The sequence below is a fragment of the Microcoleus pseudofavosus SVA1_A4 genome, from assembly GCF_036700565.1.
Classification (GTDB): Bacteria; Cyanobacteriota; Cyanobacteriia; order Cyanobacteriales; family Microcoleaceae; genus Microcoleus.
The window spans coordinates 1-51,024 of sequence record NZ_JAUBPE010000059.1 but is presented as its reverse complement, the minus strand read 5'-3'; the positions used below and the strand labels follow the sequence as shown (position 1 = coordinate 51,024).

General features: G+C 45.7%; 40 protein-coding genes and 1 pseudogene. 21 read left to right on the top strand and 20 right to left on the bottom strand.

The annotated features are described in order from the left end of the window. Nucleotides 1-251 precede the first annotated feature (251 nt). Nucleotides 252-617 (top strand): DUF6464 family protein, encoded by a 366-nt coding sequence (locus QUA02_RS22775; RefSeq protein ID WP_333030905.1) that lies wholly within the window; start codon nt 252-254, stop codon nt 615-617. A gap of 82 nt (nt 618-699) precedes the next feature. Here the strand turns inward: QUA02_RS22775 and QUA02_RS22770 are convergent, their stop codons facing one another. The 6 genes from QUA02_RS22770 to QUA02_RS22745 form a co-directional block, all read right to left on the bottom strand. Then, complete coding sequence (locus tag QUA02_RS22770; RefSeq protein ID WP_333030903.1) at nt 700-1,044, bottom strand: late competence development ComFB family protein; 345 nt, start codon at nt 1,042-1,044, stop codon at nt 700-702. Nucleotides 1,045-1,118: 74 nt separating this feature from the next. Beyond that, nucleotides 1,119-1,427, bottom strand: a complete 309-nt coding sequence (locus QUA02_RS22765; protein ID WP_333030901.1) for a DUF1830 domain-containing protein — start codon at nt 1,425-1,427, stop codon at nt 1,119-1,121. A gap of 1,212 nt (nt 1,428-2,639) precedes the next feature. Next, nucleotides 2,640-3,026 carry a response regulator gene (locus QUA02_RS22760; RefSeq protein ID WP_333030900.1) on the bottom strand — a complete coding sequence of 129 codons (387 nt, stop codon included), beginning with the start codon at nt 3,024-3,026 and terminating at the stop codon, nt 2,640-2,642. 169 nt (nt 3,027-3,195) lie between these two features. Further along, nucleotides 3,196-6,636 carry a PAS domain S-box protein gene (locus QUA02_RS22755; protein ID WP_333030899.1) on the bottom strand — a complete coding sequence of 1,147 codons (3,441 nt, stop codon included), beginning with the start codon at nt 6,634-6,636 and terminating at the stop codon, nt 3,196-3,198. A 261-nt stretch (nt 6,637-6,897) separates the two neighbouring features. Continuing rightward, a complete protein-coding gene (locus QUA02_RS22750) occupies nt 6,898-8,823 on the bottom strand; it encodes a response regulator (protein ID WP_333030896.1) in 1,926 nt (641 codons plus the stop codon). A 196-nt stretch (nt 8,824-9,019) separates the two neighbouring features. Continuing rightward, on the bottom strand, nt 9,020-10,306 hold the full coding sequence (locus QUA02_RS22745; RefSeq protein WP_333030894.1) for a CBS domain-containing protein: 1,287 nt from the start codon (nt 10,304-10,306) through the stop codon (nt 9,020-9,022). Nucleotides 10,307-10,556: 250 nt separating this feature from the next. Between QUA02_RS22745 and QUA02_RS22740 the strand changes: the two genes are divergently transcribed. The 4 genes from QUA02_RS22740 to QUA02_RS22725 all read left to right on the top strand — a co-directional run bounded on the left by QUA02_RS22740 (nt 10,557) and on the right by QUA02_RS22725 (nt 14,492). Then, a complete protein-coding gene (locus QUA02_RS22740) occupies nt 10,557-13,106 on the top strand; it encodes a hybrid sensor histidine kinase/response regulator (RefSeq protein ID WP_333030893.1) in 2,550 nt (849 codons plus the stop codon). Then, nucleotides 13,099-13,347 carry a hypothetical protein gene (locus QUA02_RS33845; protein ID WP_510182598.1) on the top strand — a complete coding sequence of 83 codons (249 nt, stop codon included), beginning with the start codon at nt 13,099-13,101 and terminating at the stop codon, nt 13,345-13,347. The genes QUA02_RS22740 and QUA02_RS33845 overlap by 8 nt, the downstream gene beginning before the upstream one ends. Nucleotides 13,348-13,366: 19 nt before the next feature. Then, a complete protein-coding gene (locus QUA02_RS22730; RefSeq protein ID WP_333030891.1) occupies nt 13,367-13,723 on the top strand; it encodes a four helix bundle protein in 357 nt (118 codons plus the stop codon). A 94-nt stretch (nt 13,724-13,817) separates the two neighbouring features. Beyond that, a complete protein-coding gene (locus tag QUA02_RS22725; RefSeq protein WP_333030888.1) occupies nt 13,818-14,492 on the top strand; it encodes an N-acetylmannosamine-6-phosphate 2-epimerase in 675 nt (224 codons plus the stop codon). Nucleotides 14,493-14,693: 201 nt separating this feature from the next. Here the strand turns inward: QUA02_RS22725 and QUA02_RS22720 are convergent, their stop codons facing one another. Continuing rightward, on the bottom strand, nt 14,694-15,053 hold the full coding sequence (locus QUA02_RS22720; protein ID WP_333030886.1) for a phage holin family protein: 360 nt from the start codon (nt 15,051-15,053) through the stop codon (nt 14,694-14,696). A gap of 214 nt (nt 15,054-15,267) precedes the next feature. Here QUA02_RS22720 and mrdA point away from each other — a divergent pair, with 214 nt between their 5' ends. Continuing rightward, on the top strand, nt 15,268-17,082 hold the full coding sequence (gene mrdA, locus QUA02_RS22715; RefSeq protein ID WP_333030883.1) for a penicillin-binding protein 2: 1,815 nt from the start codon (nt 15,268-15,270) through the stop codon (nt 17,080-17,082). A gap of 145 nt (nt 17,083-17,227) precedes the next feature. Here mrdA and QUA02_RS22710 read toward each other — a convergent pair whose 3' ends face one another. Next, a complete protein-coding gene (locus tag QUA02_RS22710; protein WP_333030882.1) occupies nt 17,228-17,989 on the bottom strand; it encodes a Uma2 family endonuclease in 762 nt (253 codons plus the stop codon). Nucleotides 17,990-18,172: 183 nt separating this feature from the next. Further along, nucleotides 18,173-19,204 carry a hypothetical protein gene (locus QUA02_RS22705; RefSeq protein WP_333030881.1) on the bottom strand — a complete coding sequence of 344 codons (1,032 nt, stop codon included), beginning with the start codon at nt 19,202-19,204 and terminating at the stop codon, nt 18,173-18,175. A gap of 102 nt (nt 19,205-19,306) precedes the next feature. On the opposite strand from QUA02_RS22705, the gene QUA02_RS22700 reads away from it, so the two are divergent. Both QUA02_RS22700 and QUA02_RS22695 read left to right on the top strand, forming a co-directional pair. Beyond that, nucleotides 19,307-20,242 (top strand): metallophosphoesterase family protein, encoded by a 936-nt coding sequence (locus QUA02_RS22700; RefSeq protein WP_333030880.1) that lies wholly within the window; start codon nt 19,307-19,309, stop codon nt 20,240-20,242. Nucleotides 20,243-20,269: 27 nt separating this feature from the next. Then, nucleotides 20,270-20,752 (top strand): PD-(D/E)XK nuclease superfamily protein, encoded by a 483-nt coding sequence (locus QUA02_RS22695; protein ID WP_333030878.1) that lies wholly within the window; start codon nt 20,270-20,272, stop codon nt 20,750-20,752. A 93-nt stretch (nt 20,753-20,845) separates the two neighbouring features. Here QUA02_RS22695 and QUA02_RS22690 read toward each other — a convergent pair whose 3' ends face one another. Continuing rightward, a complete protein-coding gene (locus QUA02_RS22690) occupies nt 20,846-21,721 on the bottom strand; it encodes a DNA adenine methylase (protein ID WP_333030876.1) in 876 nt (291 codons plus the stop codon). A 274-nt stretch (nt 21,722-21,995) separates the two neighbouring features. Between QUA02_RS22690 and QUA02_RS22685 the strand changes: the two genes are divergently transcribed. The 4 genes from QUA02_RS22685 to QUA02_RS22670 all read left to right on the top strand — a co-directional run bounded on the left by QUA02_RS22685 (nt 21,996) and on the right by QUA02_RS22670 (nt 24,162). Further along, a complete protein-coding gene (locus tag QUA02_RS22685; protein WP_332983780.1) occupies nt 21,996-22,199 on the top strand; it encodes a DUF751 family protein in 204 nt (67 codons plus the stop codon). A gap of 410 nt (nt 22,200-22,609) precedes the next feature. Further along, entirely contained in the window at nt 22,610-23,002 is a 393-nt protein-coding gene (locus QUA02_RS22680) for a PadR family transcriptional regulator (RefSeq protein WP_333030874.1), read from the top strand. A 316-nt stretch (nt 23,003-23,318) separates the two neighbouring features. Then, complete coding sequence (locus QUA02_RS22675) at nt 23,319-23,855, top strand: cofactor assembly of complex C subunit B (protein ID WP_333030873.1); 537 nt, start codon at nt 23,319-23,321, stop codon at nt 23,853-23,855. A 49-nt stretch (nt 23,856-23,904) separates the two neighbouring features. Next, nucleotides 23,905-24,162: a hypothetical protein gene (locus tag QUA02_RS22670; protein ID WP_333030872.1), complete on the top strand. Its 258-nt coding sequence runs from the start codon at nt 23,905-23,907 to the stop codon at nt 24,160-24,162. 15 nt (nt 24,163-24,177) lie between these two features. Here the strand turns inward: QUA02_RS22670 and QUA02_RS22665 are convergent, their stop codons facing one another. Further along, complete coding sequence (locus tag QUA02_RS22665; RefSeq protein ID WP_333030870.1) at nt 24,178-24,501, bottom strand: DUF3155 domain-containing protein; 324 nt, start codon at nt 24,499-24,501, stop codon at nt 24,178-24,180. A 381-nt stretch (nt 24,502-24,882) separates the two neighbouring features. Here QUA02_RS22665 and QUA02_RS22660 point away from each other — a divergent pair, with 381 nt between their 5' ends. Further along, nucleotides 24,883-26,268, top strand: a complete 1,386-nt coding sequence (locus QUA02_RS22660) for a sensor histidine kinase (protein ID WP_333030869.1) — start codon at nt 24,883-24,885, stop codon at nt 26,266-26,268. 28 nt (nt 26,269-26,296) lie between these two features. Further along, complete coding sequence (locus QUA02_RS22655) at nt 26,297-26,989, top strand: DUF8692 domain-containing protein (RefSeq protein WP_333030866.1); 693 nt, start codon at nt 26,297-26,299, stop codon at nt 26,987-26,989. A gap of 14 nt (nt 26,990-27,003) precedes the next feature. On the opposite strand, the pseudogene QUA02_RS22650 reads toward QUA02_RS22655, so the two are convergent. Then, nucleotides 27,004-27,425, bottom strand: a pseudogene (locus QUA02_RS22650) (IS1 family transposase); the annotation flags it as partial. 19 nt (nt 27,426-27,444) lie between these two features. Between QUA02_RS22650 and QUA02_RS33700 the strand changes: the two are divergent. Then, nucleotides 27,445-27,549 carry a transposase gene (locus QUA02_RS33700; protein WP_445305198.1) on the top strand — a complete coding sequence of 35 codons (105 nt, stop codon included), beginning with the start codon at nt 27,445-27,447 and terminating at the stop codon, nt 27,547-27,549. A 293-nt stretch (nt 27,550-27,842) separates the two neighbouring features. Here the strand turns inward: QUA02_RS33700 and QUA02_RS22645 are convergent, their stop codons facing one another. The 3 genes from QUA02_RS22645 to QUA02_RS22635 all read right to left on the bottom strand — a co-directional run bounded on the left by QUA02_RS22645 (nt 27,843) and on the right by QUA02_RS22635 (nt 40,047). After that, the gene (locus tag QUA02_RS22645) at nt 27,843-29,375 is read right to left on the bottom strand and encodes an ATP-binding protein (protein WP_333030864.1); all 1,533 of its coding nucleotides are present in this window, start codon (nt 29,373-29,375) and stop codon (nt 27,843-27,845) included. Between the two features lie 49 nt (nt 29,376-29,424). Then, nucleotides 29,425-34,779, bottom strand: a complete 5,355-nt coding sequence (locus tag QUA02_RS22640) for a trifunctional serine/threonine-protein kinase/ATP-binding protein/sensor histidine kinase (RefSeq protein ID WP_333030862.1) — start codon at nt 34,777-34,779, stop codon at nt 29,425-29,427. A gap of 408 nt (nt 34,780-35,187) precedes the next feature. Beyond that, a complete protein-coding gene (locus QUA02_RS22635; protein ID WP_333030860.1) occupies nt 35,188-40,047 on the bottom strand; it encodes a CHAT domain-containing protein in 4,860 nt (1,619 codons plus the stop codon). A 468-nt stretch (nt 40,048-40,515) separates the two neighbouring features. Here QUA02_RS22635 and QUA02_RS22630 point away from each other — a divergent pair, with 468 nt between their 5' ends. Then, a complete protein-coding gene (locus QUA02_RS22630) occupies nt 40,516-40,710 on the top strand; it encodes a hypothetical protein (protein ID WP_333030858.1) in 195 nt (64 codons plus the stop codon). Between the two features lie 112 nt (nt 40,711-40,822). Here QUA02_RS22630 and QUA02_RS22625 read toward each other — a convergent pair whose 3' ends face one another. After that, entirely contained in the window at nt 40,823-41,113 is a 291-nt protein-coding gene (locus QUA02_RS22625) for a hypothetical protein (RefSeq protein WP_333030856.1), read from the bottom strand. A 221-nt stretch (nt 41,114-41,334) separates the two neighbouring features. On the opposite strand from QUA02_RS22625, the gene QUA02_RS22620 reads away from it, so the two are divergent. The 4 genes from QUA02_RS22620 to QUA02_RS22605 all read left to right on the top strand — a co-directional run bounded on the left by QUA02_RS22620 (nt 41,335) and on the right by QUA02_RS22605 (nt 45,377). Then, on the top strand, nt 41,335-42,912 hold the full coding sequence (locus QUA02_RS22620; protein ID WP_333030854.1) for a NupC/NupG family nucleoside CNT transporter: 1,578 nt from the start codon (nt 41,335-41,337) through the stop codon (nt 42,910-42,912). A gap of 383 nt (nt 42,913-43,295) precedes the next feature. Continuing rightward, nucleotides 43,296-43,901: a DUF3318 domain-containing protein gene (locus QUA02_RS22615; protein ID WP_333030852.1), complete on the top strand. Its 606-nt coding sequence runs from the start codon at nt 43,296-43,298 to the stop codon at nt 43,899-43,901. Between the two features lie 872 nt (nt 43,902-44,773). Continuing rightward, complete coding sequence (locus tag QUA02_RS22610) at nt 44,774-45,184, top strand: hypothetical protein (RefSeq protein WP_333030851.1); 411 nt, start codon at nt 44,774-44,776, stop codon at nt 45,182-45,184. After that, nucleotides 45,168-45,377: a hypothetical protein gene (locus tag QUA02_RS22605; protein ID WP_333030849.1), complete on the top strand. Its 210-nt coding sequence runs from the start codon at nt 45,168-45,170 to the stop codon at nt 45,375-45,377. Before QUA02_RS22610 ends, QUA02_RS22605 begins: the two co-directional genes overlap by 17 nt. On the opposite strand, the gene QUA02_RS22600 is transcribed toward QUA02_RS22605, so the two are convergent. Together QUA02_RS22600 and QUA02_RS22595 are read right to left on the bottom strand one after the other, a co-directional pair. Beyond that, nucleotides 45,365-47,161 (bottom strand): glycosyltransferase family 39 protein, encoded by a 1,797-nt coding sequence (locus QUA02_RS22600; RefSeq protein WP_333030847.1) that lies wholly within the window; start codon nt 47,159-47,161, stop codon nt 45,365-45,367. The two genes, QUA02_RS22605 and QUA02_RS22600, sit on opposite strands and share 13 nt — an antisense overlap. Before the next feature lie 82 nt (nt 47,162-47,243). Beyond that, the gene (locus QUA02_RS22595) at nt 47,244-48,461 is read right to left on the bottom strand and encodes a glycosyltransferase (protein WP_333030907.1); all 1,218 of its coding nucleotides are present in this window, start codon (nt 48,459-48,461) and stop codon (nt 47,244-47,246) included. Between the two features lie 141 nt (nt 48,462-48,602). On the opposite strand from QUA02_RS22595, the gene cofH reads away from it, so the two are divergent. Next, the gene (cofH, locus tag QUA02_RS22590; RefSeq protein ID WP_333030843.1) at nt 48,603-49,748 is read left to right on the top strand and encodes a 7,8-didemethyl-8-hydroxy-5-deazariboflavin synthase subunit CofH; all 1,146 of its coding nucleotides are present in this window, start codon (nt 48,603-48,605) and stop codon (nt 49,746-49,748) included. 44 nt (nt 49,749-49,792) lie between these two features. Here the strand turns inward: cofH and QUA02_RS22585 are convergent, their stop codons facing one another. Continuing rightward, the gene (locus QUA02_RS22585; RefSeq protein WP_333030840.1) at nt 49,793-50,455 is read right to left on the bottom strand and encodes a Uma2 family endonuclease; all 663 of its coding nucleotides are present in this window, start codon (nt 50,453-50,455) and stop codon (nt 49,793-49,795) included. A gap of 165 nt (nt 50,456-50,620) precedes the next feature. Then, nucleotides 50,621-50,884, bottom strand: a complete 264-nt coding sequence (locus QUA02_RS22580) for a hypothetical protein (protein ID WP_006633059.1) — start codon at nt 50,882-50,884, stop codon at nt 50,621-50,623. Between the last annotated feature and the right edge of the window lie 140 nt (nt 50,885-51,024).

Genomic DNA, 51,024 nt, shown 5'->3' with positions numbered 1-51,024 from the left:
ATAGGGCATAGGGCATAGGGCATAGGGCATAGGGCATAGGGCATAGGGCATACCTCACTTTTTTGAGAACCGCTATAGTTAGAACTTCAGTCCTCATAAAAATAACTACAAACGCGGTAAATTGGTTTGTAGTCACGACTTGAGTCCTCATAAAAATCAGAGGACTGAATTCCTCACTACAAACGCACCCCAAGCGCCCCAAGTTCCGCAATGCGATACCATCAGCGTGTACTCGCTTGCCGCACCGCCACATGGAACAAAATACTTTACCTGTAGAGGTGATTCTCTCTCACCCCCGCCAATCTTTAGGTAGCATTCGGCTGGATTGGACGCCGCAACCGGGGAACTATCTAGATTTAGAGGGACAAACCTACGCCGTTTTGGAACGCCACCACCGCTATCAACTCAAATCCGGCCGCTACCAACTGCAAAAAATTGCGTTGTACGTGCAGTCTGCCCAACCGCCGACGGAAAGAACATTTGTAAGCGGCATCTGGGTTATCGGAGATGCTAGCTGCCGCTTTAACGCTCGATCGGAAATTCTGCGCTGTGCTGTCAATCCCAATGGCCCGTGCGACGGCTGCGGCGATTACCAAAAGTGTCGATCGATCGAGTGAGTGCGTGCACAATTATAGCTCGATCGCCCAACCGAGTGCCGAGGATCTCGGCGTCTCCCTCATTTACCACAAACTATCTAAATCAACTAGCAAATTGGGAACAGGATTTAAGTTGTTCGCAAAGGCGATAATCTATCTTCTCATAGCTGTGCAGCACCTCGCGAATGCCAGTATGAATCAAATTTTCTATGTGCAGCAACTGCTCTGAAGAACAGCGAAACTGCACTGTTTGGTTCGGCACAGACTCGCCGGAGTCGATCGCAGTATATCTATTAGGAACTCTGCTCAGCACGTAAGCAATTAAATCCTGCCGCAAGCCCGAAGGCGAAAAAGCTTCTTGGTAGGGATACTTGGGATAAGACTCCAAGATAATTTCTACTTCCTCTGTGACTACGGCCAAGGTGATATTGACAAGATTTTTCTGCATTTTCCGTATCCCCAAACACTCGTTAACTAATATTTTTGTTGCCGATCTCGCTCTCGTCTGATTTATCCTGAATCTTAGGGGGCTAATACCGCACATCGTTCTTCGGGAATAACCAGCTCCAACTCGGAACTTACCTCTTCTATTACCCGCAGCACGTAGCAGGGAATTTTGTCCGATAAAATAGCACTTGCCACCGCCCCTGTGTGAATTTCTAAAACTGCTTCTGCCGCAGCTTCAAACATCAGTCGCTGTCCCGGAAACAACACTTTTTCAAAGTACCAATTAGGAATGTTCCCAATCCGAACCACCTGAATTTGGTTGGTAACATTTGGGTAATAGCACAGAATTTGATTGTTACCTTTACAAGATAGCTGATATGACATTTTAAAAATCTCCACACTCTTTAAAAAACTTACTCAGACTTGGCTTGGCAGGTTAGCGGCAATTGCGAGTTTTGCTCTTGACAAAATGACCGACTTATTTACGGGGCGTTATTCGAGAGCGCGAATCACATCCTCAGTTATGAATTTTTCTTTGATTGAGTTCGCCTGCCAACACTTAAAGGACTTGCGCAGAAACCGGGTTTTTTGCGGTTAAAAAACCCGGTTTGTTTGGTATGCAGTGCGTAACTCCTGACTTATTCAGGTTGGTTGTGCTGTCGCACCAGTTAATCGAAAGTACCGTCACTGACCCAAACTCCCCTGACAACAGGTTTGTTCTTTGGCAGCGGGAGGCTGCTGAGAGTGCGATCGGCCTTCAAATCAAGAGCCTGGAGTAAACATTATTTCAAAAATATGAATAAATTATGAAGATCATCATTTTTTTTGATGAATATACTTTGCCCGAAGCAGGGATTGCAACACTTACGCAGAAACCGGAGTTTTTACCAAAAAACTTGGCTGCATTCTCGATTCCGGGTGAAACACTACGTAACTTCTGGAAGAGTTATTTTGCGTGTAAATGTAGAGGCCGATCGACTTTGCGGGTAACAAAAAACCCCGACTCCCTGAGATCATCTCTTGAACTTCTAGGGAATCAGAGTTTAAATTAACCAATCACCGATCTCAAACCTAAATCAAAAAAATCAGCAAATTCTGAAAACAGCCGGAAAAACTAGGACTTTCCGGGACGCAGAAACCCGGTTTACTAACATAATTGCGTGATTTTAGCCCCGTTATATCAATTCCAGTTGCATCGGAATTGATATAACCGAGGACACGGCAATGCCGTTTCCCTACCCCAAAATAATCGTAGCTTGCGAGGCCCGGCGCCATCATGCTCGCGAGAGATGTAACTATCGCCCGATTAATTAGACCTCTTGCAAAAATAATTAGGACGGGCTCTCCGGCCCATCCCACAAAAATCATTTTTTATGGTGGGGTAGGCGTCTCGCCTGCCCTATAAATTGATGAAAAAGACTTTTGCAAGAAGTCTATTGTAGGGAAACGGCATTGCCGTGTCCTGACTGTGGGTAATATTAATTCCAATGCTACCGGATTTGATATTAATTCTTCAGTCTGGCGTTGCGCCGACTTTGTGTGACAAGAAGCGGTTGAAACCGCCGAGTTTTATCTATGGGCGCGTTTTCCCCCAGTTTAAAGCAACGGTTTCCAACCCAGAATTTCCGCAACTTGCTGTGCCAAACTCAAAGGATCGAAAGGCTTGGCAATCACCCCCGCTACCCCCAAATCAGCAAATTCGCTCAAATCCATCGCCTGCACCTTAGCAGTCAGGAAAATCACCGGAATCTCCTGAGTAGCCGCATTGTTTTGCAGCAAACCAAACAGAGCAACTCCGTCCATATCGGGCATCATCACATCTAGCAGAATAGCGTCAGGGAGTTGAGTTTCAGCTAAAAGCAATCCTTCGCTGCTGCTGAGCGCGCTCTGTACCGTCCAGCCGCCTAAATGTTCCAGACAGGCCTGAATCACGCTGCAGAGGTTTTTTTCATCATCGATTACCAGAATGCGCTTTTCTGACATAATTAAAACCCCAATTTAAATTAATCATCATCAACCGAAAGAAAACTTACGCACGCGAAATGACCCCTTAAACCGAGAACATAAAAATCGAAATATAGCCCTCCCAAACTCATGCACCCCGCTTGCCTTGCCAGGAACGTTGCTTTCGCGATCTCTTATGAAAGCAATCTCAAAACTCAAAACTTTTCCCCCCTTCGCCTTCAAACGGTGCCGGCACTGTGAAATAGAAACTGCTTCCTTCGGAGACAACACTTTCGGCCCAAATTCTGCCGCCGTGCTGCTGCACGATGCTGCGACAGATAGCCAAACCCAAACCCGTACCTCCTTTTTGGCGGGAGTCAGAAGCATCTACTTGTTGAAACCGTCCAAAGATAGTTTCTAGTTTATCCGCAGGAATCCCCCGCCCCCGATCTTTGACTTCAAATAAAACCCGATCGCCCAAATCTTCAACCCTGACAGTTACTGTACACCCCGGAGCCGAGAATTTAATCGCATTGCTCAACAAATTTACCAGCAGTTGAACGATCCTGTCGGGGTCAGCCCAAATTTGTGCCGTTTCGGCGGGCAAAATCGACAAATTAATGTGATTCTCAGCAGCCACAGACAGCAAAGCTTCCGCAGACTTCCGCATCAAAACCTGCGCCTCGCACCACTGCTTGACGAGGATAACTTGGCTCGAATCGAGCCGCTCTAAGTCTAGAATATCGTTGACCAAACGCACTAACCGCTCGGTATCGCTAGACGCGATTTCTAACATTTGTTTGGCAGTTTCCGGTTTATCTTTGAGCACTCCAGACGCCAGCAAACCTAAAGAACCGCGAATTGAAGCCAGCGGCGTTCGCAGTTCGTGGCTGACAATGGAAATAAACTCATTTTTCATTTTTTCAATTGCCCGACTTTCTGTGATATCTGTGACTGTGCCGACGTGACCGATTAGTTGACCTCTGTCGGAAAAAATCGGAGCTGTTTTCAGCCGACAAAACCGGATTGTTCCGTCTCGCTGGATGTGGCGGAATTCGCAGGAAAATTCCCCATCTAGCGATCGCGATTCCGACCACAGAGACAAAATTAGTTTGAGGTCTTCGCGGTGAACAAACCGCCTCCAGCCCTTTCCTAAAGCTTCGGCCGGTGTGAAGCCGCCAATTGCTTGACACCGGGGATTTGTATAGGTACATTTCCCCTCAGCATCGATTTTGAAAATGCCGACGGGGGAACTCTCGCTCAGAGAGCGAAATAAAGCTTCGCTTTCCCGGAGTTCTGCTTGAGAGATTTCTAGTTCTCGGGTGCGCTGCCAAACTCGCATTTCTAACAGTTCGTTGAGCTGTTTGAGCGTGGCTTCAGCAAGTTTGCGATCGCTAATATCGCGGTGTACTGATACCCAATGGGTAAACCCACCTGTTTGGTCAGCTATTGGCACAATGCTCACTTCTACCCAAAATTCCGTCCCGTCTTTGCGGTAATTGATCGAGTCAACCCGCACCGGCTGCCAGGTTTCCAAAGCTGTCCGAATTCGATCGAGACTGGCGCGGTCTGTTTTTTCTCCTTGCAAAATGCGCGGGGTTTTGCCCAAAACTTCTTCTAGCGTATAGCCGGTCATCCGCGTGAAAGCTGGGTTGACATAAAGAATTCGCGGGCCCGGTTCGTCAATCGGTTCCGCTTCGGTAATTAACACGGCGTCGTTAGTCGTGGTGACTGCTGATTCCAACAGGCGCAACTGCAATTCTCTAGATTTGCGATCGGTAATTTCTGTAACTGTCCCCACCATCCGCACTGCATCGCCGGCTTCACTGTAAAAAAACTTACCTTTTCCCTCCATCCAGTGAATGCTGCCGTCGGGCCAAACCACGCGGCTTTCGTGACAGAAATCTCCTCGCTGGGCGATCGCCTGATTTATAGCATTCTCAATACTTTTTAAATCTTCTGGGTGAACGCAAGCTGCAAAACTTTGATAAGTTCCGCCAAAAGTTCCCGGGGCCAACCCATACAACTCTTCGTGTTCCCTCGACCAAACAATGCGATTTTTCTGCAAGTCCCAGTCCCAAAATCCGATTTTGGTAGCCGACAAAGCTAAGCTAAGCTGCTGATTTGTTTTTCGCAACTCCATGCTAGTAATCGCCACTCGAAGTTCTCGGGCTATTTCGATTTCGCACCGCAGCCAAGGCAAAGATTTTAATCTGACAGTTTCTTGCCACAACTCAAAGGAATTGCGAGGTGATATCGGCCTGCTGCCATCCGGTTTTAATTCTATTGACCACTCTGGTTGACCGGCCCAGTTGACCGTTTGAATTACTTCGGGACGGAACCACAAAATGTAATAATTTTGCATCTCGGACATGGCAAGCACCAGCAAACCGCTAGCAACTTCTTTAAACTTATCGGATGGCCGATACAGTTCAGAGAGACAATCTGTATGAAAAACATCATTATTTATTTGAGTTTTTATCCAAGCAATTAACTTTTTGATTTCTGCCAAGTCCGGGGTTTTGCCGATCGTTGTTAAATTTTCATTGGCACAGACAACTCCACCGGTAGCCCCTACTAAGGCCAGCAATTCATATCGGGATTTAAGTAAACCTTCTACAAAGGAGTGTGATTGAGAAATTTCCGCGATAAATTTATGGCAATTTTCTTTTAAATAAATTCCATATTCCCAGTCTTCGCTATCTTGTTTGTAGCTTAGTTCTAGATTCACAAACTTTGCTATCAATTCGCAAGCCGTTCTTGTTTCGTAGTTGACATACTTTCGTGTTGGGTGGTGACAGGCGATCAATCCCCAGACTTTTTGATCTTTGATTAATGTCAGGGTCATGCTAGCGCCAACGTTCATGTTTTTGAGATATTGAACGTGGCAAGGGGAAACTGTTCTCAACAAAGAGAATCCGAGATCCAGGGGGCGATCGCTCAGCGGATTGCAGTGAGGAATTAGTTCTACAGGCTGACAGTTAATATCGGGAATAAACCGAATTAAATTCATGCTGAACAGGTTTCTGGCCTGGGGGGGAATATCGCCAGCCGGATAGTGCAGTCCCAATAAAGGAGCCAAACTTTCTACTTTGTCTTCTGCGACAACTTCCCCCGCACCGGTGGCATCAAATTTATAGACGATCGCCCGATCGAAACCGATCATCCTCCGCACTTCTGCAACTGCTGTCTGACACAGCACTTGCAGGTTTGGTGTTTTGTGGATTTTGTCTATCGGCTCTTGGACTAAATGATAAAAATTGAAAGAATCGCTAGGTTTTTGGGAAACAACCGACTCTAGTTCAACAATTAATCCTGAAGTTGATTGATGCAGCCTCCCCTGAAAAAAAGACTTGCGGTTTTTACTTTTGAATGATAAGCTGATAGCGTTACGTTGAGGGCTGTTTTTAAATAAAGCTTTTTGAATCGCCTCAATTTCCTCAGTCTCGACAAATTGCTGTAAAAATTTGCCCAAAAGTTCTTCGGGATAAAGGCCGAGCACCTCAAAAGTATTGTTGCTAACTTGCAAAATTTTAAACACAAGAGATTCCAGCACCAACAGGATGCCGTGAGGTTGAATCGAAGCCGGAGCGTAAATTAGTTCGCAGTCGCTGTCCTTGAGAGTGCCTGTTTCTGAGGGTAATACCATTGCTTTCATGTGATTGATACTTCTCTAAATTAGCTTGTGTTCTTCACTATCGGGCAAACATCAATCAACGCCACCGCGTCCGAATCACACAACCAAACAATTCTAAGTCTTGGCGATCGCTTCCCGAGCCGTTTCGGACGCGCACGGCATATTTCCTCCTATTTATACCAGTTTAAAAAAAGACTGCAACTGTAGGCCAGCTCGAAACTATGAGACTCATCAGTCATTCCCAATTCTTCAATTCTTTAATCTTTAATGGGATTACCGCTGTGTCTGAGCCAGCCTGTGCCTGAGTTGAATCCGCTCCAAACGATTCAGGAGGCGAGCAATCAATTCCGGTTCCACGATCGGCTTATTCACGTAATCGTCAGCACCTGCGACAAACATTTGGCGCACGGTTTCCGACTCGGAATGAGCCGTCAAAAATAGCACGGGGAGCTTGCTCCAGCTCAAATCGTTCCGCACTGCCAAACACAGCTCGATACCGCTGTAACCGGGCATCTCCACATCTAAAATTAGCAAATCTGGACAAGTGATTTCGAGTACCTCCCAGAACTTTTCGGGATCGTCCAATGTTGTTACTTGAAAACCCCAAGGTTGTAGAATCATTTTCAGTGCAGCCAATAGATGCACGTCATCGTCTACCACCATAACTTTAGCTTCAGCAGCAGGGCCTGTCTGGTCTAGAACTTGGCCGACTGCTTTGAGTATATCTGCTGGGGGTATCGATTTGTGTAAAAAGCCGGAAGCTCCCAAACGAGCAACTTCTATTCGATCGCTCAATTGATTGTTCGCGCTAAAAACCATCACCGGAATGTCGGGATTTTCACGGAGGAGTTCGGCTAGGAGAGTAAGTCCGTTTTCCTGAGTTCTGGAAAAGGTCAAATCCAGCAAAATCGCGTCGGGAGGCTGTTGAGAAATCGCAATTCTTGCCGCTTGCGGAGAGTTGGCGACTTCTATCTGGAAGCCGGAACCGGATGCTGCTATTTTCAGTCGATCGCTACCAAAAGTATCATCATCAACGATCAGGATGTGGCGCTGTTGGGAAAGCTGAGCAACCAAATCGCTTTCTGGTTCGGGCGGCGGGCTATCGAATATCTGTTTGAGCTTATCCAGAAATCCCTCAATCTGCTGAGCCGTCCCCGGTATCAAGATGTTTTCAGCCTTGAACAAATGTTCGATCTTTCGCGCAACTTCCGAACCTTTCGGCATCCCTAAAGTTCCCAAAGAACCGACTAATTTGTGAGCTTGCGCCTGAGCTTCCCGCCGCAGTTCGTCCTCCAGGGTTCCGGTTTTGATTTGAGCGATCGCGCGATCGAATATCGCCACCTTTTCTAGAAAATTGGCTTTTAACTTTCCCCGCATTTGGGCAACCACAGTCAGGACTTTGAGGCGGCGCTCGTCATTGTTTAATTCCTGGCTCGACCCGCTAGATTCAGCAGATAAAGTCTCTTGACTTTTAGCAGTTTCTGCCGTTTCCCGCGCAACTTTTTGGCTCTCAATATCCTCCGGCAGACTTTTGAGCCGATAGCCCAATCCGTACACGGTTTCCACTAAATCTACAGTCATCCCGGCTGCTTTCAGCTTGTGCCGCAGCCCCTTGATGTGAGCGGTAACGGCTTCTTCTTGAGGAAATTCGCCGGCCGACCAAATGCGATCGAGGATGGCGCTGCGGCTGAAAATGCGCCGGGGATTTCTCAGGAAAAGTTCCAGCAGATGGTACTCTTTGGGAGTCAAGTGCAGCACTTGTTCGGCATAACTTACTTCCGTAGTGTCCGGGTTGACTTGCAGTTTTTCCCAGGTCAAATTTGTACTCGACAAAGTTGCCTTGCCCCGGCGCAGCAAAGCCCGAATCCGAGCGATTAATTCTTCGATATTAAAGGGTTTGACCACATAATCGTCTGCACCCGCCTCTAAACCTTGAACTCGATCGCTGCTGCTGTCTAGCGCTGTCAGCAGTAAAATCGGCATTTTGCAGCCGGACGATCGCAATTTCCGACACAAACTAATGCCGTCGAGTTTCGGAATCAGCACATCCAAAACAATCAGGTCGTAATCGTATGCCTGCACCAACTGCAAGGCTGTTTCACCGTCGGCTGCCGCAGTCACATTGTAATTGTGAGAGTTGAGCGCTTGGGTCAGCAAATTGACTGTAATTGTGTCATCTTCTACTAGCAGAATTTTCATAATTGTTAGCTGTTAGTTCAGCTATTTTCGGGATTTTTTAGCGAATTATTGGGATATTTAAATAACCTTTTCCAACTTTTTTTAATATTTCCCCTCTCACCATAACAAATAGTATTCTTGAAAAACTAAAATTGTAAATTATTATTTTGATTTTTTTTAACCTATCGAAATGTTTCATCAGAGTTTCGCTGGGATTTTATGGCTTTTTGGACTTCAGCGCCTGCTGAATTTTTTGAATCAGATATTGCGATGAATCTTGCTGCTTAACTATCTCTTCCAACTCCGAAACCGCGACTTCGGCGTGTTCTATCTCCTTCACTAAAGAATGAGCGGTAACACTTTTTCTGACTCCCAAAGGTTCTTTGATAGCGGGAAGTGAATTTAATTTTTTTTCCGCTATTAATTCCTCCAACTCTAACAGCGCCATTTCCGCGCGATCGATCTTGATGGTCACGGATTTAGCCACATTAGCACCCGCTCTTGCTGCCTCCGTCAGTTCGTGAACGCGAAGTTTAAACCGACTGGCAATTTGCTCCATTTGAGTCCCTAATTCAAAAGTTTTACTCGCCAGTCTGCCAATTTCCAGACTCACTTGGCTCAGGCCGTTGGGCTGATTTCCCATTTGATTGGTAACTACAGCCACCTGTACTGCTAAGTGCCTGACTTGTTCTATCGCCTCCCGGATGGTTCGGGAAGTGCGGTTAACCGTTTCTAAATCATTAGCTATTGCTTTGCCAACGCCCAAAATTTTATCTGTATTGTTGCAAATAGAATTAGCACCTTGAAAAGTAGCTTGAAATGCTTGGCGACCTTCCGAGGAAATCAGCTTCGCAATCCTCACAAATCGCTGATTCATGATAGCGATTTCTTCAGCTTGTTTTACCAGTGCTACTTGCTGGGAAGTGGGAGTATTCTGCGATTTTTCTGTTTGACGCTGTTGGGATTTCAAAAGCTCCTTACATTCTTGAACTTTGGTCTGTTCTTTTTGAAGAATCGCCTGATATTTGTGTCTTTCTACTCGGTATTTTTGAATAGTTTTGTTAGCTTGTGCTAAAAGTTGAGACTGGGCAATCATCAGAGTGTGAACGTCCAAAAGGCGGTGGCTGTGGTTTGCCATTACCACAATAATTGGTTCATAAATCAAGTCTTTGTGCCTGTGGAGAGACGCTTGCACGGCATCCTCAACTTTCCAGTTTTCAGAAAGCAGCAAAGGCGGAATTCTAATAAAATCTAACAAAGATCGAATCGGGTGCTGCCCGTAAAATTGTACGCGATCGGGAAGACTCATTTGCTCTCGAAATTTGACGCGAGAAATCATGCCCAATATCTGTGATTCGTGAGTAATAATGACTCCCGGCAGGTCGGGTTCTTGCTCGAATCTTTCAGCCACTACCTGTCCTGGAGTTGCAGCACTCACTTGGAAGTGGTGACACGGCAGATGTCCGATCGTGAAATCGGGGGTGAGTTGAGTTGGATTGCTCATTTACCCGGATAGTGTTAAGTAGAAGTTAACAAATTATATATTAATATTATACTGGAATAAGATTGTTCAAAATAATAACAATTATAGGGAGAAATAAGCCCTCTGGCTCCAGGGCCTGACGAGAGCCTGCCTTCTGACTACTTTCATCTCAAGTCTGTTGGAGCCTGCAAGCCTGCTGCGCCCCGGGTTCCGTCCCCAAAATTGGGGCATTCATATTTTGTTCTTTAAAACAACCGGGAAAATATCTAGATTGAAACCAAAAACCTTAAGTCGGACTTTGCCGCTAGCAACCTTTGAGGCTGCTTACCAGTTGTTACAGCAAATGGCAAAACTCCCCGGGGCGATTTGGCTGGCCGACGATGCGATCGCTGATTCTCCACATCTGGAAAACTCGTCGCAAAGGTTTGCAGCAGTGGTATCAGATCATTTTAGCGCGCTGCTGCGCGGCAACCTATTAGATGAGTCCGCAACAAACGGACTCAAACACAGCGAAACAAATCTCAATTCGCAATTGAATGTGCAGTTGACTTTCGATCCCGGGGCGATCGCCAATTTCCTCTCTCCCCTCGCAGACAAACTCGCAAAAATAACGCCCGCACCCAGGGGGCAAATTGATATTCGCGCCCTCAAACAAGCACTTAAAAATATACAGCCAAACTCGGCATTTCTTCAAAGCGAATTCACTCTAAATTTGCTGGATATTCTCGCTGTAAATGCCAGCCCAAAAAGTCGCCAGCCCCTACACACCCAAACAGAAATAGAGCAAAATTCTGCGCCCAAACTGATAGATCCAAAAACGCTACAAATCCAGATTTCCGAAGCCGTAAATCAATTACAAATTGCCAGTCCCTGCATTTCATTTTGTCAGCCAGTGGAAGATGCTTTGCAGCAGCAGCTCGAACAAGAGCGACTTTTGAATCAGGTGACAACTCAAATCCGCCAGAGTTTGGAATTGCCTGTAATTTTGTCAAAAGCAGTCGAGCGAGTGCGAGAGTTTTTGGAGGTCGATCGCCTGTTAATTTATCAATTTGAAAAAGTGCCAGCGCCGCACAAGGGCGAGTTAGCTAAAGAAATTCCTGCGGCGGTTTCTGGGTCTGGTGAAATCCCAGAAAATTCCGGGTCTTACTTGTATTTAGGTCGCGTCACCTACGAAGCTTTAGCCAACGATGCTATCTCGTCTGTACTGAATTTTAGTGAAGACGCGCAGTGTTTTACCAATGGAGTCATTGACAGAGAGAAATATCGCAAAGGTTTGGCTTTGTGCGTTGCGGATGTGGAAAAAACTTACTCTTCGCAGCCTTGTTTTTTAGAGTTGATGCGGCGGGCGAAGGTGCGGGCGAAGTTGCTAGTGCCGATCGTAGTTCAAGACGACTTGTGGGGGCTGCTAATTGCCCACCAGTGTACTGTTCGGGAGTGGGAAGAAAGCAAAAAAACATTTTTGCGGCAAATAGCAGAACATTTGGCGATCGCCATTTACCAAGCCGAACTTTATGCAGAAGTCCAGCAGCAAAAGCGCACCTCAGAACAGCGCGTAATAGAGCGCACGCGAGAACTGCGCGATGCACTGGTCGCCGCCCAGTCGGCCAGCCTCGCCAAGAGCGAATTTTTGGCAGCTATGAGTCACGAATTGCGGACTCCCCTCACCTGCGTCATCGGCATTTCCGACACCCTGCTGCGGTGGTCTTACGGCAAAGTTGGCAGCAAACAAGTGCCGGTGCAAAAGCAGCGGCAGTACCTGCAAACTATCCGGGACAGCGGCGACCACTTATTAGAATTAATTAACGATATTTTAGATTTATCGCAAGTAGAAGCCGGAAAAGCAGTATTAAAAATTAGTGAATTTTCTCTTTCTAAATTAGCTTCTCAGAGCCTGCACGCCCTCAAAGAAAAAGCTGTGGCTAAAGGCGTGGAACTGCTGCAAGAACAGCGGATAAAGCAAGAGTGCGATCGCTTCACCGCTGACCCGCGCCGCTTAAGACAAATTCTCTTCAATCTTTTAGGAAATGCGATTAAATTTACTCCCGAAGGCGGGCGAGTCATCCTGCGAGTTTGGGTAACAGAAGATAAAAATCTAACGCCGGCAGTGCGGCATCCCGGTATAGCACCGGCCGGCAGCACCGCTGTTTTTCAAATCAAAGATACCGGCATTGGAATACGCGAAGATCAGCGATCGCTTTTGTTTCAAAAATTCCAGCAGTTGGATTCCCCCTACCGCCGCGAATACGGCGGCACCGGTCTGGGATTGGCTTTAACTAAACAGTTAGTAGAGCTTCACGGCGGCGCCATCGAAGTCAACTCTCAAGTTGATGTCGGCTCTACTTTTACCGTTTTTATACCCATCCAAACTCAAAGCAAAGATGAATCCACAAAATTAAAATATGAAAAATCGAATTCATCTTTACCCCTGCATTCTTCCTCCTTGCGGGGCAGCCTCGTGCTCGTCGAAGAAGATGAAGAAACTGCCATGCTGATTTGCGATATCCTGACAGCCGCAGGACTGCAAGTGGTGTGGATGATTGAAGGTTCGGCGGCGGTGGAACAAATTGAACTTTTGCAGCCGAATGCAGTGATTGTGGATATGCGTTTGCCCGGTATGAATGGCTGCGAAATAATTCACCAACTGCGCCAAAAACCCGCTACTGAAAATATCAAGATTCTGGCTTTAAGCGCTAAGGAAATTCCCGCAGATCAAGTATCTTTCGTGACGGCGGGAGCTAACGATTGTTTGGCTAAGCCGATTCACCCCGAGCAATTGCTTGACAAAATTCTTTCTTTAATGGCCGGGATTGGTAATGGGTAATTGGGAATGGGGCATTGGGCATCGGGCATCGGGCATCGGGCATCGGGCATCGGGCATCGGGCATCGGGCATTGGGCATTGGGCATTGGGCATTGGGCATGGGGCATGGGGCATTGGGCATTGGGCATGGGGCATTGGGCATCGGGCATCGGGCATCGGGCATCGGGCATCGGGCATCGGGCATCGGGCATTGGGCATTGGGCATTGGGCATTGGGGATGGGGCATTGGGCATTTAATATAATTGAGTTTTTGAGGTAATTATGGGAAGACCTGATTTTGAGGAATTAGAGGTTTATAAGTTGGTGGCGAATCAGATTTGGGAGATTGTTAAAAAATGGGATTACTTCACAAAAGATACGATGGGCAAACAGATAGTTCGGTCTGCGGATAGTGTCTGTGCTAATATTGCTGAAGGAAGAGGTCGTTATAATGACCAAGATAATCGGCGTTTTGTAAAAATTGCTAGAGGCTCTTTGTACGAAACAGTAAACTGGTTAAGATTAGCCTATGCTAGACAACTTATCACCAGCGAAGAAGTAAGCAAATTTAAACCAATTGTCGATAAACTACTACCAAAACTGAACGCTTATTTGAGTTCAATAGGGCACAGGGAATAAATTACAAAAAAAGCCCCATGCCCGATGCCCAATGCCCCATCCCCAATGCCCCATGCCCCATGCCCCATGCCCAATTCCCAATTCCCAATTCCCCATGATTAATTGTCAAATTCCTACAGGATTAATTGTTTCTTGTCAAGCACCTGCTGATTCGCCGCTGCACGATCCGATCGTAATTGCGGCAATGGCTCGAACCGCTGTCAATAGAGGAGCCTCGGGCGTGCGGATTGACACTCCGACTCATATTGCGGCGGTGCGAAAACAAATATCCGCTCCCATAATTGGGATTTGGAAGCAGCAATTGCCGGGATGCGAGATTTACATTACTCCTCGGTTTGAAGACGCGCGGGCGATCGCCGCTTCTGGAGCCGATATTATCGCCGTTGACGCTACTCTGAGAAACCGTCCTCCTGGCGAAGACTTAAAGACGTTAATCGCGCGAATTCGCAGCGAATTGGGCAAATTAGTGATGGCGGATGTAGATACAATAGAAGCTGCGCTCGCGGCGGTTCAAGCTGGTGCAGATACTGTGGGAACTACTCTTTTTGGCTACACTCCCCAGACGCAAAATTTCTCGCCGCCCGGATTTGATTTGCTTGCGGAAATGGTAGAAAAGCTTAAGGTTCCCGTTATCTGCGAAGGCGGGATCGCTGGACCGGAAATGGCCAAAAAAGCATTGGATTTAGGAGCGGCGGCTGTTGTTGTCGGCGCCGATATTACTGGGATTGATATTAAGGTGACAGCCTATAAGTCGGTGATTGGGAAGTAAGAAGGAAGTTCGGCAACGGATTGTTTAACGGATGTAACGGATAGAAGGAAGTTCGGCAACGGATCTAACGGATCTAACGGATAGAAGGGAGAAGGGAGAAGGAATATTCCGTGATTGAAATCGCTTCTAGACAAACGAAAGTCGCAAGGCAAGGGTTGGAAAGATCGGGCGATTTTAATCGCCCTTTTTCTGGGGAAGTTGCTAAATCAGCGCGCCGTTGATAAAGCTGCTAACTGCAGCCAAGGCGATCGCCCCCAGTACCGCGCTCCAAAGACCCATCCGCAAGCTAAATCCTTCAACTAACTTCGCAGCCGAGGCAAAAATAATCACGTTCATTACAAAAGCAAACGCACCGGAAAGCAATCCCAGCGTCAGTAGGTTCGGCACGAAAAAAACTGCTTTTAGAATTGGCAAAATTAAAACATTCAAAATTCCCAAAACCGCAGCGGAAATTACTGCTTTGGGTGTGCTGTCAATTTCTACGCCGATCGGCAGTTGAGAAAGTAGCAGCAAGCTGCTGCCCGTCACCAGCCAAGCAATCAAAAAATCGATCGGTTCCACAGCGCTCGTACCTCCTTAATAGTTGAATTGTCAAAAAAACCTGATATTTAAGCTCTACCTTAATCAAAAAATCCCGCTGATTGGTCTGCCAATAGGCAGAATTTTTGTCTGTTACTAAAGAGTTAGAAGTTATTATCCCTGTATCTTCTGCCAAATCATCCGGATGGCAACCCGATCAACCTGTTAGTTGAATAAAAAGAGCAGATTAATTAATATGGCTGGCGATTTTTCTTTTAACTCTAAAATCCGATTCGACAAAAATGGCTTGGACAATCCTGCACGGCAACGCAGCCGATCGCTCCAAGCTATGATTTTCATGCTGCTAGTCACTACCTTGGTGACGCTGCCGATATTTCGTCTAGCCGAACTGCAACTGGTACAGGGAGCCTACAACCGACAGCGGGCGGAAAATAACCGCATTCGCCCTGTTTCAGTCGCAGCCAACCGGGGCCAAATTTTAGACCGCAACGGCAAAATTTTTGCGGCCAACCGCGTATCTCGATCGGTCTATTTGTGGCCAAAAGAGCGATCGGCCAAGGAGTGGCAAGAGATCGCCGCTACACTGGGCCCGATCGTCAAACTTCCCGCGGCCGAAATTATCAAAAAGATCGATGGAGCAGGCTACAAATCCGCCCTACCAGTGCGAATTAGTAAGGATATCGATGTCGGTACTTTTGTCGCTTTGGGAGAACAAAGTAATGCTTTGCGGGGAGTTGAAATTCGCGTAGAATCGAGCCGAGACAATCCCAACCAGCAATTAGCAGCTCACCTTTTGGGATACGTCGGCGAAGCTACTTTAGAGGAATTAAAAGCTAATCCTGCATATCCGATGGGGATGATCGTCGGTCAAATGGGAGTTGAAAAATTAGCCAATTCAACTTTAGAGGGCGTTTGGGGAAACCGTTTAATCGAGGTAAATGCTAAAGGCGAAGAAATCCAAGATTTAGGTGTAAAAGACCCTATTCCCGGCAAATCTGTGCAGCTAACTTTAGATTTAGATATGCAAAAAACTGCGGAAAAAGCTTTGGGCGATCGCCTGGGTGCAGTTGTGGCGATCGATGTCAAAACCGGAGCTCTTTTAACAATGGCTAGTTGGCCGACATTTGACCCCAATATTTTCACTCGTAAGGTAACTCAAAAAGAATGGGATAGACTGCAAGGGCCAGACAAACCATTTTTAAATCGGGCCGTTCAAGGCTATCCAGTCGGCAGCACTTTTAAAATTGTAACTTCTGTAGCCGGGATGGAGTCGGGCAAGTTTTCTCCTGACTCGACTTTGGTAAGTTCTGCTTCAATTAACATCGGCGGAATTAACTTTAACGAACACGGCGCCGGTTACGGCGTTATCGGTTTTCGGGACGCTTTGGCCTACAGCAGCAATACGTTTTTCTATCAAGTAGGTATGGCTGCCGGGCCCGAACAAATGGCGAAATGGGCTAAGAAAATGGGCATTGGCGGTACTATTAATTTAGAACTTTTGGGGATAGACGGCGCCAATCACGGTCAAGTTCCGATACCAGCAGAGAAACAGAAAATGTATGGGGAAGATTGGTATGTGGGCGATACCGTAACAATGGCGATCGGTCAAGGTTTGGTACTTTGTACTCCCTTAGAATTGGCAGTGATGGTGTCAACTATTGCCAATGGCGGTTGGCGAGTGCAGCCGCATTTATTGGCTTCTCAAACCAATACGCCTGTTACTAAAAAAATTCAAACTGGTATTAAACCGACAACTTTAAACGTCATTAAACAAGGATTGATTGACGTGGTGAAAAAAGGTACAGGCCGCGCCATGAATGACGGTACTATTCCTTTCAGTGCTGGTAAGACTGGGACTGTGGAAATGCCCGGTCATCCTGATAATTCTATGTATGTGGGTTTTGCTCCTGCTGATAAACCGGAAATTGCGATCGCAGTTATCGTTGAAGGCGGCGGATTTGGTGCTGTCTCGGCGGCACCAATTGCTCAGGAGGTATTTAGAACCTATTTTCAAAAGCAGGGTTTTAAACCTACTAATAAGCCTCTATAGTCATTAGTTAATTGTTGACGGTTGACGGTTGACGGTTGACGGTTGACGGTTGACGGTTGACGGTTGACGGTTGACGGTTGACTGTTCGCATTTTGTCCCATACTTCGATCGCACTATCCTTGATATCTTGGGAAAGTGCGATCGATCAAAAGTCTTCCCCTACCAATCGTCTCACTTCCAAAGTCGATAAATTCATCATTTGCGCTACCTCTTCCAAACTCATCCCAGAGTTTAAAAGTTGAGTTACGAGCGATCGCAATGTTGACTCCGCTGCCAGCCGTGCTTGTTGCTCGGCCAGCCGTCCCAGGTTTTCTTCCTTGTGAGTCTTCAAAAACTCACCCGTTTCAGGAACTCTAAACTTCAATTCTCCTGAAATTATATGCAATTCCAGTCCCAGCACTTCACTGAACAACCACAGCGTATCGAAAGCGATATTGTTCGCTGGAATCGGCTCGTACTGATTGTTGATTAAACGTACTCCTTGTAAAATTGGATTCAGATAATCTCCCGACGGATCGTACTGAAAATATTCCCTAACTCCCAAAGCCAGATAAATTTCTGGTTTGGTTTCTTGGTCTTTCGTTTGAGTTGTTTCCGAAGTTATTTCTAATACAAAATCGGGAGTAATTCCCCCTTCTTCCCAAACTTTATAATTATCCCTTTTGCGTTTGGCCACTCCAAACACCACATAAACATCCGGGGCCACAACCGCCTGGTTGTTCCCTTGTTCGTAATAAATAAAAGAATTGGCTGACACGTAAACATCAGAACGTTCTTGAAAGTAAAGCTTGACAGCTTCAACGCTGTAAGTCATGTAATCGCGCGTGATGTCGCTTTCAGCCATCGGCTCTCCGTCGCTGCTGGGATATTGAATTTCTACTTGTTCGACTTGAGTTAAAATTGTCATTTTTCAATTTTCCTCAAACTTAATTAATTTAATCCTAGCATTCTGTCGGAGCTTTGAAAAGTTCGATCGCCTAAAAAAAATCAACAGCCGTAAGGTGCGCACGGCGCACCCTACATAATGGCGGTTCTGCGTCCTGGACTTTAACATCGGTCTGATAGTTTACAGATACCGACAATTTAAAGTCTAATTAATCCCTCTCTCTAAAATAATCATTTCCGAACCAACAACGGGACTTCTAGCTATTAACTTTCCTTCCCTATTAGCAATTTCTAGCTTGCTGAAATCGAGTGAATTAGCCTCCTTCCACATTTTAGTTGCTAGTTGATTTTGCTCGACTTCGCTGAGTTTGTACCAATCTTCAGCGACTTTTACAGTCAAAATGCTGCTAGAAAAATTAGCTTGAACAGACTCAACTAAACCGCCGCCAAGTCGATTCTTAATTTCAGTAACTTGAGTTTGAATAGCAGCAATCAGAGACTGTTCCGGCGTCAGCGGCGGCGGTGGGATCATTTCTACGGGTTGGGGTTTTTCTGGAGCCACTAAATCGGGCAACTTGCTTTTGAATTTAGTAGATATTGGCGCTGACGGTGCGATCGCCTCTGGTGATTGCGGCGTTCCCGACACCATAAAATCGTCAAACGTTGGCGGCGACTGCTGCGCTGCTGGGAAAGAGACTTTTGCTAGTTTCTCCGGCGGTTTTGCCGAGAAACTGTTGAGCGTTAAACCGACTGCAACGATGAGAGTTGCTGCTAATGCGGCGTTTAAAATTGGATCGGACAGCTTCTCGTTCGCAGATGCCGGCAGCAGATCCCGCACTAGCCGCACAATACTTTGCCAAAGTACACCGATTTTCTGTAAAAAACTCCCTTCCGTGCGTTGGGATACAGGCTTTTTATCAAATTTTACAGCAACTTTTGGCGGCACGCTGTTAACTTCCGCAGCAACAGCCGGAGGAGTTGTTGTTGCTGAGTCAGAAGCGGTGGGCGCGATCGGCTTTTGGGCCTGCAACGGCGGTTCTGCTGCTAATTTTTTGCCTTTTTTTCCCAAATTGCCGATCGAGGCAATCAAAGCTTTGATTCCCTGATTTTTGGGAACAGCGCTGCTGGCATTTTGAGTTTTGCTGCGAGTCGCAGCAGACTTTGCAGGCGAGTCAACCTCCGGTTTCGGAGATTGAGAGGGTTCTGGAGTTGGTTGGTTTAGTTGTTCTTCTGACATTTTTTCTGCCTTCGGGCGTTCCAAATATATTTAAAAGCGATAAATTTTAGTTGAGCCATCTCAGCCTTAATTTATCATTTCATTAGTTGTAACTGAATCACAATGAGTATCAAACGCCGTCATTTTCTAGTTTTAGGCAGTCTCAGCAGCTTAGGTTTTGCCGGAGTCTGGAAAATGCTTCAGCTTCGGACTTCCTGGGGTACAGACGCCAACGCTGCTGTGCCTTCTAACGTTGAGGCCCAAAGGGCGATCGTCCCAATGCCGGCCTCACCGCCTATTTTACGCTTTATTTCGGTGGCCGACACCGGTACCGGGGCTGAAGGTCAGTATGCTGTGGCTGAGGCGATGGCGCAATATCACCGCGAAAACCCTTTTAATGTTGCTGTTCTCGCCGGCGACAATATCTACACTAACGGCGAAATTGAAAAAATTAATGCTGTTTTCGAGCGGCCTTATCAGCCGTTATTGCAGCAAGGCGTAAAATTTTATGCTTGTCTGGGAAATCACGACATCCGCACTGCTAACGGCGATCCGCAAGTTAAATATGCGGGTTTTAATATGCAAGGTCGCTACTATACTTTTCGGCGCGATCCGGTACAGTTTTTTGCTTTAGATACCAATCACAATGCTGACTGGGAAAATCAGCTTGTTTGGCTGGAAAAAGAGTTGAGTCAGAGCACTGCACCTTGGAAAGTTGTGTTCGGCCACCACCCGATTTATTCTTCTGGCGTGTACGGAGTGAATCAACCTTTTATTAAGACTTTGACGCCTTTGTTTCAAAAGTACGGCGTGCAGCTTTATATCAACGGGCACGAGCACAGTTACGAACGCACTCGATCGATTAACGGTACGACTTATTTGATTTGCGGTGCTGGCGGGGGTACTCGTCCGGTGGGGCGTTCTGAGTGGACGGAGTATTCTGCTAGCCGGCTCAGTTTTGCGACGTTTGATGTTTATGAAGACCGGATGTTTGTCAGTTCTATCGGTACTGACAAGCGGGTTTTTGATAGAGGGGTGATTCAAGTGCGATCGGCTTAATTCAGATTATATTCAGGAGCCAACAATATGAAGAGGGGTTGTAGAGCCAATAAAACGGGTTTTGTTTTAGAAACAACTGTCGAAGGCACGTTGAGAGGCCACGGATATCTCGAAATATGCCCCCAGTTGCCGAAAAAGCGCAAGCGAGATTGGCTCTTAATCTCTACTGAAAATCCCAAGCGATATGCTAAACAGGTTTATATCGGCTCTAGCATTTATGAAACTGAAATAAATGTCGATTTTTATATTGTTGGTTCCGGTTCGTTTCCTCGGGGTCTAATTGTTGAGTGCAAGTGGCAAGAAGATAAAGGTTCCGTTGATGAGAAGTATCCTTACCTCAATTTAAATATTAAAAATTGCTACCGGGTGCCAACTATTGTGATAGTGGGCGGTGACGGTATGAGGCAAGGTTCGATCGACTGGTTTAAAAAACAAATTCCCGACAATCAAAATTTGTTGGGAGTTCACAAGCTCGAAGGTTTTATTACCTGGGCTAACAAACATCTGTAATCAGGAATTACGCAACTTGGTTTGGCCGCCTGCGGGGAAACCACGGGTTGCCCTACAAAATATTCTTAGGTAGAGACTTTTCTTAAGTGTAATTTAAAATGAACGTATTAATAATTCCTTGACTTTGCCGCGCTTGCAACTATTAGAATTAATTCCCCTAGATGCTGATATTTCAATTAATTTGGGAAGAGATTTTATTGGAAAAGCTTGACTATCGCTGTAGATTTTTTCGATGAAATCGCAGTTGGAATTAGACAGCATAACTTTCACGCCCCGTTCGGCAAGTTCTGCAAAAATATCTCTGAGTTTAAGCTGTTCCGATTCTTTGAAATTATCCCGGCTGTAAGCGGTGAAGTTACTTGTGGCACTGATCGGATAATAAGGCGGGTCAAAATAAACAAAGTCTTCGCTGCTTGTGGCAAAATCCAAAATTTCATCGAATTTTCTGACTTGAATTTGAGCGGGCGCGAGTACAGATGAGACCGATCGCAGTAAATCGGGTTGACATATATTAGGATTTTTGTATCTGCCTATGGGAACATTAAATTCACCTTTTGAGTTTTCTCTGTAAAGGCCGTTGTAACAAGTTTTATTTAGGTAAATCAGGCGTGCTGCTTTTTCTGTATCTTTTTTGTAGGATTGCGATCGCACCCAGTAATAATACTCTTTATTGTTCTTGCTGTGTTCGGACTGGTGATCGAACAAAAGCTCAATTAGCTCCTCAACTTTATCCCTGACACAGCAATAGGCATTAATCAACTCAGGATTAATATCTGTTAAAATAGCTTGCAAAGAAGGGTGCTGCTGTGCTAAGTAAAAAAATACGGCTCCGCCACCCAAAAAAGGCTCGTAGTAAGTGGTGAACTTTTCAGGAAAATAAGGTTGATATTGTCCAATCAACCTAGTTTTGCCTCCTGCCCATTTCAGAAAGGGACGCGGCAAGACGAAAGAAGGTGCGGAAGCAGACATTTATCTAGAAATAACGGCCCTATAATATTTATCACAACTAGAACTCAATAGACATACTTCTGTAGTTGTCACCGGAGGTTGCGTGGCATTAAACAGGCATCGCCCGATCGATCGGCGAAAAGTTTTCGTTAGAATTATATATGTCAGCCTCGCCCACAAAAATGCCCGATCGCCCGATCGGCAGATTTAGCTCTGGGTGTGCCAAAATTGTCTAACTCGCTCACAAGTGTTACCAGTCAAAGATCGAGCTGTGACACTTTACCCCACCAAGCTTATGCAAGATTTCATTAATAACGTCTCTCGCTACCCCCGCTTTTTCATTACGATTTGTCTGGGGATTTTCTTTTTCCTGTTCGAGCGACTCAGACCCCTGCTCGATCGACCGACAACTGCGATCGCCCTGATTACTTCGATCGTAGCGACTTTTGTCTTTCTAACTTTTACACTGCGCGCCATGTTAGGTCTGAGTCCGGTTTAAAGGCAAGCTTTCGCCGGAAAAAAGCCTGCTTCCGAGCGACAAGCTAGAGCGCAGAGACAAGGCAGACAAAGGCTTTGGGCAAGTTGCGAGTTTTGAGTTAAAAGTTAAAACACCAACTCCCGAATTAACTGCAACTCGCTCGCTGCGATCGCACACTTGACAATAGTCGCTGCGATAGATTGGAAGAGGAAATTAGTAAGCGGCGTTACGTCAGCGCTCCTCAACCTTGGCGCAGGCAAACATTACCGAAGTGCAGGACAAGCGTTTGGGGCTATCAACATTCACTGGGGAAATACTGCACCTCTGTTTCCCCGCATTCCCAGTTAATTCTTAGGAAGCGGCACACCCCGCCCCGCTTTCCTCTCCCGTTAACCTGACGGTATCACGAGAGTTTCCAGCGGACAAGACAGATGAAATTTGAACATATCTATCAATTTTTTCAAGACCCCCCTCCTGTTTATCTAAACAAGGAACTAGCAGTGTGCTACATTCTCTCGGTGTTATTGCGCGGAGATTCCTACGGTACAGAACTCATCGGACAACTAGAGCGGGAATTCCCCATCTACCGACTTTCTGATACTGTCCTCTACAGCGCTCTGAAATTCCTCGAAGATGAAGCCGTAATCACCGGTTACTGGAAAAAAGTAGAAGGACGCGGCCGCCCGCGCCGGATGTATCAAATCCTCCCCGAGTGGCGGCATCAAGCTCAAGACCTCGCTCGTCTCTGGCACGACTACATCAATCAGGGAAACGGCGCGTCAGGGCGTCGGCCCCGCGCCTTAGAAACCGGTCACACGGGTTAGCCGAGTTTGAATCGGATGCCTAAACCCAAGAGAAGCTGGCGCTACTTGCAAAGCGATTTGCCCGATTGCCTTCGCTTTGCTCGATCGCCGCACAGCAATTAAAGCAGCTACACTACGTCAGGACTTACGCACGGTCACTTGAGAATTAGCGACGATTGGGAGATATGGGAATTTGGTGATGGGGAGAAAAACGTCTTGCAGAAGAAGCTTTCTGCGAATTTTGGTTAAAAAGTGTCCGCGTAAGTCCTCGATCGCTTTCTTATGTAAAGTTCTGTAAAGTAATAGTAGATCGTTTCACTTACACAAACTTCTACCAATGAATACTGCTGTTCTTCCTTCAACATTTGTGCTGACGCTGCTGTTGGCTGTTGGCTTGTTTTTCTTTATCAAAGCCTCAGTCAAACCTCGAATCGAACAAGTCAAGCTTGCTTCCGAGAGCGCCCAAGAGTCACTTTTAACTGAGCTACAACAGTATTTTGCCCAGAGAGCTTACCGAGTTGCAGCCGTCGATGCTCCCAACTATAAAGTCACCTTTGAGGGTTTTGTGCGGCCGAGTTGGTTTTTGGCTATTTTTCTAACCATGCTAAGTGCAGGCGGCACTCTGTGCTTGGGACTGGTTTTGGGAATGCTAGTTCCCCAGCAGGGTCAAATTTTCCTAGCGTTGGTACTGCTGTCCCCGCTGGCCGGCGTATTTTACTGGAAAAAAGCTGGACGCTCGGAGCAAGTCTCCCTCAAACTCGAATCAGTTGCTGAGTCGGGAAGCCAAACCAAGAGCTTGGTTACTGTCAGAGCTCACCGCGATGAACTAGCAGCTATGCAAAAAGCTTTAGATTTGAAACCGCTAGAAGATTAAAAGTTTGGCGCGGAACGTTTTTTGATATGCTATATGCCGTACTTAGACTTTGAGCAGACAAACCGATGAATGCTTGTGGCTTTCAGTTGGCCGGGAAGTTCGATCGAACAAACAGTCAAAAAAAACCATTATCCTGAGAGTGCCCCTGTGGCGATCGCCCGAATCGGCGATCGATCGTGCTGCGATGGCTCCTTATACCCTAATTACTAAGGACTTTTCGCATAAATTCAGTTGGCACTCTCCAGACAATGAGAACTCTGGCGCTGTTGTTAAAAGAGTTAGAAAAACATTGCTGTCAATGTTTTGAGCTCAACATTTTGATTTATGCGCGGCCCGCTGACACCACAGGAATTTTGTCTGCGGTAGCTTCCAACATCAACTTTAAGCTGGGAAACAAGAAATGGTTCTCTTCTACGTATTGGGCTCCAAATAAACCTTTTTCAGCCCAGAAGTATCTGTCAGTGGTATGCTCGTTACGCTTGACTAACAGCAAAGCTGGGGGAGCAATGCCTTCGGCATGGATGAACTTGCGAGCCGCTGTTACGGGTTTATCTTCGCCGCTCTCGATGCTATATTGAGGCACACACTCTAAAATTCTGCGTCCTTCTTGTCGGCGGCGACTCTTGCGTTTGCGTCTCCTGGCCAATTTCTTTACCTCCTCTGTGAGCAGACAGTATGAGCAGACAGGTTGTAATGATAGCTACCAAATCCGAGGCCAGTATATCCGTTCTAGCTCAAAACTTCAACTGTTTTTAATATATCGACATAATCTTAACATTCGTGCCGATCGACAAAAGTGTAGCGGTTGTGGTATGTTGGCCCGAAAATTCCGGCAATATCCAAGCTTTGAGAGCGGTGGAAGGAGAGCGCACAGGGGTTTAGGGCAAATTGTGTTCGTGAAAGCTTCGATGCCTTCTATGAAAGCGAAGATACCTGAAATCTAGAAGTCTCTCATCTGTAATCGGGGGCTGACCAGTTGTAATTTACTTAGAATTCCGTTAGATATCTTAATGTGGCGCTCATGTTAATGCCAGCCAGTTCAGAATTTGTCAAGCTTTGCCGATCGCAGGTAGCGATCGCCGTCAGTTTGGGAGCGACATTCAGCGCGGTATACCTGACACAAGAGCTGGTAGAAGGCACCGAAGCAAAGTTGGTACCGATCGCGGTTTACCCAGAAACCTCAGTCGAATCGGAAGCAAATCAGGGGTTGAGGCTGCAATATTCCGAAAGTTCGACAGTGAAACCGATGCCGCGGCTGCTGGCCCCGCCGGCTATTCCTGTGGAAGAATCAACGGTGGGGGCGATCGCACCCGATCCGCTTCCGGGTAATGAGCGCAGTTCAAATCAGTGCCCGGGCCCGGAGAATGTATGGCAGCAGCGTCGGCAAATTGTGACGCCTCTGATACACGAGGGAGCTGTAATGGGACTTTTGGTGTGCGGTCGGCAAGACAGGCCTTGGAACGAGCCAGAGGAGGCGACTATGCAACAAATTTCTCGCACCTTAGCCCTAGCCTGCATTTTAGACCAGCGATCGCAGTGGATGCAGCAGGAATTGGGTTCTTCTCACCAAATCCAGGCCCAGGTGTACGACACGATGCACAATTTGCTGCACCAATTCAAAAGTCCGCTGACAGCGCTGCGAACTTTTGGCAAGCTGTTAGCGCGGCGGCTGGTACCGGAAGACAAAAACCGCAATGTGGCTTTTAGTATTGTCCGAGAGAGCGATCGCCTGCAAGAGTTGCTGTTACAGTTCGATCGAACCGTTGACACCGGCGAAGCAAATCTGAGACTACCATCTAACACTTCAGAAAAAGCAATGCCCAATGTAGAGTTACTCCGGCATTCTCCTCTGTCGCTGTCACCTGCGGCCAATTTGAACGAATCCTGTTTTGTGGCAGAAGTCTTAAAACCGCTGTTAATTTCCGCCGAGGCGATCGCATCTGAAAGGAATCTGAAATTGCTAGCCGACATTCCGGCGGATTTGCCACCAGTCTCAGCGAACGATCGAGCTTTGCGCGAAGTTTTGAGCAATTTAATTGACAATGCTTTGAAATATACCCCTGCCGGCCGCCAAATTTATATTAAAGTTAGGTACAAAGCAGCTTCGGGCGATCGGGCCTGGCGCCGCCCATTGCCTGCCATAGCAGTTGCAGTCAGCGACACCGGTTCCGGCATTCCCCCCCAGGATTTAGAGCATTTATTTGAGCGGCACTACCGGGGAGAAAAAGCGCAGACAGAAATTCCCGGCACAGGATTGGGTTTGGCGATCGCCCGCGATTTAGTCCGCCAAATGCAAGGAGAAATAGAAGTATTTTCCCCAGTCAATCCTGAATGGCTGCCATCTGGGGAAACTCATTTATATCCAACCGATCGCGGCACTACATTTGTGGTTTGGCTGCCGGTGAATAAGTAACGAACCCTATTGCTTGGAGACATTTTTTATGAAGCATCTGCCTTTCTTCGATAAAATTCCCAACTTTTCAAATTCTTTAGAAATTATCAAAAAACATTTTTTTACTGTACCGTTTTTAGCTGTTTTCAACACTCTGACTGTCCTGATTTTGGGAGGTCTGAGCGTATACGCCAAACTCAACAACCAGGGAGACGGAGTTGAACGCTTGTTTAGCGATCCTTTTAATTTCTGGTTCCCTTACGAAGGCATCCTCACCGGAGTTTCCGAAGTTTTCTGGTGCATCCCAGTCGCAATTTGTGCATTTACTTTCGGAGTGTTGCGCCAAAAATATCCGCGCAGTCGATCGGCAATATTCTTATTTTTTAGTGCTTTACTGCTGGGAGTCTTTTTCCTGGATGACAGGTTTAGGATGACTTTGATTCTTACTGAATTGGGAATATCTAAGAAATTAATTTATTTGTGTTACGGGAGTGCTGTTTTCCTTTACGGAGTTAAGTTTTGGCGATACATCAAAACCACTCCTTACCTGCCATTAGTCGCAGCATTTCTCTTGTTTGCTATCTCCCGATTTGAGGATATTTTAGACTTGCCAAGTCAAGGAACACACGCGATGTTAGAAGATGGCACTAAGTTATTAGCTGTTGTGAATTTAGCCCTGTATTTTTGGCACGTATGTCATCAGGAAGTTGGGCGGCATTTGCAGCAAAGCGAAGATCCTTAAGCGCCTCGATGATATTAAAAAAAAAGGCGTTGCTGAATTAGGGTATCACTAAGCAACGCCGGCGATCGCATACGACCCAAATAATTTCTTTGATTTTGATATGGAATTGGAACATCTGCAAATTTTAGATAGTGAATTAATAATCGAAGGGAATATCTGAGCAACTTGCTGCCTGATTTAGAATAACAAAGAGTTTTTGGTTTCAAACAAGCTAAATAATATCTTAATCTGGTATTTTCGCCCTCAACTCTTGTCCTATAGGTTTTGCTAATAATTTGAGCTTCATCGGCAATAAAATTAGGGTAAACTTTCCAGCCATCTGTCATATAAAAATAGCATTTCCATTTATTAACAAGAGTACAAAGTGGTTCAAAGTTTAGCCACTATGAGCGCCTAATACCCATCCTAAAATACCTAGTTTAAAGTCATCTACTGCTTTTCCGCTTATCTACTGAATGCAGTGTACTATTTATACATGGAATATGCTGTATTTTTACGGCACAGTTGGTAACGCCTCGGAAGACACTATTAAAAAATATATTGAAAACCAACACAATTAAGTTAGAAGAATGCGACTAAAGCCGCAGCCCCTATCCCAACGCCTGAAGGGGTGGGCTTGCCGCGCAAAAAAAGTCTGTCAGAATTCAGATTAATTAGCAATTAGCAATTATATCATTTCCAGTTGCATCGGAATAATATATTTGGATGATATCAGTGCGAGCGTCTCGCTCGCGACATAGATCGTTCGCTATGGACGCTCGCACTACATAATTCCGATGCTGCCGGATTTGATATTACCCCGTTCTCATGCAACTGAAAACCGCTATATAATGAATTCCGTCACATGAGTTTCCTAGACCATAGATACCGCGAGATTGGTGGCTATACAGATAGTCGGCAGCTCAATAATAAACTGCGTTCCCTGCTCTGGCGTAGAAAAACACTGCAATTGACCGCAGTGTTTTTCTAGTAAAATTTTTCGGCTGATTGACAATCCCATGCCTGTACCTTTTCCTATTGGCTTAGTAGTAAAAAAGGGAGTGAAAAGTTTAGAACGAACTTTCTCAGTCATGCCAATACCATTATCAGCAATTGTTACCCGAATGCCTGAACCACTGCTAATGTTGTCATGCGAATTGCCCGATACGACTTCAGTACGAATCAAAATCTGGGGGTGAAAAACTGTACCCTTTTCTCTAGTTCCCCGCTCTTCCAAAGCATCTATAGCATTCGCTAAAAGGTTCATAAACACCTGATTAAGCTGACCTGCATAACAGGTCACAAGCGGCAATGCGTCATAGTCTTTAATCACGTTAATAGCAGGACGATCGGACTTAGCCTTTAGGCGGTGCTGTAAAATCATCAAACTGCTATTAATCCCTTCGTGGATATCTACTGATTTGATTTCAGTTTCATCCAACCGTGAAAAATTGCGTAGAGACTGCACAATAGTGCGAATGCGTTCGATACCTAACTGCAAGGAAGAAAGCAATTTTGGCAAATCGTCGATGATAAATGACAACTCTCCATCTTCTATGGCATTGAGAATTTCTGCTTCTGGTTGCGGGTAATGCCGTTGGTAGAGATTCAACAGATAGATGAGTTCTTTAATATAATCCTTGGCATAGGAGATATTGCCGTAAATAAAGTTAACCGGATTGTTAATTTCATGAGCGACACCTGCAACTAATTGACCAAGACTAGACATTTTTTCACTTTGAACTAGCTGGAGTTGTGTTTCTTGCAGTTCTTTGACAAAATGCTCTAAGGCAAGAGCTTTTTGGTGTTCTTTTTCTTCACTGATACGGAGTGCTTTTTCTATTTGTTCGCGCCGCTCTATTTCCGACTGCAATTTCTGACCTAGAGAAAAACTTCTCAAAGCTGTTAGCACCGTCGTGTATAGCTTTGATGTGGTTAATTCAGTTTTAGTTTTATAGTCATTAATATCGTAATTGATAATAATGCTTTTTTCTGGCACTTGTCCGGGTTGACCCGTGCGTAAAATAATTCGCACTAACTGATTGCCTAGCACTTCCCGGACATATTTAACAAAGGTTAAGCCAGCATCATCCGTTTCCATAATTACATCAAGTAGGATGATAGCAACATCAGGATGTTCTTCGATTAACTGTTTAGCTTCATTCGCGGAATAAGCACTAATAAACTTTAAAGATTTGTTTTCAAAAATAAATTTTCTTAAGGCAATATCGGTAGCTGTGTGAACTTGAGGCTCATCATCTACAATCAAGATTTTCCAGCTTTCAGTCGGGGTATCTTCAGATACTTCATCGGCAAAAAATAACTCCTCATCGAAGTTAACTTCTCCAGAAACTAACATTTGTTCAGAGGATTCTTCAGTTGAAAAGCCGTAAATATTTTGATCCATTGCTGCTCACCTTTATTTATCACTATCACTGATGTTTTGAGTTGGGAAACTACGGTGTTGAATCGATTTGTATGGGTAACTTAATAATAAATTTGGTTCCCACTCCCACCTCACTTTTACATTCTACTTCACCCAGAAGTTTTTGGGTAACTAAATTGTAGACAATATGCAATCCCAATCCGCTACCACCCTGGCCGCGTTTGGTAGTAAAGAACGGCTCAAAAATTTTACTTAAATTTTCAGGAGGAATGCCTTTACCATCATCGGAATATTCAAAGCTAAGTCGATCCCCATCTTGTTGCCAATCAAAAACGAGCTGACCGGGTTCGCCCGGTTCGTAAGCATGAATCAGAGAGTTCATCAGCAAATTTGTGACAACTTGGGATAAAGCACCTGGATAAGAATCTATGGCAATGTTGGTGTCTCCTTTAATTTCGATCGAATGTTTGCTATTTCTCAATTTTGGTTTTAATTGGATTAAAATTTCATCCAGATAATTTCTTACCCCGAAAGTTCGTCGTTCTTCGCTAGAGCGATCGACGGCCACTTCTTTAAAGCTCTGAATCAATGCTGCTGCCTGATTTAGATTAGTTAGAAGGGTGTTACTGCTTTGGGTGGCTATATCCAAAAATTCTTCTAGCTCGGAGCGCTTCATTTTGCCACTCTTATAAGTAGAGGTAAAGTCTGTGGTATGTTCTGCCAAAGCTGACGCAACGGTTACGCCAACGCCGATGGGAGTATTAATTTCGTGGGCTACCCCAGCAACTAATCCTCCCAGCGATGCCATTTTTTCAGATTCCACTAGCTTACTTTGAGTCGCTTTTAAAGCCTCCAGCGTGTTGGATAATTCGTGGGTGCGATCGCTCACTAATTGCTCTAAGTTTTGATTGAACTCCTGCAAGTTATTGTAGAGTTGGGCATTCTCAATGGAAATGGCAATTTGGGCTGATAACAATTTTAACAGTTCTAGCCTATCTGTAGTAAAAGCCCCTTCAGTCAAGTTATTTTCCAGGTAAAGAATGCCTGTCAGCTTGCCTTGATGCAGCAGAGGAGTGCAGAGAATCGATTTCGGTTGAGTGGCTGCAATATAAGGATCGCGGGTAAATTGTCCTTCTTGGGTGGCGTTATTTAAAACCACATTTTCCTGGGTGCGGATGACGTAGTTAGCGATCGCACTTGCCAGTTTGGGCATTTCCCCAGAATCAGCTTTTGCATTCAGGGGAAGCGATCGCAGTACGCTAACTTCATCCTTCTTAACAGAACCTTCAGCCTCAATCGCCCAGTTTCCCGCTTTTTCTAAAATTAAAAATCCTTTTTCAGCACCCGCATTTTCGATCGCAATCTTCATCAACCTTTCCAGCAACTTACTCAAAACGATTTCGCCTGAAATCGCTTGAGAAGCTTTCATTACTGTGGCTAAATCTAGCGTATCTCCCAAATTAGTGCTAGTGGTAGTAGGCGAAGTCGTTGTTCGGTTAGCTTTTGTTTGAGTTGTTGTCTTTGCTGACGTTCTAGTTAGTAATTGGGGGTATTTTTCCTCTAAATCATCAACTTTGCGTTGAGCGCCCCATATCTGGTAGCCATAGTGAGCTTTTTGCATATAAAGTTGGGCAAAATCTTCTTTCCCTTTAGCTAACCAGAATTTAGCCGCTAGTTCATTTCCCAAAGCTTCGTTCTGGATATATTCGTTTTCTCTAGCTGAAGCGATCGCTTTGTCGTATAAATCCATTGCTTCTAAATCCTTACCAGAAATTCGCGCTATTTCTGCCGCTATTAGTAAATACTGATGTAGATAATTATCTGGGCAGCTATCAGCCCAAATTTTTGTTTTTTCTAGAATATTATGTAAAATTTCCCAGTGGTTTTCTTTTTCATCAGTAGTAGCCTCAGAATAGACACCAGCCAAAATTAATGAATAATAGAAATAATGTTGAGTGATATTAAAAAAACCGAAATTATTAATTGTTTTTTCATTTTCTTGAGCCAGCTTGAGAGCTTCAGTATAGTTATCATAAATGAATAAAACTTGAGCCTTGAAAGTTATATACCAAGTCTTAACATGATAAAACTTCGTATTTTCCCAGTGTTGCAAGCACAAATCTTCACTATATATTTCATCATCGAAGCTGTATTTATCTTTAGTTAATCCTTGTAAATTCAAAGTAGTTTGCTGTAAAGACATAAATCCATACAGCATACTTAAGTCATTTGTCTGCTTCATAACAGCTATATATTTACAAGATTCTTCATAAACCTTTTTTAGAGGCTGACCTATAATAAATCTAGTCCATATACTAAACATCATTGTCCAAACTATGTAAACTAAATCGCCACACTCGAGTCCACCTTTATAAGCTGTCCTAAAAATATCTAAGTTGGTTTTTAAATGATTATTATAAGGATTAATTCTCAAAGCAAAAAGATTAGGGACTTTACAACTAAGGCTCTTGTTGTTAAATTTATCATTGAGCTTTAAAGCTAGCTTACCAAATTCATAAGCTGATTTATATTCATTTCTAGATGATAACAACATTCCATAAGTAACATAACCGAAGGCTGATAAATCTGTGTTGCCATACCTTAAGGACATATTGACTATCTTTAATATAGATAAATCTAGCCAATTTTGATGTCCAACATAATAAGCTACCGCCCACAAATCAATTAATAATTTAATGCTGGCTCTTTTTGTCAAGTCTCTAAGTTCATGAGCATGGATTAAATCAGCAACTTTTCTTTGGGACAGATTTAACGATACCTGTTGTAATTCTACTTCTACTGCCTTTGGTAATTCTTCTTCTGTACGAGGCAAATCCATACCCAAACCTTCTAAGCCAGCAAGCGTGAACTTGAGGGCTTCATCTTTCCGTGATAAAGTTGAACAAAAGAATGTATAAAGAGAATAAATTTCTGCTTGGTCGATGGCCGATTTGCTGTTACTTAAGGCTATCTTAAAAAGTTCTTCTGCTTCCTCAAGATTGCCAGCTAAATACTCGCACTCACTTCGCTCCCTATAAAGAGTAAATGTTAGTTCATAATAATTTTCCCAACCCTGAATCCCTAGTAGTTTTATTCCTAAAGCAAAATAGGTAGCTGCTGTTTTATAAGCTGTGGAAGCTTTGCCTTTTTTGCCTGCTATTAAATTCAATTTTGACAATTTAACTTTCTGTTCTAAATCATCAATCAATTCCACACCAGTATTAAGATGATTGACCAGAGCAAAAATCTTTTCTTCCAGTTCTTCTTCAGTAGTATTTTTTAAAAGCAGTTGACCGATTTTGAGGTGAACTTCTTTTTTATGCTCTTCTGGGATAGTGGCATAAGCTGCTTGTTGCACTCGATCGTGCAAAAATTTAAAAGTAAGAATAATTAGGGGAGCATCTATTATTTGTTCTGGTGTAATTTCCCACTCAGAAATAGGTAACACTAAACCTTCCTGAATTGCTGGTAAAAGGTTGTGATAAGCGACTGCTGGTGATGTTTCATGGATAATAGAAAGGGTGTGCAAATCAAATGTGTTGCCTACACAAGCAGCTAACTGTAAAACCTGCTGTGTGGAGGTAGGAAGTTTTCTTAACTTCCTAACCATTAACTCCACAACATTATCAGTAATGCCTATTGCCTCAATTAAAGCTATGTCCCATTGCCATTGGGGTTTACTGCCTTGAGACGGAGGAATAAATGTAAGTAAGCCTTCCTGATAGATAGTTTTGAAAAATTGATTGACAAAGAAGGGGTTGCCAGAAGTTTTTCTGATTACTAATTGAGCTAATGGTTCTACTGCAATTGTGTTAGAGTGTAACGTATCACCAATTAAGTTGCAGATATGTTCAAGAGCTAAGGGAACTAATGTGATGTTGTTGATAACAGAGGCTTTGGACTGTAGTAAATCAAGAGTTATCATCAACGGATGTCCGGGATCGACTTCGTTATTTCGATAGGCCCCAATTAAGAACAAATAGCGCGTTTGTGCATCTGTAATCATTACTTCTAGCAACTTCAGCGTGGCAGAATCAGCCCATTGTAAATCGTCTAAAAAGATGACTAAAGGATGCTCAGATGAGCAAAACACGCCGATGAATTTTTGAAATATTGAATTAAAACGATTTTGTGACTCGGCTGGCGCTAATTCTGGCACGGCTGGCTGCTTACCAATAATGAGTTCCACTTCTGGAACGACATCAATAATGACTTGTCCGTTTTTACCCAAAACGGCTAAAAGTTTTTCTTTCCATTGAACTAATTGTGCTCCACTTTCAGTTAGTATTTGCTTCACTAAGGATCGAAAAGCATTGATGATAGCCGCGTAAGGAATATTGCGTTGAAATTGGTCGAACTTACCCGCAATAAAATAACCCCTTGCCTTAGTAATCGGTTTATAAACTTCTTGCACTAAGGCTGATTTGCCAATGCCAGAGTAACCCGACACTAACATAATTTCTGTTGTACCATTGCTGACGCGATCGAATGCAGCTAGCAAGGTTTCAACTTCTCGTTCTCTCCCATAGAGTTTTTGGGGAATTTGAAACTTATCGGTAATATCTTTTTGGGCGATCGCAAATTCTGCAATCCTTCCCTTAGTTTGTAATTGTTGCAAGCATTCTTCTAAATCTGCGATGATTCCCCAAGCACTTTGATATCTGGCTTCAGCGGTTTTCGCTAACAGTTTCATCGCGATATCAGAAACAACTTTAGGAAGTTCGGGATTGATTTCATGGGGCGGTACTACTTGTTTAGCAATGTGACAGTGGACTAATTCCATTGCATCGCTGTAATCGCATGGCAGTTGCCCGGTTAGCATTTCGTAAAAAGTGACTCCTAATGAGTAGAAATCCGTGCGGTAGTCGATCGCTCGGTTCATTCTGCCTGTTTGTTCCGGCGATATATAGCTAAGAGTGCCTTCTAAAATATTAGGATTTTTTAGGGTAGGATTCTCACGATTTAAAACAGTAGAGATGCCAAAATCTATGATTTGGACTAGCCCTGTTGTCGAGTTAATAATAATATTGCTGGGGTTTATGTCTTTATGAATAATGTTATGTTGATGAATTTGACCTAAAGCTCTGGTTATTTTAATAGCTGTTGACAAAAACTCTTCTAAGGTAAGTTTTTGAGAAGCAAACCACAGCTTTAATGATTCTCCACCACTATCCTCGAAAATAATAACTAAACTGTTCTGGTATCTTTCTAAGCTGTAGGTTTTAGGCACACTTTCTAGGTTAAGATTGCGTGTAATTTCGTATTCCTGCTTGTATCTGACTAACGAAGCGGGCATCGGATAATCTTGCTTGAGAAATTTGAGAATGATCGGTTGGTTGTCTTGCTTTCTCAGTCCTCGGTAAACTAAAGAATTGTTACTTTCATGAATTTGGTTGGTAATCTCGTAGCCGGCTAAGTTAATCATCCTTGCAGCCTCTTTTAATAATTAATACACATTTTTTTTAGCACTTCTCAATTTGTAAGTAGATGTATCCTCTAATATAAAGACTACCCTGCCATTTAAGCAAAATTTAAATTTTAAATAAAAAAATATTTTTATTTACATTTCTTAAAAAAAGTACGGATAAAGATTCAGGTCAGCAGTGCGATCGCTCCACAGATTCCTCCGCAAGCAGGCAAAACAGAGTGAAGGGCGATCGCCGTTAGTCTTCATAGGAGATTTGGGCGTTGCATAATTAGAGTATGAATAGGTGGAATCACCATGCAATGAAAGCGAGTGCAAATTAACCCATATCCGTAAAAACACTAAGAAAAAAGGAAAACAAAACCACATTTGTGTCAAATCTTTTTCCTTCTTCCTTCAACATCCCCATTACCAAGGATTGCCAATCATTGTAAAGGCGGCCCAATAATAAGGATGCGAAAGCACTCGATCGCCCCGCCGCGCAATTTCTGGAGGCAAAGTTAGACTCACAGAAAGCCCTTCGACTCGCAGCATCCCGTCTTGAATCCGCACGCGCCCCCGCAGCATCTCCAATTGCGCCTGCCGCAAAGCCTCGGCTTTAATCATCAAATTGCCACCGCCTCTGGGGGTCCGCAACTGCCGGTAAAACCCCGTCATCAGCCCCAAAGTCCCCTCATCGCTGACTTCCCACAAACTCGCCAAAGCCGATCGCGCACCGCTAGCTACCGCCAAACCCGCAAACCCCAACTCCGCCTCTGCGTCGCCCAAAGCGGTACTGCACGCGCTTAAAACTAACAGATTCACCGGCGGTTCATTCCACCGCAACTGCCGCATTTGATCGAGGCGCAATTTAGTATCCCACAACTGAATGTAAGAATTTTTTGGTTCCCCGGGCTGGAATTCGCTGTGAGTTGCTAAGTGAATGATTCCAAAAGGCCGATTTGCCCGCTGAGCTTGCAAATTTCCGAGAGTAAAATCTTGATTCAAAAAGGATTTTCCTTCTGAGGGCGGCGCGATCGATTCTAACTCCACCGGTACCGCCGGCAGAGGCGCTTTATCTTCAAATACCGACGCCCCCATCGCCAAAACTTCATCGTCAGCAATATTGTCGTAGCGGATATCAGTCAAACTCAGACTCGGCATCACGCTAAGGCTGTATTTCTCGACTAAAAAGCCTTTGCCGTCGTGAAGGGCAGCAAACGGCACGCCCCGCAAACCCGCCGCCGGAATTACAATTAAATTGTCAATATTTAAAGCTGTCAGTTCTGCGGCCATTGGCGCAATTAACCACCGATAAAGTTTTTGCGCAGAATCCAAATAACTAATGCTGCTTCTTCTTCTGGGATTAGTGATTTCGCTTTGAAATGCGTCAGCCAATTGCAACACTTGCCAGCGCGTTGTCGCCGGAACTAAAACGCGCATCGGTTGAGCGTTAGCGGTTACTAACACTAATTCTAAATGCTCCCCGTTAGGAACATCGGAAACTTCTTTGCCCTGCGGCAACCTCTCCCCCAACCCATCTCCTAAAAGGCGAGGGGGCTGGGGGGTGAGGTTTTTTCTAGCAGGCAATAGATGAGATAAATCCCGACTTGCCACCAGCACCGAACCATTTTCTTTGGCTGCGGCTGCATCCGAGCCGCTGACCCAATTCATATAAATGATGGCCGATTTTACCCCGGTAATCTGTTCGTTTTTGCGAAGAGTTTCGTAAATTACCGAAATATTAGTTATTGGCGTTCTTGGGGGCAATTCTAGATATTTTTCATACTCGCGAGTGAATCTTTGTTCAAATGCTAAAACTCCTGAGCCTACCGAATCGAATCTTCTAGAATAATCGAAAATATCCCGGCTAATTTGGAAATTTTTGTCTCGAATTTGCGACCGCAATTCTACTTGCAAAGATGAAGGAAGTGACAGCGCAGGAGCAGGATTTACGGGTACTACAGGCGGTACGGGAATTGGTGCGGGAATTGGTGCGGGAATTGGTGCGGGAATTGGTGCGGGAATTGGTACGGGAATTGGTGCGGGAACAGAGGGCGCGCCCGGTGTAATTAGGGAAATCTGATTTGGTAAACTTCCCTGCGTGTAAGTTTGCTCAAAAGAAAGACTGGGCAAAATGGCGTTTCCTGCGCCAGCATTAATGCTTCCCCTGGTTCCATTGTCGATCGCGCCGCCAACTACAAACGGTCGATCGCTACCGCCTCCGTGGCGAATTGCGATCGCCCCCGCCCCCGCACCTCCGGCAGTAGAAATACTGGAAATATTCCCCGCTATATCGTTGAAAACATTGTTCGATCGAAACAAACCGAGGGTTGTCACATCAACGCTGCCGCCAGTGCCGCCAGTGCCGCCTTGAGCGTTGACAAAACCCAACTGAATGTTGCCGGTCGCGCTCAGGGAAACAGCCCCGCCGTTTCCGTTTGAAGTGCCGCTGGAGTTGAGATCGAGAGCCGAAATCCCCGATGAAGAGGTGAGAGCAATATTTCCGCCGATCGCCCCCGAAGCGTTCAAAGCTCCCGCAGTTAAAGGGCCGGCATTGGTTTGGAGAGCGATCGGGCCTCCGGTTCCCGTTACCGATGAGGAGTCGATCGCGCCCCCAGCAACAGTATTCCCCTCAACCCGAATGCTCCCGCCGTTCGAGGTAATATTGCCAGTACGAACCTCGCGGCTTCCTTGCAAGTTCACGCTGCCGCCATCCGTCCTTAAATTACCCTCTAAGAACACATTTTCTGCCTTGATATAGGCTCCCAAAGCGGCCGTGCTGTCCCCCCCGAAGGTAGCGGAATTTCGGGCGTTAACGCTCAAACTGCGGGCTGCAATGGTGGAAGCAGCCGTCACGCTAGCAGCGTCCGCCGAGAGCAGGCCCAACCTCTGAGTTTGACCGACTCTGCCGCGAAAAGTAATGTTGCCGCCTGCGCGCAGCGTCAAATTATTTGCCCGGCCAGTGATGCTGTCGAGGTTACTGGCAAAAGCGATATTGCCGTTAGTTGCGGCTAAGGCGGCGCTGCGATCGACGGTGACGTTACTATTGAAAGCGATGTCGCCAGATGTCGCAATATTGCCCGAAACCTCGGTACTGCCGGCGTTGACACTCAAACTCGCCAGCGGTGCAGCTTGACCGACTGTACCGCCGAACAGCACTCGCCCAGCGTCAAGTCTCAGGGCGCGAGCTCCGTCTAGGCTACCGGAGAACAGAATGCTGCCCGTAGCTTCCGCGCTCAAAGCCACGTCAGCATTGAGCGATGCGTTTCCTGTAAAAGTGAGATCGCCGCCGGATGTCGCAATGTTGGCGCCGATCGCAGTTTTGGGCGCGTCGAGAGTCAGGGAAGCGCTGCCGCTTGTTTTCAGGGGATTGTCGATCGCGATCGAGCGGCCTTGAAGTGTCAGCGGGCTGTTCAAGGTAATGGGTGCGACGATCGCGATCGGGCTGCTGTTTTCGCGCCCGATCGCGATCGAGCCGAAACCCCCCGCCAAAGCGCCCAGATCCCCTGCCGTCAAGTCCAAAATGCCCAAAATATCGCCTGTGCCGCCGATCCGAATTCCTCGGCTGTCGTTGGGCTGCAAGCGAATTGTTCCCCCCGCACTGCTGACGGAATTGCGATCGCCCCTCAAGTCAATGCCGTTAGCGGTGAGAGCGATATTGCCGCCGTTAGCATTGAGTCCGCCCAGAGAGATGCTGCTGGCGAAAATGTTGACGTTGCCGCCTTGAGTCTCGATTAAATCGTTCGGGTCATTGACAAAAAACACTCGGCCCGCTCTAAATGTTACGGTGTCTCCCGTTCTCGCTTGCAGGGAAAGTTTGTTATCGCGCAAGTCTTGGACGGTGATGTCGCCGGGGGTATCTAGAACTACGTTGCTGCCGGCCACCATCTGTTCCAACTTCACTTCTGAGATCGATGTTTCATTGGGTTCTGCTGCGGGTTCGAGTTCCCTGGCTGTCGATGGCGCGCTGGTGTCGCCGTTACCGCCCAGGATCGTAATATTTGCCGGATCGAGCCACAAAGTGCCGATCGCACCGTTAGTCGCGCGGGTATCGACCTGTCCTTGGAAAGTTAAAGCATTTTTGCCCGAAACTTCCACTTTTCCGCCGTTACCGGAGGCCGTGCCGCCGCGAGCAGTAATATTGCCGAAGAAGCGAGTTGTATTGTCTGCCCAAATTACCGCAGTGCCGCCATTGCCGCGGTCGATCGCGTCTGCTGCGATCGTAGAATCAGGACTAACATATGTCACCAGTGCGTTCGGCACTGGTTCCGTCCCCTGGGAACCGCCTCCGACGCGCACAACACCTCCGCCGTCAGTCCCCGAAGCATTGATATTTGCGCCGAAGAGTCCAACTTTTTCGCCTAAAATATTGACTGTGCCACCAATGCCGCCATCCGGGGCAAATACATTTACAGAACCCGAGACGATCGCACTTCCGGCATTTATCCGCACTGTTTGGCCGTCAGTCAGTACCAATTGACCTTGTGCGTTAGTCGTTAAACCTGTGGCTGACGCTACGCTGGGGCCCGTCAGCAACTGAGGCAAAGCAAGCGGGGCGATCGCCGATTTTTCTGACTGCAAAGACGGAGTAATTTCTAAACTCAATAAGTTACCCGTTTGACTGATGCGGACTGCATTTGAGCCGGGGACAGCAGCCACTGTAATTTGACCGGCCGGGGCGGATAATTGCCCGGTATTAATCACTGTGCCGCCCAGCAAAGTTAAACTTTGACGGCTGCCAACTGCCAAGTTTCCTGCATTGACAATTGTCCCGATTTGTGAATTATTAAAATTAAATTGATTGGGATTTCCCAGTAAAGCTTTGTAATCATTAATTCCGGTGGCATTAAACCAGCCGTCGCCGAAACCAATACCTGTAGCAGTTGTCGCGAAAAAAGACGCCGGCACGTTCAATCTAGCATTTTGACCGAAGACAATTCCCGCCGGATTCATTAAAAATAAATTCGAGTTTCCGCCGCTTACAGAAATCAGACCGTTAATGACGGAAACATCGCCGCCAGAAATCCGCCCTAAAATATTTTGAATATTTGGATTAGTTAGAAAATTAGCAATTTGACCTTCGCTGAGATTAAATTGGCTGAAGCTGTGAAACAGATTTGCTCCGTTTCCCGACAGTTGTCCGCCGCTAATGTCTGTGCGATTTTGCTCGGACTTAACAACAGTATTCGTGCCGTCGTTCGCCGGAAGGACAGGTTGCGATCGCACTGCTAGCGGTAGCAGCCAAAAACCTAATGTCAAAATTAGAGCAGAGCGAAAATACGTCATTAGTCATTAGTTATTAGTCATTAGTCATGAGTCATTAGCCAGAAGGAAGAAAGGAGAGGTTCGAGGGAAGTCAGAACAGCCAATTGCCTATTACCAATTCCCTGTTTGGCCCATGCCCTGTTTGCCCCATGCCCCATTCTAATCTCTTGTAGTTTTGATTTTTTTTGAGCTGTAATGTTCCGCCAAAGTGCCAATAAACTTAAAAAGGTCGAGCACGGGCCGGCACGGGGGTTTGTCCCCTCGGTGCGAATCTGCTGAGTCAGTCGATCGCACTCCGAAAGCACCCGTTGCCAGAATGTCGGAAATACAATGCAGATTTTATATTTATCTGTCGTCGGTGTCTTGACAAAATGCTCGCAGAGTCATAAAATTGTCTCACAGATAAAATGAAATAGCTATAAACCCTCAAAATAACTGGCTCCTCTAACTAATTTAAAAACAAAATATTGATGCTTTTAGAAACCAACCATGCAAACTCAAACTTCCCAATTTCTAACTGAACAAATAGTAGATCGGATCTTTTCGTCAGGCGAACTGAGTCGGGATGACAGACAGCGAATTCAGTCAATGCTATTAAATGAGTCGATCGGCGAAAATGAATTGAGCTTAATTGAAAGAGTCATGGAAGGCGTAGTCAAGGGAATACTTGACGTGATGAATTAGTTTAGAACTTGCGGTGACCTATCTAAATGTAGGGTGCGCCTCGGCGCACCTTACCCTAATTTTTTATAAAATCGAAAATCGAAAATCGAAAATCGAAAATCGACTCATCCTTCTAAAAATCATCATCTGAACCCTCATCTGAACCCTCATCCGAACTCTCATCGCGACGCACAAGTTCCGAAGGAGGCCGATCGCTACTCCATGCCCACCACACGCCGCCGCACTGGCACCGGTAAAATTCTTGCCACTTGCGGCGGTTCAACTCGGTGTATACTGGCGATCGGCGATTAATCCAGACCTCATCGGCATCCGTGCAGCTAGCACCGCACTTGGGACAGCAAAACTCAGTAGCGTGAACCGCCGTCGCAGTCCATTCAGGAGGATGTGGAGCAAAAGCTTCCATGTGTTGCGTGTTTCTATTTAAAGTGCTGGTAATTACGGCAAATCAAGGGTTGCTAAAGATCCGCTTCCGCTCGCAATGACATAAGCAATGACATAAGTACGCTGTTGAGTGCGTAATTCCTATGACAGTTATTTTTTTGGCATTTGCCGTCCGATGAATAGTATAACTGATGTGGTGCAAGCCGTCGATCGGCATTCTCAGCTATTTCAAGGACTAAGCTCATGTCTATCTACAACTTTATCTCGTTTCTGGGCATCTTTGGCTTGTGCGCGATCGCCTGGATTTTTTCAGAAAACCGACAATCGAAGTATATTCCCTGGCGCGTCATCATCTGGGGCATTGGCCTGCAATTAGTCTTAGGATTTTTAGTATTCCTGTTCCCCCCAACTCGCATCGCCCTAGAGTGGTTTACAGGCTTACTGGATGGAGTATTCACCGCTGCTGACGCTGGGGCAAGATTTGTATTCGGTAAAAACATTGTACCAATACCCGGTCAAGACCCACCAGTTAATTTAGGATATATTTTTGCCTTTCGAGCTTTACCGACAGTCGTCTTTTTTTCTGGCCTCATGGCCTTGCTATACAACATCGGCGTCATTCAAATTGTCACCGAAGTTTTTGCCAAAATCTTTTATATGACAATGCGGTTGAGCGGCGCGGAAGCTCTCAGCGGGGCGGCTAATATTTTCGTAGGAATTGAAGCAGCAATTGTCGTCAAGCCTTATTTGCCAAAAATGACTCGTTCGGAACTTTGTGCAATCCTCTCCTGCTGTTTTGGGACTGCCGCTTCTTCTACTTTAGCAATTTACGTCAGTTTTCTCAAACCCGTTTTTCCAAATATTTTAGGTCATTTAGTTTCAGCTTCAATTATCGCAATTCCCGCTTGTTTTGTCCTCTCCAAAATCTTAGTACCAGAAACAGGCGTGCCGCTGACAATGGGCGGCATTCCCAAAGAAGAACGGAAGCCTAAAGGCCGCGAGTTTGTGGGCGAAGAAATTTCCGAAATGGACGGCGAAGCGATGCCACAAGAGACAGTTGGAGGAGAACCCATCGAACGAGTCAGCCCTTTGGATGCAGCGATAATTGGTGCATTGGACGGGGTAAAAATGGCAGTAGCCATTGCCGCTGTTTTGATTTTAATCTTGGGCTTAGTTTCCTTAATCAATCAATTCTTTGGTTGGCTGGCAATTTTGCCCGGCCCAATTGGTGGCTTTTTCAAAGTTGTCACCTTAGCCAACATTATGGGAGTCCTATTTTATCCCCTGACGCTATTAACCGGAGTCTCCATTGACGACTCTTGGCAAGCATCAGTAATTATCGGCCGCCGACTTTTAGAAACGGCGATTCCGCCCTATCAAACTTTAGCAGAAGCGGGGGCAAAAGGACTGGTGAGCGATCGTACCGTATTAATTGTCAGTTACGCCCTTTCCGGCTTTGCCCACTTAGCCTCCGTCGGCATATTTGTCGGCGGTACGATCGCCCTAATTCCATCCCGCCGCAAAGACATTTCCGAACTCGGTTGGAAAGCATTATTTGTCGGCACCTTAGCTACAATGATGATCGCTTGCATCGCCGGCACCTTTGACACCGGAGACGCCAGCATTTTAGGCGCTAAAACAGCCCCTGCGGCCCCGTTAACAGCCCCCGCTACCCCAAAACCGCTATCCTCCCCAGCCGCGAATTCAACGCCGTCAGTTGCCCCAGCAATTGCCAGTCCAAAGCCTTCGCCTAACGCTGAAAAAGCGAGTCCAAAAGCTAATAGTAAATCTCCCTCTCCCGAATCCAAGAAAAGCCCTTAATGTCTTCTATGGACTTGTAGGGGCGGGTTTTACGAACAATATTTAACTACCGTCAAAAATCTACAGAAACCCGCCCCCACACAACCAATAACCTACATCAACTTTGATTTTGATAAATGCAAAAATCTAACTGTAAAAGAAACCTTACTGTTTTGGGCTGGTTTTACAAATCCTCAACTATCGACAAGTATTGTATGTGAAACCATTCCATACAGCGAAAAATGTAGGCGGGGATTTACTGTTGGGTGAGGGCGGGTTTTAGAGATTGTCAATTATCGACAAATATTGTACGTGAAACCCGCCCCTACAATCCCCTGATAGATATTAGTGTTTTTTAGGCAGATGCAATTACCCCTTACCAATTATCAATTACCCCAAACTTTATGAATCCCGAACCAGAAATTCGCCGCCTGTTAGATGTGATGCCCGCCTCCGGCCGCATGACTTGTAAAATTATTAATAAGCCACAACAATCAACGGTAATTGACTGCGATTTTCCTTTGCCTTGGAATCGAGCTCGCCCGATTTATATTAATTTTGATTGGTGGAGGCTGCTATCTAAGCCGCAGCGGGATTTACTGATATTGCGGAATGTAAGTTTTCTGTGCAATGTTAAGTGGTTTAAACCGGATATTTATCAAGGTGCGGCTCTGGCGGGAATTGTCGGGACTGTTGTAGAATTGTTGCAGCCAGATGCGATCGGAACTGCGATCGCGGGCGGTTTGACGGGACTCGCCATGACTCGAATTTGGCGCGACAACCGCAGTTCCCAAGTAGAGTTAGATGCTGACGAAGCGGCGATTAGAGTAGCGGGAAGGCGCGGTTACAGCGAAGCGGAAGCAGCCGGACATTTGCTGGGGGCGATCGAAGCTGTGGCGCAAATAGAAGGGCGCAGTTTGGATTTTAACGAGTTGATTAGGTTTCAAAACTTAAAGGCTATCTCGGGTATTTCGGCGGTGGGCGTGCCCGATAGTGTCAGGCAAGATTAGAAAATACTATTTCACAAACAATCGCGTGTCCCACAGCCAAAGGACACAACAGTCTTGTGTCCCTACAGATTAATATTTATTGTACCATTTGTAGGGACACGGCACTGCCGTGTCCTTGGGGAAAATCGGATGATAATTGTTATATTTAATGACTTAAACCCGGCTAATTCACAAACAATCGCGTGTCTCGCAGCCAAAGGACACAACAGTGTTGTGTCCCTACAGATTAATATTTATTGTACCATTTGTAGGGACACGGCACTGCCGTGTCCTTGGGGAAAATCAGTATTATTAAAATTGCTTATTTTCATTATTTTAATCGAAAGTGCGATCGACCGATCCATCCCCCTATGACTCTTCCTCATCTACTCGCCGACTGAGATAATCCGGCAAATCATCAAAATATACCCCCACCAAACGGCAAAAATCCCTCATTTGCCGAACAGTCATCGTAGGTTCGTCTCCCTTTTCCCATCGCCGACGAAGTAGGGACACGGCAGTGGCGTGTACTGGTGCGAAAACTTAAATTAATTTTGAGCTTAATTGTTTGTTTTTGGCATTGTCTAACGTTTATTTATGATTGTTTTTGGTTTTAATTCGCCTATTTTAACCGCCTATTTTAAGCGCTTATTTTGAACCTTTAACTAATGAAATTAAATTATATAACAACTAAATTTTAAAAGTGATTTTCGATCTAACATAGCGTTATTGCCCAACACGATATAGTTTCCGATCGCTCTTGAGGCAATCGAGGAAAAATCATCAACTAGGACGCATCTTTATTGAAGTAGCGCGATGTTCGATCGCGCTCACAATAAAGTGCTAGTCTGTCACTTTTCTATGGGCAAACATACCCAATTTACAATACAGCCATGAACACCCCAGAAACTGCGAATGCCTGGATTATTTACCGACTGCTGCCCAACTTTCAGCGCTTACCCGTCGCGAAATTTCGCAGCCGCAGCGAAGCAGAATCTTCCCTGAAAGTCATCCGGCAAATGCTACCCAATACCGAATTAATACTTGCTTTCGAGGTTGGACCAGAAAATCCAACTACCGAACTCATTCAGCCCCCTGCTAAAGAACCAAACTTGCCCACTTCAGTTAACCGAGAACTCTTGAAACTTTTCATTATCAGTTCTCGTCCTGTTGTTTCCCGCGTCATTCATTCTTTTCACCGCGATAATTTTGCCTGCGTTTCTGACTGGAGTCCGCTTGTCCCCACTCAAAATCCCGGTGAAGTGATTAGCGTCTTGATTAAACATTTTGCCGCTGACTCTTAGCGTTCGATCGAACAGTCCCGATCGTATTGATAGCGGTAAGGTGCGCCCAGCACAGTGCTTTTATGAACAGGCAAGATGCCTGTTCCACAAGAAATTCACTCTTTGTGGAACAGGCATCTTGCCTGTTGCTGACAATGGTGCAACATCTCAGTCGCACCGCAGTTGCGGGCGATCGCCAAATCAAGAACAATGATAAACTTGATATTCATACCCATCCACCGCAGGCAACTCGCGCGATTCAACCTGACATTTTTGTGCTTGTAGATTAACAGGTGCGCGAAAATTAACCAGCCACAAATCTAGCGGGCGTTGTAATTGATTGAGTGTTTTGTCAAGTGTCCCTGCCGCTATTTCCGGCGCATCCCTTCTCTGATTAGCCAAAAGAAACAGCGGAGAATCAAAGGCTTTAACTTCTTCTTTCTTCCTAACATCCGTTACATCCGTTACATCCGCTACAAAATTCGTTGCCGAACTTCTTTCCCATTCCCACCCTATCCCCATCAACTCTCCTATTTCTACATGAGTCTTTTGAGTAGTGGCAATTAACACGGGAACTTTCGAGACTTCGCGGATAATCGGAATTAAAAGGTCTGGTTTGTAATATTTGCGATAGCCGAGATTAGAATTTACTGTTACACCGCTTGCAAAACCCATTACTAAAATTAGCAGAACTGCTTTTTTGCCAGCAATTTCCACAGCAGGTAAATTAAACCATTGACTTTTTGCGGTAGGTGCGTTAAAAATAACCGCCAAGGTTGCTCCTAACAGTAATATCGCCCCCGGAAAGTAGACGAAATTGTATCGTGCGCCGCGAGTTATGTCAATGCCGAGAAAATAGGCAAAGCTGAAAAATAGGAAAATTGCTCCCAGCACAAACCCGCCGAAAATAACAGTACCTAAACGAGTATCGGTTGTTTTTAAGGAAGTTTTAAGAGCGCCCCGCAGCAGGGGAAGCGCCCAGATCAAAAATATTGCCATTGCGATCGCCGATGCAACTACTACTGCCAAATTGGGCGATTCCACCGGCAGTAGAGAGATGAAAGTGATCCATCCAGCTAAAGCTTGAAAAATCGGCCCGATCCAATCTAAAAATGTGCGATCGCCGCTGACAATCCAATTAGTTAATTCGCTGCCGTATTTATTCGACAAAAATACCGGCAGCCAAACTAAACTGCCAGCCAAAGTGCCGATCGCTACTGCGAAAAACCGCCAGAGGATTTGAAATGGCCAAATATTAGGCTGCTGGCTGTTGTCAATTGGCAACTTTCCATGAAAATGCTGCCATATTACAGCAATTAATGCTATTGCTTCGGCACATAAAGTCAGTGCAAAAAAGTAGTGAACCGCAATTCCCAAACAGTTAACAACTACCCAAAGCAGCACCGCCCAAATAGGCATGGGAGCGCGCTGTTGCAGCTTTTTTGCAGCTAATGTCAAGCAAAAAAGAGAGGCAATAATTAATAAGATTCCTAAAGTGTAATGGCGAGCTTCTTGAGCGAGATAAATGCCGTAGGGAGAAACTGCCATCATCGCGGCCGCACATTGACCGACTAAACGAGAATTAAAAGCAAATTTGCCCAAAAAGTAGATAGCGGGAACTGAAATCACGCCCAATAATGCAGGAAGAGCTCGCCCAATCCAAACTAAACTATCCTCAGAAGGTCCAAACAACCGCATCCACCAGTGGGCGAGCATAAAATACACTGGAGGATGGTTGCTTTCTAGCAGCAAATGGTTTAGGACATCTGCAATGCCAGCATCGGGGCCCAATTGTAGCGGTTGCAATAATGTAGAAAGATCGATCGCGCGATCGACCGGCACACCTCGAAAACTGTTGCCCAAACTAAATACGAGTGTCGAAAACTCATCAGTCCACAGCGGTTTCGAGTCCAAATTGGCAAAGCGCAAAATCAAGGCGATCGCAATCCACAGTAATACCAACAACAGTTGTTTATTCCTAATCATTAATTTAGTCATTAGTTATGAGTTATTGGTTATTGGTTATTTTGACAATTCCCAATTCCCAATTCCCCATTCCCAATTCCCCATTCTCAATTCCCTAATTAACATCCGTCACCCGCCAGCTCAGCTTCATATTGATCCAGAAATTCCACAGAGTCACAGCCGCGATCGCAATTAAGTTAGCCAAATAGGCATTCACCCCAAAAACATTAAACATCAAATTAACCAGCAGCACATTCAAAATCAAGCCCATCAAGCAAATCGTATTAAATTTCAATAGCCGTTTCAATCGCTTGCGTTTTCCTGGCTGCCCCTTAGAAATATCCCCAAAAGTCCACAAATCATTCCACAAAAAGTTACTGATAATTGCCAATTCAGCAGCAACGATCAGACTGCGAGTCAGCTCCCAATTCAGGAAAGTCCGCAGCACGTACAAAACCCCCATATTCACGAACACCCCGCTCAAACCCACAATGCCAAACCGCAGAAACTTGCCCATCGGCCAGCGGGCAAAGCGCAATCTAAGCAAATGCCGCAAATATTCAATATACTGTTTCCACGTAACTTTGCTCTCCCCTTCTTGGCGTTCCTGAAACACGTAACCAACTTCTCCAATCCAGCGGATATCGCCTCTGCCGAGCACTTCAATCAAAATTTTGTAACCTGCAGGATTCATGGTTTTGCCGGCTATGCAACAGCGACGCACCATAAAATACCCGCTCATCGGATCGGAAACTCGGCCCACCACTCCCGGCAGGATCACCAACCCCACGGTTTGAGCGCCCCGCGATAAAAATCGCCTGATAAGGCTCCAGTCGCTCACGCCACCCTCGCCAACGTGGCGGCTCGCAGCGGCCAAATCGGCTCCGCGCTTAATTTCTGCTAAAAGCTGCAACAGCGTCTCTGGGGGATGTTGCAAGTCGGCATCAATGACGCCCAAAACCTCGCCCCGCGCTACTTGCCACCCGCGAATCACGGCTGTAGAAAGTCCCCGCTCGTGCTCGCGCCGCATTACCCGCAATTGGGGATAGTCGGGTGTTAGAGACAGGGCTACTTCCCAGGTGCGATCGGGGCTGTCGTCATCAACTACAATCATTTCGTAGTCACCGGGAATAGTGCCATCGAGCAATTGGCTCAATTTTTCCACAATAATCTTGACATTTTTGCACTCGTTGTAGGTGGGAATTACTAGGGAAAAATAAATGGGCGATTCGGCTGCGTCTGTAGCAGAAGTTGAAGCTACAGTCGGTGCCGCCGGAATTTGTAAAGGGTTTGACGGCACTGGTACGAGGTGATTTGGTTGGTTGAGGCCCATAGTTCCAGTTTTCACAAAGTAAAAGATGTTTGGTTCTGACTTGAGACTTGAGAATATGTTTCGTCTAGAGTTGATTTGTTAAGATAGAAAAACGCCTTTAATTCTAGGTAGTGATTCTGTAGCTGAGCTGGAAAAAAAACTGTGGATGCAATTCTCGATCGCGCCTTACAAGGATACAACCTCTCCACCGCAGAGGCCCTGATACTTTTGCAGCAAAGAGATCCAGATGCGATCGCCTCTATTCAAACAACCGCTGACTTGCTTCGTCGCCGACAATCAGGGGATACTGTCACATATGTTATCAACCACAATATTAACTTCACCAATATTTGTGAACAGCATTGCAGTTTTTGTGCGTTCCGCCGCGACGAGGGAGATGAAGGCGCTTTTTGGTTAGACACTGCTCAGATTCTGGAAAAGGCAACTGATGCGGTGCAGCGGGGTGCGACAGAAATTTGTATGCAGGGCGGCTTAAATCTTCAAGCTAAACTCAACGGCGCATCTTTGCCTTATTATCTGCAATTGGTGAAAACTATTAAGGATAAGTTTCCGCAGTTGCACTTGCACGCTTTTTCGCCACAAGAAATAGAGTTTATTGCCAGAGAAGATAATCTTAGTTTCAGCTATGTAATTTCGGCTTTGCGGGATGCGGGAGTCGGTTCGATGCCGGGAACAGCGGCGGAAGTTCTCGACGATGCTGTGCGACGGGTGATTTGCCCGGAAAAACTAAATTCGGCAACTTGGTTAGAAATTGTGGGAACTGCTCACAGTCTGGGTTTGCCGACAACGAGTACGATGCTTTGCGGGCATATTGAGACGGCCGAACAGCAGGTTTTGCATTTAGAAAAAGTGCGATCGCTCCAACAAACTGCGATCGACCAAAACTATGGGGCACGCATTACAGAATTTATTTTACTACCATTTGTCGGACAGCAAGCACCGGCACCTTTGCGGAGTCGAGTTGGCCGCGACCAACCAATTTTAGCAGATACACTGTTGCTCACCGCTGTATCGAGAATCTTCTTAGGCAATTTGATTTCCAATCACCAACCTAGTTGGGTAAAATTAGGTTTAGATGGAGCTACAGAAGCGCTGAAATGGGGCTGCAACGACATCGGCGGCACATTGATGGAAGAGCACATTACTACAATGGCCGGTGCGGTTGGCGGCAGTTGTCAATCTGTCGAAGATTTGCAAAATGCGATTCGTTCTTTGGGGCGGGATTATCAGCAAAGAGATACAATTTATCGACCTTTAGGGGTTGACAAATTGGCAGTAATTGTGTAGTTTTTTGGATGCGAAGCGCCAAGCGCGTAACGCATCCTGCGAGTTTAGCCGTTAGCGAAGCCCTCGGAGAGGATCGCACTTTCAAATTCTTCTAATGCTTGCAAATTTCCCACCTGCCAAGCACGTTCCACTGTAGCAGGAATCAGTTGGGCGATCGCAATTCCCGGAAAATTGGGACTAATATCCGATTCTACATACTCTCCATCTTGCAGCAAATAAATGCGAAGTCTGCCGCTGTCGTAAACCCATACTTCTGGAACTCCAATAATTTTATAGGCATCGATCGTAGTTTTAGAAGTAACATCCGTTTCAATTGCTAAATCCGGCGGCGGAGCGTCTGGTTGCAGTCGGCGGCGGCCGATCATCCGCTGATAATTTAGAATGTAAAAACAAGCATCAGGTTCGACTCCTGCTGCGCCTTCCCGTTTGAAAGTAGTAGAACCGAAGGGTTGGTATCTTTTGCCCGCAGACTTGAGTAAAATTTTGACAATATCAGAGATTAAATCTCTGGGAATTTCGTGTTCTGGTAAAGGAACCATAATTTCTAAAGTCTCTTTGCTGTAAGCAACTCGTGCCGATCGCTTTTCTCCCAATTCTTCCAAAATCGACTCAAATTCCAGCCAACTTATATTGGGAATAGTTACGACACTGCCGGGAGCAAGCTCGATCTGGCTAACAGGTTTGAGGACGGGAGTGATAACAATCATAAGCTGAATTGCGAGCTAGTTATGAAGTTTGTGCCAAGGGCAGGCAGGATGCCTACCCGACAAGAGTTTTTGGATATATCTGTTGAGTTTAGCACGGGCAACGAGAAGAGATTCGCGATCGCACTTTTGACTCAATTCTAGAAAGGTCGATCGCACATTTAGACTTCATTGCAGCCGGATTAATTTGACTAACAAGCTCATGATTTCTCCCTGTTCGGGTGTAATAATGATGCGATTGTCGGGAATGGCGATCGGATGAGTCCAACGAACAGCTTCTTCGTAGCGCAATGCGTGCAGTTGGTGGATAGTTCGGCGTACCCCCAGCGGCGAACCGATGATGACGTGACGGACTGCTTCGCGATCGCCCTCAAAGGTTTGGTTGGTTAAAACATTCGGCGATGTTTGGTTCGATGATGAATCTTGCAACATGGCTTTGACTAATAATTTTGGATAGGTTTGATGCTTTGTAACGGTAAAACCGCGTACAATTTCTAATTAGGGCTTGCTGAATATATCGCCCGCGTGTTACGTGGCCTGGGTTATTTGATCGCGCGCTCGAGAGTAAAGTG

What these genes read in the sequence shown, in the direction of transcription:
- QUA02_RS22625 (WP_333030856.1), bottom strand. Translation starts at nt 41,113, where the DNA reads ATGGAAGCTTTTGCTCCACATCCTCCTGAATGGACTGCGACGGCGGTT.
- QUA02_RS22640 (WP_333030862.1), bottom strand. Translation starts at nt 34,779, where the DNA reads ATGATTAACTTAGCCGGCTACGAGATTACCAACCAAATTCATGAAAGT.
- QUA02_RS22765 (WP_333030901.1), bottom strand. Translation starts at nt 1,427, where the DNA reads ATGTCATATCAGCTATCTTGTAAAGGTAACAATCAAATTCTGTGCTAT.
- QUA02_RS22760 (WP_333030900.1), bottom strand. Translation starts at nt 3,026, where the DNA reads ATGTCAGAAAAGCGCATTCTGGTAATCGATGATGAAAAAAACCTCTGC.
- QUA02_RS22600 (WP_333030847.1), bottom strand. Translation starts at nt 47,161, where the DNA reads ATGACTAAATTAATGATTAGGAATAAACAACTGTTGTTGGTATTACTG.
- QUA02_RS22660 (WP_333030869.1), top strand. Translation starts at nt 24,883, where the DNA reads ATGCCAGCCAGTTCAGAATTTGTCAAGCTTTGCCGATCGCAGGTAGCG.
- QUA02_RS22610 (WP_333030851.1), top strand. Translation starts at nt 44,774, where the DNA reads ATGAACACCCCAGAAACTGCGAATGCCTGGATTATTTACCGACTGCTG.
- QUA02_RS22710 (WP_333030882.1), bottom strand. Translation starts at nt 17,989, where the DNA reads ATGACAATTTTAACTCAAGTCGAACAAGTAGAAATTCAATATCCCAGC.
- QUA02_RS22580 (WP_006633059.1), bottom strand. Translation starts at nt 50,884, where the DNA reads ATGTTGCAAGATTCATCATCGAACCAAACATCGCCGAATGTTTTAACC.
- QUA02_RS22690 (WP_333030876.1), bottom strand. Translation starts at nt 21,721, where the DNA reads ATGTCTGCTTCCGCACCTTCTTTCGTCTTGCCGCGTCCCTTTCTGAAA.
- QUA02_RS33845 (WP_510182598.1), top strand. Translation starts at nt 13,099, where the DNA reads ATGGGTAATTGGGAATGGGGCATTGGGCATCGGGCATCGGGCATCGGG.
- QUA02_RS22615 (WP_333030852.1), top strand. Translation starts at nt 43,296, where the DNA reads ATGAATCCCGAACCAGAAATTCGCCGCCTGTTAGATGTGATGCCCGCC.
- QUA02_RS22750 (WP_333030896.1), bottom strand. Translation starts at nt 8,823, where the DNA reads ATGAAAATTCTGCTAGTAGAAGATGACACAATTACAGTCAATTTGCTG.
- QUA02_RS22725 (WP_333030888.1), top strand. Translation starts at nt 13,818, where the DNA reads ATGATTAATTGTCAAATTCCTACAGGATTAATTGTTTCTTGTCAAGCA.
- mrdA (WP_333030883.1), top strand. Translation starts at nt 15,268, where the DNA reads ATGGCTGGCGATTTTTCTTTTAACTCTAAAATCCGATTCGACAAAAAT.
- QUA02_RS22705 (WP_333030881.1), bottom strand. Translation starts at nt 19,204, where the DNA reads ATGTCAGAAGAACAACTAAACCAACCAACTCCAGAACCCTCTCAATCT.
- QUA02_RS22730 (WP_333030891.1), top strand. Translation starts at nt 13,367, where the DNA reads ATGGGAAGACCTGATTTTGAGGAATTAGAGGTTTATAAGTTGGTGGCG.
- QUA02_RS22685 (WP_332983780.1), top strand. Translation starts at nt 21,996, where the DNA reads ATGCAAGATTTCATTAATAACGTCTCTCGCTACCCCCGCTTTTTCATT.
- QUA02_RS22675 (WP_333030873.1), top strand. Translation starts at nt 23,319, where the DNA reads ATGAATACTGCTGTTCTTCCTTCAACATTTGTGCTGACGCTGCTGTTG.
- QUA02_RS22695 (WP_333030878.1), top strand. Translation starts at nt 20,270, where the DNA reads ATGAAGAGGGGTTGTAGAGCCAATAAAACGGGTTTTGTTTTAGAAACA.
- QUA02_RS22630 (WP_333030858.1), top strand. Translation starts at nt 40,516, where the DNA reads ATGCAAACTCAAACTTCCCAATTTCTAACTGAACAAATAGTAGATCGG.
- QUA02_RS22635 (WP_333030860.1), bottom strand. Translation starts at nt 40,047, where the DNA reads ATGACGTATTTTCGCTCTGCTCTAATTTTGACATTAGGTTTTTGGCTG.
- QUA02_RS22585 (WP_333030840.1), bottom strand. Translation starts at nt 50,455, where the DNA reads ATGATTGTTATCACTCCCGTCCTCAAACCTGTTAGCCAGATCGAGCTT.
- QUA02_RS22700 (WP_333030880.1), top strand. Translation starts at nt 19,307, where the DNA reads ATGAGTATCAAACGCCGTCATTTTCTAGTTTTAGGCAGTCTCAGCAGC.
- QUA02_RS22745 (WP_333030894.1), bottom strand. Translation starts at nt 10,306, where the DNA reads ATGAGCAATCCAACTCAACTCACCCCCGATTTCACGATCGGACATCTG.
- QUA02_RS22775 (WP_333030905.1), top strand. Translation starts at nt 252, where the DNA reads ATGGAACAAAATACTTTACCTGTAGAGGTGATTCTCTCTCACCCCCGC.
- QUA02_RS22620 (WP_333030854.1), top strand. Translation starts at nt 41,335, where the DNA reads ATGTCTATCTACAACTTTATCTCGTTTCTGGGCATCTTTGGCTTGTGC.
- QUA02_RS22655 (WP_333030866.1), top strand. Translation starts at nt 26,297, where the DNA reads ATGAAGCATCTGCCTTTCTTCGATAAAATTCCCAACTTTTCAAATTCT.
- QUA02_RS22770 (WP_333030903.1), bottom strand. Translation starts at nt 1,044, where the DNA reads ATGCAGAAAAATCTTGTCAATATCACCTTGGCCGTAGTCACAGAGGAA.
- QUA02_RS22645 (WP_333030864.1), bottom strand. Translation starts at nt 29,375, where the DNA reads ATGGATCAAAATATTTACGGCTTTTCAACTGAAGAATCCTCTGAACAA.
- QUA02_RS33700 (WP_445305198.1), top strand. Translation starts at nt 27,445, where the DNA reads ATGCAGTGTACTATTTATACATGGAATATGCTGTATTTTTACGGCACA.
- QUA02_RS22755 (WP_333030899.1), bottom strand. Translation starts at nt 6,636, where the DNA reads ATGGTATTACCCTCAGAAACAGGCACTCTCAAGGACAGCGACTGCGAA.
- QUA02_RS22595 (WP_333030907.1), bottom strand. Translation starts at nt 48,461, where the DNA reads ATGGGCCTCAACCAACCAAATCACCTCGTACCAGTGCCGTCAAACCCT.
- QUA02_RS22680 (WP_333030874.1), top strand. Translation starts at nt 22,610, where the DNA reads ATGAAATTTGAACATATCTATCAATTTTTTCAAGACCCCCCTCCTGTT.